This window comes from Phormidesmis sp. 146-12 (assembly GCF_052939495.1).
The window spans coordinates 1-55,946 of record NZ_JBJPHS010000029.1; the positions used below are offsets into that span (position 1 = coordinate 1).

Annotated in this window: 56 protein-coding genes and 1 riboswitch; of the genes, 32 read left to right on the forward strand and 24 right to left on the reverse strand. The window is 48.6% G+C overall.

Translation table 11 applies throughout. The features are described 5' to 3' along the window. Both ACKFKF_RS14045 and ACKFKF_RS14050 read left to right on the forward strand, forming a co-directional pair. Positions 1 to 657 (forward strand): DUF3685 domain-containing protein (locus ACKFKF_RS14045; protein ID WP_446868267.1); only part of this gene is annotated, 657 nt, incomplete at its 5' end. Between the two features lie 184 nt (positions 658 to 841). Then, positions 842 to 1,651, forward strand: a complete 810-nt coding sequence (locus ACKFKF_RS14050; RefSeq protein WP_446868268.1) for an SPFH domain-containing protein — start codon at positions 842 to 844, stop codon at positions 1,649 to 1,651. On the opposite strand, the gene folP is transcribed toward ACKFKF_RS14050, so the two are convergent. Further along, positions 1,644 to 2,534: a dihydropteroate synthase gene (gene folP, locus ACKFKF_RS14055; protein WP_446868269.1), complete on the reverse strand. Its 891-nt coding sequence runs from the start codon at positions 2,532 to 2,534 to the stop codon at positions 1,644 to 1,646. The genes ACKFKF_RS14050 and folP overlap by 8 nt on opposite strands. A 148-nt stretch (positions 2,535 to 2,682) precedes the next feature. On the opposite strand from folP, the gene ACKFKF_RS14060 reads away from it, so the two are divergent. Beyond that, on the forward strand, positions 2,683 to 3,783 hold the full coding sequence (locus tag ACKFKF_RS14060) for a Vgb family protein (RefSeq protein WP_446868270.1): 1,101 nt from the start codon (positions 2,683 to 2,685) through the stop codon (positions 3,781 to 3,783). Between the two features lie 92 nt (positions 3,784 to 3,875). On the opposite strand, the gene ACKFKF_RS14065 is transcribed toward ACKFKF_RS14060, so the two are convergent. Further along, positions 3,876 to 4,370 carry an orange carotenoid protein N-terminal domain-containing protein gene (locus tag ACKFKF_RS14065; RefSeq protein ID WP_446862623.1) on the reverse strand — a complete coding sequence of 165 codons (495 nt, stop codon included), beginning with the start codon at positions 4,368 to 4,370 and terminating at the stop codon, positions 3,876 to 3,878. Positions 4,371 to 4,577: 207 nt separating this feature from the next. On the opposite strand from ACKFKF_RS14065, the gene ACKFKF_RS14070 reads away from it, so the two are divergent. Further along, positions 4,578 to 4,853, forward strand: coding sequence for a photosystem I reaction center subunit X (locus ACKFKF_RS14070; protein WP_446868271.1), 276 nt, complete (start codon positions 4,578 to 4,580; stop codon positions 4,851 to 4,853). Between the two features lie 77 nt (positions 4,854 to 4,930). Here the strand turns inward: ACKFKF_RS14070 and ACKFKF_RS14075 are convergent, their stop codons facing one another. Next, positions 4,931 to 5,710 (reverse strand): Uma2 family endonuclease, encoded by a 780-nt coding sequence (locus ACKFKF_RS14075; protein WP_446868272.1) that lies wholly within the window; start codon positions 5,708 to 5,710, stop codon positions 4,931 to 4,933. Between the two features lie 84 nt (positions 5,711 to 5,794). After that, on the reverse strand, positions 5,795 to 7,384 hold the full coding sequence (locus ACKFKF_RS14080; protein WP_446868273.1) for a glycoside hydrolase family 57 protein: 1,590 nt from the start codon (positions 7,382 to 7,384) through the stop codon (positions 5,795 to 5,797). Between the two features lie 514 nt (positions 7,385 to 7,898). Here ACKFKF_RS14080 and ACKFKF_RS14085 point away from each other — a divergent pair. Beyond that, complete coding sequence (locus ACKFKF_RS14085) at positions 7,899 to 8,786, forward strand: SDH family Clp fold serine proteinase (RefSeq protein WP_446860856.1); 888 nt, start codon at positions 7,899 to 7,901, stop codon at positions 8,784 to 8,786. 358 nt (positions 8,787 to 9,144) lie between these two features. On the opposite strand, the gene ACKFKF_RS14090 is transcribed toward ACKFKF_RS14085, so the two are convergent. From ACKFKF_RS14090 to ACKFKF_RS14105, 4 genes are all read right to left on the reverse strand, one after another. Beyond that, on the reverse strand, positions 9,145 to 10,242 hold the full coding sequence (locus tag ACKFKF_RS14090) for a glycosyltransferase family 9 protein (RefSeq protein WP_446868274.1): 1,098 nt from the start codon (positions 10,240 to 10,242) through the stop codon (positions 9,145 to 9,147). Positions 10,243 to 10,247: 5 nt separating this feature from the next. Then, the gene (locus tag ACKFKF_RS14095) at positions 10,248 to 11,252 is read right to left on the reverse strand and encodes a glycosyltransferase family 9 protein (RefSeq protein WP_446868275.1); all 1,005 of its coding nucleotides are present in this window, start codon (positions 11,250 to 11,252) and stop codon (positions 10,248 to 10,250) included. A 92-nt stretch (positions 11,253 to 11,344) separates the two neighbouring features. Then, positions 11,345 to 12,259 (reverse strand): Rpn family recombination-promoting nuclease/putative transposase, encoded by a 915-nt coding sequence (locus ACKFKF_RS14100; RefSeq protein ID WP_446868276.1) that lies wholly within the window; start codon positions 12,257 to 12,259, stop codon positions 11,345 to 11,347. 111 nt (positions 12,260 to 12,370) lie between these two features. Next, positions 12,371 to 12,580, reverse strand: a complete 210-nt coding sequence (locus tag ACKFKF_RS14105) for a DUF2997 domain-containing protein (protein WP_446868277.1) — start codon at positions 12,578 to 12,580, stop codon at positions 12,371 to 12,373. 148 nt (positions 12,581 to 12,728) lie between these two features. Here ACKFKF_RS14105 and sat point away from each other — a divergent pair, with 148 nt between their 5' ends. The 8 genes from sat to ACKFKF_RS14145 all read left to right on the forward strand — a co-directional run bounded on the left by sat (position 12,729) and on the right by ACKFKF_RS14145 (position 20,320). Continuing rightward, positions 12,729 to 13,919 carry a sulfate adenylyltransferase gene (gene sat, locus ACKFKF_RS14110; RefSeq protein ID WP_446868278.1) on the forward strand — a complete coding sequence of 397 codons (1,191 nt, stop codon included), beginning with the start codon at positions 12,729 to 12,731 and terminating at the stop codon, positions 13,917 to 13,919. A 275-nt stretch (positions 13,920 to 14,194) separates the two neighbouring features. After that, positions 14,195 to 16,285: a caspase family protein gene (locus ACKFKF_RS14115; protein ID WP_446868279.1), complete on the forward strand. Its 2,091-nt coding sequence runs from the start codon at positions 14,195 to 14,197 to the stop codon at positions 16,283 to 16,285. A 23-nt stretch (positions 16,286 to 16,308) separates the two neighbouring features. Then, positions 16,309 to 17,049, forward strand: coding sequence for a class I SAM-dependent methyltransferase (locus tag ACKFKF_RS14120; protein ID WP_446868280.1), 741 nt, complete (start codon positions 16,309 to 16,311; stop codon positions 17,047 to 17,049). A 126-nt stretch (positions 17,050 to 17,175) separates the two neighbouring features. After that, positions 17,176 to 17,334, forward strand: a riboswitch (cobalamin riboswitch). A 17-nt stretch (positions 17,335 to 17,351) separates the two neighbouring features. Then, positions 17,352 to 18,107 carry an energy-coupling factor ABC transporter permease gene (locus ACKFKF_RS14125; protein ID WP_446868281.1) on the forward strand — a complete coding sequence of 252 codons (756 nt, stop codon included), beginning with the start codon at positions 17,352 to 17,354 and terminating at the stop codon, positions 18,105 to 18,107. Positions 18,108 to 18,109: 2 nt separating this feature from the next. Continuing rightward, positions 18,110 to 18,400 carry an energy-coupling factor ABC transporter substrate-binding protein gene (locus ACKFKF_RS14130; protein WP_446868282.1) on the forward strand — a complete coding sequence of 97 codons (291 nt, stop codon included), beginning with the start codon at positions 18,110 to 18,112 and terminating at the stop codon, positions 18,398 to 18,400. A gap of 17 nt (positions 18,401 to 18,417) precedes the next feature. Beyond that, on the forward strand, positions 18,418 to 19,218 hold the full coding sequence (cbiQ, locus tag ACKFKF_RS14135) for a cobalt ECF transporter T component CbiQ (protein WP_446868283.1): 801 nt from the start codon (positions 18,418 to 18,420) through the stop codon (positions 19,216 to 19,218). After that, positions 19,205 to 20,068: an energy-coupling factor ABC transporter ATP-binding protein gene (locus ACKFKF_RS14140; protein WP_446868284.1), complete on the forward strand. Its 864-nt coding sequence runs from the start codon at positions 19,205 to 19,207 to the stop codon at positions 20,066 to 20,068. Before cbiQ ends, ACKFKF_RS14140 begins: the two co-directional genes overlap by 14 nt. A 96-nt stretch (positions 20,069 to 20,164) precedes the next feature. Next, positions 20,165 to 20,320: a hypothetical protein gene (locus ACKFKF_RS14145; protein WP_446868285.1), complete on the forward strand. Its 156-nt coding sequence runs from the start codon at positions 20,165 to 20,167 to the stop codon at positions 20,318 to 20,320. Positions 20,321 to 20,347: 27 nt separating this feature from the next. Here ACKFKF_RS14145 and ACKFKF_RS14150 read toward each other — a convergent pair whose 3' ends face one another. Both ACKFKF_RS14150 and ACKFKF_RS14155 read right to left on the reverse strand, forming a co-directional pair. Beyond that, positions 20,348 to 20,719: a clan AA aspartic protease gene (locus ACKFKF_RS14150; protein ID WP_446868286.1), complete on the reverse strand. Its 372-nt coding sequence runs from the start codon at positions 20,717 to 20,719 to the stop codon at positions 20,348 to 20,350. Further along, the gene (locus ACKFKF_RS14155; protein WP_446868287.1) at positions 20,716 to 20,991 is read right to left on the reverse strand and encodes a hypothetical protein; all 276 of its coding nucleotides are present in this window, start codon (positions 20,989 to 20,991) and stop codon (positions 20,716 to 20,718) included. The genes ACKFKF_RS14150 and ACKFKF_RS14155 overlap by 4 nt, the downstream gene beginning before the upstream one ends. 852 nt (positions 20,992 to 21,843) lie before the next feature. Between ACKFKF_RS14155 and ACKFKF_RS14160 the strand changes: the two genes are divergently transcribed. Beyond that, the gene (locus tag ACKFKF_RS14160) at positions 21,844 to 22,215 is read left to right on the forward strand and encodes a hypothetical protein (protein ID WP_446868288.1); all 372 of its coding nucleotides are present in this window, start codon (positions 21,844 to 21,846) and stop codon (positions 22,213 to 22,215) included. Between the two features lie 284 nt (positions 22,216 to 22,499). On the opposite strand, the gene ACKFKF_RS14165 is transcribed toward ACKFKF_RS14160, so the two are convergent. Further along, positions 22,500 to 23,072 carry a TIGR04376 family protein gene (locus ACKFKF_RS14165; protein ID WP_446860841.1) on the reverse strand — a complete coding sequence of 191 codons (573 nt, stop codon included), beginning with the start codon at positions 23,070 to 23,072 and terminating at the stop codon, positions 22,500 to 22,502. Between the two features lie 234 nt (positions 23,073 to 23,306). Beyond that, positions 23,307 to 24,374 carry a hypothetical protein gene (locus ACKFKF_RS14170; protein ID WP_446868289.1) on the reverse strand — a complete coding sequence of 356 codons (1,068 nt, stop codon included), beginning with the start codon at positions 24,372 to 24,374 and terminating at the stop codon, positions 23,307 to 23,309. 472 nt (positions 24,375 to 24,846) lie between these two features. Between ACKFKF_RS14170 and ACKFKF_RS14175 the strand changes: the two genes are divergently transcribed. After that, positions 24,847 to 25,581 carry a glutathione peroxidase gene (locus tag ACKFKF_RS14175; RefSeq protein WP_446868290.1) on the forward strand — a complete coding sequence of 245 codons (735 nt, stop codon included), beginning with the start codon at positions 24,847 to 24,849 and terminating at the stop codon, positions 25,579 to 25,581. Between the two features lie 77 nt (positions 25,582 to 25,658). Here ACKFKF_RS14175 and ACKFKF_RS14180 read toward each other — a convergent pair whose 3' ends face one another. Together ACKFKF_RS14180 and ACKFKF_RS14185 are read right to left on the reverse strand one after the other, a co-directional pair. Continuing rightward, positions 25,659 to 26,270 carry a DNA-3-methyladenine glycosylase family protein gene (locus tag ACKFKF_RS14180; protein WP_446868291.1) on the reverse strand — a complete coding sequence of 204 codons (612 nt, stop codon included), beginning with the start codon at positions 26,268 to 26,270 and terminating at the stop codon, positions 25,659 to 25,661. 12 nt (positions 26,271 to 26,282) lie between these two features. Beyond that, the gene (locus ACKFKF_RS14185) at positions 26,283 to 27,182 is read right to left on the reverse strand and encodes a phosphodiester glycosidase family protein (protein ID WP_446868292.1); all 900 of its coding nucleotides are present in this window, start codon (positions 27,180 to 27,182) and stop codon (positions 26,283 to 26,285) included. A 280-nt stretch (positions 27,183 to 27,462) separates the two neighbouring features. On the opposite strand from ACKFKF_RS14185, the gene ftsH4 reads away from it, so the two are divergent. The 4 genes from ftsH4 to ACKFKF_RS14205 all read left to right on the forward strand — a co-directional run bounded on the left by ftsH4 (position 27,463) and on the right by ACKFKF_RS14205 (position 31,819). Next, positions 27,463 to 29,319, forward strand: a complete 1,857-nt coding sequence (ftsH4, locus tag ACKFKF_RS14190) for an ATP-dependent zinc metalloprotease FtsH4 (RefSeq protein ID WP_446868293.1) — start codon at positions 27,463 to 27,465, stop codon at positions 29,317 to 29,319. A gap of 183 nt (positions 29,320 to 29,502) precedes the next feature. Then, positions 29,503 to 29,841: a hypothetical protein gene (locus ACKFKF_RS14195; protein WP_446860835.1), complete on the forward strand. Its 339-nt coding sequence runs from the start codon at positions 29,503 to 29,505 to the stop codon at positions 29,839 to 29,841. A gap of 188 nt (positions 29,842 to 30,029) precedes the next feature. After that, positions 30,030 to 30,371, forward strand: coding sequence for a hypothetical protein (locus ACKFKF_RS14200; RefSeq protein ID WP_446868294.1), 342 nt, complete (start codon positions 30,030 to 30,032; stop codon positions 30,369 to 30,371). Next, the gene (locus tag ACKFKF_RS14205) at positions 30,368 to 31,819 is read left to right on the forward strand and encodes an SAM-dependent methyltransferase (protein ID WP_446868295.1); all 1,452 of its coding nucleotides are present in this window, start codon (positions 30,368 to 30,370) and stop codon (positions 31,817 to 31,819) included. The genes ACKFKF_RS14200 and ACKFKF_RS14205 overlap by 4 nt, the downstream gene beginning before the upstream one ends. 273 nt (positions 31,820 to 32,092) lie before the next feature. Here the strand turns inward: ACKFKF_RS14205 and ACKFKF_RS14210 are convergent, their stop codons facing one another. The 4 genes from ACKFKF_RS14210 to ACKFKF_RS14225 are packed head-to-tail and all read right to left on the reverse strand — an operon-like array spanning position 32,093 to position 35,222. Then, entirely contained in the window at positions 32,093 to 32,623 is a 531-nt protein-coding gene (locus ACKFKF_RS14210) for a hypothetical protein (protein ID WP_446868296.1), read from the reverse strand. A gap of 37 nt (positions 32,624 to 32,660) precedes the next feature. Then, complete coding sequence (locus tag ACKFKF_RS14215; protein ID WP_446868297.1) at positions 32,661 to 34,016, reverse strand: TIGR03279 family radical SAM protein; 1,356 nt, start codon at positions 34,014 to 34,016, stop codon at positions 32,661 to 32,663. A 25-nt stretch (positions 34,017 to 34,041) separates the two neighbouring features. Continuing rightward, positions 34,042 to 34,281, reverse strand: coding sequence for a hypothetical protein (locus tag ACKFKF_RS14220; RefSeq protein ID WP_446860829.1), 240 nt, complete (start codon positions 34,279 to 34,281; stop codon positions 34,042 to 34,044). 41 nt (positions 34,282 to 34,322) lie between these two features. Continuing rightward, entirely contained in the window at positions 34,323 to 35,222 is a 900-nt protein-coding gene (locus ACKFKF_RS14225; RefSeq protein ID WP_446868298.1) for an undecaprenyl-diphosphate phosphatase, read from the reverse strand. 326 nt (positions 35,223 to 35,548) lie between these two features. Here ACKFKF_RS14225 and ACKFKF_RS14230 point away from each other — a divergent pair, with 326 nt between their 5' ends. From ACKFKF_RS14230 to nadB, 4 genes are all read left to right on the forward strand, one after another. Further along, the gene (locus ACKFKF_RS14230) at positions 35,549 to 36,208 is read left to right on the forward strand and encodes a DUF3120 domain-containing protein (RefSeq protein ID WP_446868299.1); all 660 of its coding nucleotides are present in this window, start codon (positions 35,549 to 35,551) and stop codon (positions 36,206 to 36,208) included. A gap of 157 nt (positions 36,209 to 36,365) precedes the next feature. Beyond that, positions 36,366 to 37,373 (forward strand): FHA domain-containing protein, encoded by a 1,008-nt coding sequence (locus tag ACKFKF_RS14235; RefSeq protein ID WP_446860826.1) that lies wholly within the window; start codon positions 36,366 to 36,368, stop codon positions 37,371 to 37,373. 197 nt (positions 37,374 to 37,570) lie between these two features. Next, entirely contained in the window at positions 37,571 to 38,002 is a 432-nt protein-coding gene (gene psbU, locus ACKFKF_RS14240; protein ID WP_446868300.1) for a photosystem II complex extrinsic protein PsbU, read from the forward strand. 105 nt (positions 38,003 to 38,107) lie between these two features. Beyond that, a complete protein-coding gene (gene nadB / locus ACKFKF_RS14245; RefSeq protein ID WP_446868301.1) occupies positions 38,108 to 39,793 on the forward strand; it encodes an L-aspartate oxidase in 1,686 nt (561 codons plus the stop codon). Positions 39,794 to 39,871: 78 nt separating this feature from the next. On the opposite strand, the gene ACKFKF_RS14250 is transcribed toward nadB, so the two are convergent. Further along, positions 39,872 to 40,297: a DUF4079 domain-containing protein gene (locus tag ACKFKF_RS14250; protein ID WP_446868302.1), complete on the reverse strand. Its 426-nt coding sequence runs from the start codon at positions 40,295 to 40,297 to the stop codon at positions 39,872 to 39,874. Positions 40,298 to 40,514: 217 nt separating this feature from the next. Then, entirely contained in the window at positions 40,515 to 40,868 is a 354-nt protein-coding gene (locus ACKFKF_RS14255; protein WP_446868303.1) for a DUF1830 domain-containing protein, read from the reverse strand. A 434-nt stretch (positions 40,869 to 41,302) separates the two neighbouring features. Between ACKFKF_RS14255 and ACKFKF_RS14260 the strand changes: the two genes are divergently transcribed. Genes ACKFKF_RS14260 through ACKFKF_RS14270 form a run of 3 tightly spaced genes read left to right on the forward strand, consistent with a single transcriptional unit; the run spans position 41,303 to position 44,994 of the window. Further along, positions 41,303 to 42,883 carry a photosystem II high light acclimation radical SAM protein gene (locus ACKFKF_RS14260; protein ID WP_446868304.1) on the forward strand — a complete coding sequence of 527 codons (1,581 nt, stop codon included), beginning with the start codon at positions 41,303 to 41,305 and terminating at the stop codon, positions 42,881 to 42,883. A gap of 7 nt (positions 42,884 to 42,890) precedes the next feature. Then, entirely contained in the window at positions 42,891 to 44,327 is a 1,437-nt protein-coding gene (locus ACKFKF_RS14265) for a DICT sensory domain-containing protein (RefSeq protein WP_446868305.1), read from the forward strand. A gap of 4 nt (positions 44,328 to 44,331) precedes the next feature. Next, a complete protein-coding gene (locus ACKFKF_RS14270) occupies positions 44,332 to 44,994 on the forward strand; it encodes a pentapeptide repeat-containing protein (protein WP_446868306.1) in 663 nt (220 codons plus the stop codon). Here ACKFKF_RS14270 and ACKFKF_RS14275 read toward each other — a convergent pair. Next, a complete protein-coding gene (locus ACKFKF_RS14275; protein WP_446868307.1) occupies positions 44,953 to 45,756 on the reverse strand; it encodes a CPBP family intramembrane glutamic endopeptidase in 804 nt (267 codons plus the stop codon). The two genes, ACKFKF_RS14270 and ACKFKF_RS14275, sit on opposite strands and share 42 nt — an antisense overlap. 11 nt (positions 45,757 to 45,767) lie before the next feature. Continuing rightward, positions 45,768 to 46,049, reverse strand: coding sequence for an ATP-dependent Clp protease adapter ClpS (gene clpS, locus ACKFKF_RS14280; RefSeq protein WP_446868308.1), 282 nt, complete (start codon positions 46,047 to 46,049; stop codon positions 45,768 to 45,770). Between the two features lie 314 nt (positions 46,050 to 46,363). Here clpS and ACKFKF_RS14285 point away from each other — a divergent pair, with 314 nt between their 5' ends. Next, on the forward strand, positions 46,364 to 46,807 hold the full coding sequence (locus tag ACKFKF_RS14285; RefSeq protein ID WP_446868309.1) for a hypothetical protein: 444 nt from the start codon (positions 46,364 to 46,366) through the stop codon (positions 46,805 to 46,807). A 19-nt stretch (positions 46,808 to 46,826) separates the two neighbouring features. On the opposite strand, the gene ACKFKF_RS14290 is transcribed toward ACKFKF_RS14285, so the two are convergent. Beyond that, entirely contained in the window at positions 46,827 to 47,021 is a 195-nt protein-coding gene (locus ACKFKF_RS14290; RefSeq protein ID WP_446860815.1) for a hypothetical protein, read from the reverse strand. 659 nt (positions 47,022 to 47,680) lie between these two features. On the opposite strand from ACKFKF_RS14290, the gene ACKFKF_RS14295 reads away from it, so the two are divergent. The 4 genes from ACKFKF_RS14295 (at position 47,681) to ACKFKF_RS14310 (ending at position 54,245) form a co-directional block, all read left to right on the forward strand. Further along, a complete protein-coding gene (locus ACKFKF_RS14295; RefSeq protein ID WP_446860814.1) occupies positions 47,681 to 48,016 on the forward strand; it encodes an STAS domain-containing protein in 336 nt (111 codons plus the stop codon). A 168-nt stretch (positions 48,017 to 48,184) separates the two neighbouring features. After that, positions 48,185 to 50,890, forward strand: a complete 2,706-nt coding sequence (locus ACKFKF_RS14300; protein ID WP_446868310.1) for a TIGR03960 family B12-binding radical SAM protein — start codon at positions 48,185 to 48,187, stop codon at positions 50,888 to 50,890. A 472-nt stretch (positions 50,891 to 51,362) separates the two neighbouring features. Continuing rightward, positions 51,363 to 53,543, forward strand: coding sequence for an Rne/Rng family ribonuclease (locus tag ACKFKF_RS14305; protein WP_446868311.1), 2,181 nt, complete (start codon positions 51,363 to 51,365; stop codon positions 53,541 to 53,543). A 63-nt stretch (positions 53,544 to 53,606) separates the two neighbouring features. Next, positions 53,607 to 54,245 carry a ribonuclease HII gene (locus ACKFKF_RS14310; protein WP_446860811.1) on the forward strand — a complete coding sequence of 213 codons (639 nt, stop codon included), beginning with the start codon at positions 53,607 to 53,609 and terminating at the stop codon, positions 54,243 to 54,245. On the opposite strand, the gene ACKFKF_RS14315 is transcribed toward ACKFKF_RS14310, so the two are convergent. Beyond that, complete coding sequence (locus ACKFKF_RS14315) at positions 54,242 to 54,817, reverse strand: DUF1997 domain-containing protein (RefSeq protein WP_446860810.1); 576 nt, start codon at positions 54,815 to 54,817, stop codon at positions 54,242 to 54,244. The two genes, ACKFKF_RS14310 and ACKFKF_RS14315, sit on opposite strands and share 4 nt — an antisense overlap. 202 nt (positions 54,818 to 55,019) lie before the next feature. On the opposite strand from ACKFKF_RS14315, the gene pheA reads away from it, so the two are divergent. Beyond that, positions 55,020 to 55,859 (forward strand): prephenate dehydratase, encoded by an 840-nt coding sequence (gene pheA / locus ACKFKF_RS14320; protein ID WP_446860809.1) that lies wholly within the window; start codon positions 55,020 to 55,022, stop codon positions 55,857 to 55,859. The last annotated feature ends 87 nt before the right edge of the window (positions 55,860 to 55,946 follow it).

Consider the following 55,946-nt stretch of genomic DNA (forward strand, 5'->3'; position numbering starts at 1 on the left):
GTTCCTGCGCTTTTGCAAGAAGCTAGCTCGGTGCAAACTCAGATTCTCGATCGCATTCCGTTAGTTTTGGATCTCTACAACTTTTTGCTGTTTCAGTCTCCGCTGACGATCGACAACACCAACCATTCTGCAACTAGCCCCGATGCGTTTGATCGCGCCACCGATTTGCTAGAGAATCTGACCATTCAGCTTGCCAATGCCGTCGTCCAACCGTTGCTCAATCGGTTTGCAGACGTAGAGCTGATCAAACAAAACTTTTACGATCGACGGCTGCTCTCGACTCGTGAAATCGAACGCTTTCGCAATGAGTTGTCCTGGCGCTATCGGGTCGATCGCTATGTCAACGAACCCAAAGACATTTTTGAAAGCCGCCATTTACTGCTGGTGTTTAGCAATCAGGGCATTGAGCGACTGTTGATCTACACGCCACGAGTCCAGGAGCTAGCACACCTCAGAGGCATTCGATTGGGCGTAACGCTGGCACTAGAAACACGGGATGCGATCGCCCCTCGGCTGCGGTCAGCGATCGCTTTTGTAGGCAGGGGTGTTGTGTATCTGTTGACCGAAGTGATTGGTCGCGGCATTGGTTTAATCGGTCGGGGCGTGGTCAAAGGCATCGGCAATGTCTGGCAAGAAAGTAAGCGAAAAGAGTTTTGAAGTCTAAAAAGATGGCTGGAGTCTCCTTGAGAATGCTAAAACTATCGCTATAGAGCGTATTCCAATCTCTATAATTGCTATAAAATGAATCACCCTGAGAATTTGAAGTTATAAATAACTCACGCTTCGTCCCCTCTTATCTAAGCAAACCCCTACATTCTAAAAAGCTCGAAGGAGCGCATATATGATTGAGTTACTTGGTGCATTCACACTGATTGTCCTGGGCTATGTAATTGGCTCTGTAAGAATCATTGATCAGGGTGATGAAGCCTTGGTGCAACGGCTTGGACAATACAGACGCACCTTGAAGCCAGGACTTAATTTTGTGATTCCAATTTTGGACACAGTTTTGGTTGAGACGATTCGCGAGCAGATCTCTGACATCAAACCTCAAAAAGCCCTGACCAATGACAATGTGCCGATCGAGGTGGATGCTGTCGTCTTTTGGCAAATTCTCGACCTCAAGAAAGCCTACTACGCCGTTGAGGATCTCGAAGAAGCGCTCAGACAACTCGTGACCACCAACTTACGTGCGGAGATTGGGCAACTCTCGCTAGAAGAGGCGATTTCTTCGACCAGTCGGGTCAATCAAGCCTTGCTGCGCCAACTCGACAAAGCGACTGCAAACTGGGGGGTGAAGGTAATTCGGGTGGAGGTGCAGGAAATCATCTTGTCGCAGGCGTTGAGAGACTCTCTCGAAAGAGAGCGGACTGCCCGCAGTGAAAAGCAAGCCACCCTTTCGAGAACTGAGGCAACGGTACAGTCGATCGCCGAGCTTGCCGAAGCGCTACGAAGCCATCCTAATTCTCAAGAAGTGTTGCGCTATCTAGTTGCCAGAGATTATGTCAACGCCAGTCTAGAATTGAGCAAGAGCGGCAACGCCAAAATTGTGTTCATGGATCCTAAATTCATGAATGAAGCCATCACAGATTTGATCAATCCCAATGAATTTGATCAGGGCACAGACACCAGTTCTGGAAACGGCTCTACTTAGAGATGGGGAGACCTTCGCCCCGCCAAATTGCATCGGCAACTCGACAAACCTCTCGCATTTCTGGTAGATCGTGAACTCTGAGAAGATGGGCACCGCCGACGATCGCACTCACACAGGCGGCCGCTGTTCCCCAGACTCGTTTTTGAGGGTCGGGCTGGTTGAGAAGATGCCCGATAAAACTTTTGCGAGAGACTCCGACTAAAATTGGACAGTTCAAGCTTTGAAAGTCTGGGAGTCTCCGCAGAATTTCCAGATTGTGGGCGTATTTTTTGGCAAACCCAATGCCGGGGTCGAGAATGATTTGCTGACGATCGACCCCCGATGCGATCGCCACCTCAAGTCGTTCTGACAAAAACTGATAAATTTCGCCAATTAGATCGTCGTAGTCTGTGAGCGTCTGCATGGTTTTAGGGGTTCCGCGCAAGTGCATCAGCGCGATCGGAACCTGTAACCTCGCCACTGTAGGCAACATTTCTGCATCAAACGTGCCGCCCGAAACGTCGTTGATCAAGTCAACACCAGACTCGATCGCCGCCTCCGCAACTTTAGCTCTGGTCGTATCTACCGAGATGGGAACGCTTGAGAATTCTGGATTTTGCCGTAGCGCTTGAATGATGGGAATGACGCGATCGAGTTCCTCAGTCAGCGAGATTTCTTCTGCGTTAGGGCGAGTGGATTGTCCACCGATGTCTAGAATGTCTGCTCCGCCCTTTACCAACTGCTGAGACTGTTTGCAAGCGGCTGCGATCGTATTGAACTGTCCCCCATCACTAAAACTGTCAGGTGTGACATTCAAAACGCCCATTAAGTAAGTTTGAGCCCCCCAATTAAAGGAGCGATCGCGCAACCGCCACGGAACGATCGCAGTGTTCTCAGAATTCATAGTGTCTTGGTATGAACTTCATCAAAGATTTACGTGAAATTACGGATAAGATCAGGGATATTGCTGATTTTGGTGACGCAAACGACAGTTCAGAAGCCCAATTCTCTCAACAATAGAAAGACTATCTTGATCACGCTATAGAGATTTAATGAGCAAGTCATCTTCTTTCCTAAAACGCTCGATCGTCGTCAGTGTTGGCTCACTCTTGAGTCTATTGGCTGCTAGAGCCGATGCTGCCCTTCTAATCGGAAATACCAGAGGCAACAATGTCGTTATCTACGGTGATGCCGGAAACTTTGGCGGAGACTTTATCGCACCTGGCTCAGGCGGATTGCTTGACCCCGACGATCTGACTTTTGGCCCCGATGGCAATCTCTATGTCAGCAGTGGTAGTGGCTCTACAGGAAAGATTCTACGCTACAACGGCAAGACAGGCGACTTTATCGATGAGTTTGCGACCACTGGGCTGATTCGTCCCTACGGCAACGCCTTTGGCCCCGACGGCAATCTCTATGTCAGCAGCTTTCTCACCGACCAAATTCTCCGCTTTGACGGCAAAACAGGCGCATTTATTGACGTATTCGCCGCCGCGACAGGCACACGAGAATCTGGACTAAACGGGCCCAACGATTTGCTGTTTACACCAGATGGTCGCCTGTTGGTGACGACTCAAGGCAGCGTTGCCATTCTCGATCCTGACAAACCTGGATCATTTAGGGCGACTTTCCCTGGGTTTGAGAGTCAGGTGCTGAGCTATGACATCAAAACAGGCGAGTCGAAGGTCTTCATTAGCCAACCAACGCCATCTCCAGACGTTGGATTTGTAAGCTTTTTGGGACTGGCGATCGGGCCTCAAGGCGATCTATTTGTTAGCGACTTTGCCAGTGATATTCGTCGCTATGATCTGCAAACAGGCACTTTCAAAGAGATGATTTCCACCAAATACCAAACAGCATCCAGTAGCTTTGGCAATCTTACCTTTGATCCTAGTGGAAACCTTTATACGGTTGGTTTTGATAATAAGACTAACAACGGTGCAATCTTGCGCTACGCCAGCAACGGCAAGCCCTTCCCTTCTACCGGAAACTCAAGTGCAGTTTTTGTAGCGACGAATGGAGATTTGAAGCGTCCGATCGGCATCACTTACGCGGATATTAAAGTTCCAGAACCCGGCGCGATCGTTGGATTAGCAGCCGTTAGCTTATTAGGATTGTCTGCTCTAAAACGACGCAAATCAGCGATCGACTAACCCACCTCATCAAAACCGATGAAGCGAATCTTGGACAACTAGATCCTTGATCCGCTTCATTCTTTTCCTGTGCTGCTCAAATCTTGTGCTGATCAAACGATCTTGCTTAAAAATTGTAGCTTTTCCTCAGTCTCATAAGATTTGAGCGAGGTGAGTAATTCTTGTGTCTCAGACGATAGAGAATAGTCACTCGGCATCGTCACCATACCGTCTCCCATTTTGCTGGCGAGATTGTACCAGACGGCGAGACGCTCATTGGGGCTGAGGCTTTCGTACTCCTCGATCGGAGACTCCACGCCATCACCCGGAATCAGTTGCGCCATTGCCTTAGAAGGATGGATATCAAGAACCACCTCATCGCGATCAGTGTCTGATAGAACGTCCTGCAAAAACTCAACCTGGCTACCCTCGCGCATTTCTGTCACTTGCTTCACGACTTCTTCGACTTTTTTGGAAGCCATATCAGACGAGAGTAAAGACCCTCCAATTTCCTGATAGAGATAGCCCATTGCAGCAATTTGATCATCAACTGGGAGCCGCTTAAAACTGGTAGCAAGGCTATTGAGTTCTTTTGTATCGATGGTCATAAAAGCCTCTGTAATTTGGGTTAATTGCAATGTCTGATACAAAGCTTAGGTGCTTGCTTGACAGGGCACCCCTACACAGAGACAGAAGCAGTCTCAATCTGACAATCTCTCTAGAGTTGGAGCCTCAACTCTCACAGGGGGCAGAGGTAAAAGAGGAGCGATCGCGAAAAGATGAGTGCATCTTAAATCCAGTTAGGAGTAATCAATATGCTTCTGTCTTCTCTCGCCGCCTTGCCTACCGTGGGTACAGATCTTTGGAACTGGGAAGGAACTCCCATTATTATCGGCTCTTGTCTATTTGTCTTGATAGTTGCCAGCCGCACAATTAAATATCCTCACACGGGCGCTAAGATGCCGTTGCCTTTTTCAAAGTCGCTGTTTAATGACATCAGTGTGGCAGGCTTCTTGGCTTCGATGAGTTTTGGTCACATTTTGGGCGTGTTGGGTGTGTTGGCGCTGGCTGGTGCTGGCACCTTTAAGTAGGGCGACAAGAGAAAAGCTGTTGAGAGAAGTTCGACTTTGTAATTGGTTTTAGCAGGCCGGACTTCTTTTGCAATTGTTTAGAGATCGTTTGGGTTGATGCCTTGCGATCGCAGCATTTCAGCAAGCTTCTCTGCTCGTTGACGTTCTTGCTCTGCTCGTTGACGTTCTTGCTCTGCTCGTTGACGTTCTATGATAAGTTCTTGTTCTAGCTGTTGGCGTTGAGCTTGTTCTGCTTTAATGAGAGTCTCAACGTTAGCAGGAGAAAGTACTTCATCAACTGATAAAACCAAATCGGGAAACTGGGAAAATTGAATTTGTTGTCCCCGCATGAAGTCGGCATGTTGATAGCCATCTTCATTAGCGGGATTGGTCATGATTCTGACCCGTTCTTTTTTAGAATCGACAATGCAATATTCAGGAATATCAATCAGTGCATATTCTGCCCGTTTGCGAATGTAGTCCTCACGCCAATTGTCACTAGCTACTTCAATAACGAGTACAGGTACTTCATTGAAATCTAAGACACCTGATCCAGGACGACTTCTCACTTGCTCCCAAATAGTTTGGCTACAGACGACCACATCTGGAATGCGAGTCCCGTCGATTTCAGTTCTAACACCAGCTTCTGTAACGGCGACCAAATCTAGCCCTTTGGCAACAATATATTGCTGAAGGTGATAGACCAGAAATTTGCAAATGTCAATATGAAGAGCAGTGGGAGCCGCCATTGGTATTACGGTGCCTTGATAGAGTTCATATAAAACATCAGGCTCTCCTTGGTAAAACAAATACTCCTTGAAGGTGAGTTTTTTGGATGGTGAGGATTTGGCTGCGATCGGCACATTGGTCTGAGTCATAGTCCCCCAGTAGAGCGAGTTGTTGAGGATGTGGACAACTAAGTTTATGATGCACCACATCCTTCTGATTATGTCTTGACTATTCTAGAGAGGACGATAAACGCGGTAGTTGATGTTGGGGAAGATATTGTCGATCGCTTCTACTTTTTCGACCCAGCCAGAATCAATTTTGCCCTGGTTGATATCTTCAAAGAGTTTGTTAAAGCGCATCAGGTGCGATCGAGTTCTTCTAATCGCGTAGGGCACCATTGTTCCGGTTCGCATAATGAAGGCCCAGTCGGACGATTGTGCGAGTAACAGTTCTCTCGCCGCCTGATTTAAGGCACGCCAGCTTAATTCATCTTCGGGTTCGCGTTTTGAAAGCTCGATCATGCGTTCAGCCGCTTTGTGTAAGTGAGGATAGACCCAGGCGTTGGTTTCGTTGAGCCAGTATTCGTGAAAGCCTTTGTAGCCCCAGCTTGATTGTGAGGGACGGCAGACCTGCTGAGTGGGATGATCTTTTAAGTAATCTGCCAGGTGCGTCATCTCAAACGTGTTCTGATCAAACCAAGCTTTGCGGAACAGGTAATCAATAAACCAGGGGCCTTCGTACCACCAATGACCAAAGAGTTCTGCGTCGTAGGGCGAGACGATGATCGGCGGGCGCTGCATGATGCCGCTGAGGTGTTCGACTTGACGTTCGCGATTGTAGGCAAAATTTTCGGCATGTTCGGCGGTTTTTTCTTTTGCCCAGTAGGGATCGTAGAGTTGCTTATCGGATAGTCCTAACCCTTTGCCTGTGATTTTGTGGTACTTAATGCCGACATTTTTGCGCTGACCATTGGGCATAACGTAGGGCTTAATGTATTCGTAGTCAGCATCCCAGCCTAAATCACGATAGAATTCTCGATACTCTGCTGCACCGGGATAGCCAACTTCAGAAGACCAGACTTGCTGAGACGATTCGTGGTCACGTCCAAAAGCTGCCACGCCTGCCTCAGTAAAAATGGGCGCATAGGTGCCAAATCGGGGACGAGGACGCGCATAGAGAATGCCATGTCCGTCAGTTAAGAAGTAGCGCAGTCCGGCATCTGCCAACATGCGATCGACCCCTTCGTAATAAGCGCACTCTGGGAGCCAAATCCCTTTTGCGGGTCGTCCAAATGTCTGCTCATAATGTTCACAGGCAACCTGAATCTGGGCCCAAACCGCCTGCGGATACATCTTCATCAACGGCAGATAGCCATGCGTTGCGCCACAGGTGATGATTTCTAGATTGCCACTGTCAAGATATTGTTTGAAGGCTTTGATCAGGTTGCGATCGTACTTCTCCCACATGTGACGCACGGCGTTGAATTCTTTGGCGTAGTGTTCTGCCAGGTACTTCATGTGACCGTTGTGGGCGTGACGCTCGACCTCCATCTCGGTGAGTTCTTCGAGTTGAGCGAGGTGATCGTCGTAGCGTTCTTGCAGCAACGGATCGAGCAACATCGACACCAGGGGAGGAGTCATGCTCATCGTCAATTTGAAGTTAACGCCGTCTCGTTTTAGCCCCTCAAAGACTTGTAGCAGTGGTATATACGTCTCGGTGATGGCTTCGTAGAGCCATTCTTCTTCCAGCACATAGTCACTTTCGGGGTGACGGACGAAGGGCAGGTGGGCGTGCAGGACGAGGGCGACATATCCAATGCTCATATAAGTTCCGAAGGGTTGAAGGGCTGAGAAGTGGGAATTTTTTGGTGTGAAATTCCGGGATTGCCAAAATTGTAAAGCAAAACTGAAGGCGAAAAATATTCAGTTGAGGGAGGGATGGGGGAGAAGTTCGTTTTGCTTTGTGAAGAGGGAGGAGGGAGGAGGGATGAAGCGATCGGAAACTCAAAGTCCTGGAACTCGTAGAGTGGGCGCTGCTCACTGTCCTTAAGTCAGTAACGTCGATTTGGAGTTTTGGATGAGTGATAAGGCTAGTGCAGCGTCACTAAAAATTTTGGTCAGCGTATAGTTGAGATTAGTTAGCGCAGGAAGGCAAGAATTAGTTCATAAATTTAGTAGATCTCTTCCTTTGTTTGGATGCTCTTTGATTACTGAAAGAACTTGTAAACCTGAGCAAAAAATTCTTTTAGCTGTAAATTTCTAACTCTCCAGGTAGACTTTTTTTAATTGGGAAATTGAAACAATTGAGGGACAAAATCAAGATTAAGCTGTAGACCTTATGACGTTTAGCCCCTTTGATTTAATCTGGGTGTTCTTTCTTTTTTCATCGCTGCAACCCCTGTGGCAACGTCGCCAAACTGAAATGCGTCGGTTTGGAAAGCTTAAGGAAATTGAACAAAAAAAGAATAGTCGAGTTATTTTGCTGATCCATCGCCAAGAATCGATCAGCCTACTAGGAATTCCATTGTCTCGCTATATTACGATCGAAGACTCTGAACAAATTCTCAGAGCGATTCGTCTGACTCCGCCAGATGTGCCGATCGACTTGATTTTGCACACGCCCGGCGGCTTGGTGTTAGCAACTGAGCAGATTGCGAGAGCGCTGATTCGTCACCCTGCCAAAGTTACAGTTTATGTGCCTCACTATGCGATGAGTGGCGGGACAATGTTGGCGCTGGCGGCTGATGAAATTGTAATGGATGCCAATGCGGTGTTGGGCCCCGTTGATCCGCAGTTGGGCAACTTTGCGGCGGCTAGTATTCTCAAAGTAGTGGAGCAAAAGCCGATCGGTGAAATTGATGACAATACGCTTATCATGGCCGATTTAGCTGGAAAGGCCATTAAACAAGTGCAACGGTTTGTCCGAACTTTGCTCAAAGATAGCGTTCCTAATCAGAAGATTAACCCTGATAACATTGAGTCGATCGTAGAAGCCTTGACGACCGGAAGAGTCACCCACGACTACCCCATCACGGTCGAAGAAGCAACGGAAATGGGTTTGCCGATCACCGTCGGTTTGCAGCGCGAAGTCTATGATCTGATGGAGTTGTATCCACAGCCTCAAGGCGGTCGCCCCTCTGTGCAATACATTCCGATGCCTTACGATCGACCTGCTCTGCCTCAACCCAAAGGCAGACCGCTTCCCGAAGGTGTCCGTATTTCATAAAAGCAATGGGATGAGATAGTGATTCATACTTTCACTTTTCATCCCTAACCTCAACTTTGCCTCAAAGCGGCGGGAAACCCAAGGTTCAAAGTCCCCCAATTTTGGGGATTTAGGGGGCGAAGAGCTTGACACTTCCCATAGATTTATCCCTCCAATACAGCAACGCCTAAATTCTAATATCACGTGGATTCGATGAAGTTTTTTTGCTTCGTTCTTCAGCGCTTCTGCCCCCCAACCCCCCAAAATTGGGGGACTTTAAGACAAGATTTTGGGTTCAAAGTCCCCCAATTTTGGGGGATTTAGGGGGCTGCCTGGATTAACAACCGCAGCGAAAGATTTCATCGAATTCACGTTAATATCAAAGGTTCAAAAGCTCTACTCCGGCTTGGACGACTTGATCGGGCGCAATATCCAAACATTCCAGGTGATAGGGGCAGGTGAAGGCGTAGCAAGGACTACAGGGGGTTGGCTGACGGAGTAGTCGCGATCGACAGTCTCGTGGTTGCCATTGTGATTCTAGTTCGGTTCCGGCAAATAGGATGACGCTGGGCGTTCGAGTTGCGTCTGCAAGGTGCATGGTGGAGGTGTTGTTACTTAACATCAATTTCGATCGCTGAATCAAGGCCGCCAGCGTTGACAAATCGGTTGCTCCAATTAGATCGATTGCTGATTCTCCTAGTACTTTAAATAGTTCGCCACTGTGCGATCGGTCTTTCTCAACTCCGGTCACAACGACCTTCCAGCCTGTGATTTTAGACAGTTGATGAGACGCGATCGCAAACCGATCTGCCGCATAATTTCGAGACTGGCAGCTTGTCCAGGGATTCAACAACACAAAGGGAGCATCTGCGGCCAATCCATGTTGACTCAGCAGATTTGTAGCCGTTTGGTGAGTCGCTTCTGGAATTTGAATGGCCAGGGAACGATCGCGCACCTCAAACCCGATCGCTTCAATCAGTCCCAAATTTCGCTCGACTTGATGAGTGTGATCAGGGGCTGACGAAACCTCTGTTGTCAAAGCGTTTCCACCTTTTTCCTTCGATTCACCCACCCTCAGCGGAATGCCAGCCAGAGAACAAATCAACGCAGGCGGGTGAGGCGATTGATTAAAGCTTGTGAGAATGACAGCCGCATCAAACTGGTGCTCACTTAACTCAGATATCAGTCGCCACTCTCGCCTCGGATCAAACGCTAACCGCCCCAAATCCTGCCACAGCACTCGCCACGTTATCACGTCATCCACCCACGGCAACAACGGAGCCGCCAACGACCCGCCCGGACTCGCCATCAATGTCAGCCGCGCTTGGGGCAAGTTTTCCTTGAGCGATCGCAGTACCGGACTCGTCATGATCACGTCGCCAATGTTGTCGAGCCGCATCACCAACAGATTGCGAACCGACAACCACGGATTACTGCGGACAAACTGCTGGACTGAGTGACGAGGAGGCTGTATCATGTGCTTTACTTCAAGACGCTATCTTTTTGAGCTTGGAGTAACTCGATCGCGCTTGTCATCACCTGATCGACAGAAATTCCTTCTAGACAAGTATTCCACTGCTCAAACGGACAAACGCCTCCATACCAGCAACGCTGCTCAGTAAAGTTTTGGATGACCCGTTCAGGACAGTCTAAATACCCTTGCAGATTTTGGTGAGGAGTTGGCTGTCCATAGCGTTGATGCCACGACGGCCCAAATAAAGTGATCGTCGGAATGCCTAATGCAGCAGAAATTCGAGCGGGGCCGGTGTCAGGTGCGATCGTCAAATCTACCCATGACATCATCGCCGCAAATTCGCGTAGCGTTCCCTGTGGCCAAACTGTCATATCGTCTGATTTTGCTATCTCCGTCACTTCGGTAAGATTTGCCCCGATCGGCAGCACGATCGTTCCGCCAAACTGCTGCTTTAAGCGCCGTCCCAATTCAACGAATCTCTGGGTGGGCCAGCGTTTGATCTGCATTCCCGCATCGGTATAGAGAACGACGATCGGGCGCTCAATATTGCCCAATTGTTTGAATGCGGTTTGCCGTTCGGTCTCCAAAAGATGCAGTCTGGCTGGCTGAATAGATTCCTGTGTGATCAGATTTTCAAATCGCAGAATTTCGAGAAAGCGATCGCTCACGAACTGATTAGAAGGCGGCGATCGCCATAGATTCGTGATACATTGAGCGTCACTAGAGTGAATGAGTTGGTCAATCCCGTCGTATTTGGTATCAGACACAATAAGATCAAATTTCTGATGGCAGAGGAGGTTAGCGATCGCTTGTTTAGCTTCTCCTTTTTGAGCAACCACCACTTGATGAATCAGCGGATCAGTTTTGAGCAATTCCCCACCCGGTGCAAAGGTGAGAACAGTGAGTTTGGCGTGAGGATGCGATCGACTCAACGCCTGAATTGCAGCCAGCGCAATTAACACATCGCCAATGCCACCCAAAAGTTCAACAAACAAAATCTGTTTCAGGCTCATTGTGCAAGTAATACTTTAGATAATACTTTAGTCAATAAGATCTTAGTTCTGGTTGATTTGTTCAAGCTCGGCACTACAGTTAGAGATTGCTTTTATTCTTGATTGTCTAACCAAGTCGTCAGGTCATCGATCGTACTAAAGTTCAATAGCGCGATCGCGAGTGCTTCTAGTTGGTTAGCAGACATGGTTGAGATACGATCGCTCAGAGGTTTGGGTAACTGCCCCACTTTCTGCTGTAAAAGGAGAAACACGAGCGATCGCCGCCCCTTTTCCATGCCCTTTTCCATCCCTTTCTCTTCCCAACTGGTCAGGTTCTGCATAATTTCCTCCTTCTGGCTAGGATTCATTTTATCAATTTCGGATTGAAACCTTTGCTCCTCTTTGACGTTTAGCCGGAGATACGTGTCTACAAACTTGGAAACCAATCGGGTTTTAGCAGGATTGAGGCGCAGGGTCACCAACAATCGTAAACATTCTGCTTTGACCTTAGCGCGGTCTTTCTTCGCAATCTTCATCTTTGCCATCAGCGCCGCCGCCACTGGATTGGGCTGATTGACATAGCGCCGCCAGTTTAGCCGATTGAGTTGAATCGACTCAAAACTAAACTCCAGCACTTTGCGCGTCGGAAACGCCACTTTGTAAGTGTTCTCTTCTACTCGATACGGTTCATCAAAGGAAAAGATCACGATCGGATAGATGTCTTTCACATATCGCTGATGCAGTCTTGCAAAGTAATAAAACATTCTGCGGTGAAAGTGAGCTTGACTGGATGCCTGCGCTTCAATGTGGACTAAAAAGGTTGCATCTCGTCCCGCTTGTTTAACTTCTACTAACAGATCAATAATTTTCTCCTCACCCTCAACCAGATCAGCAAAGTATTCTTGTTGTAGAAAGGTGATGGAGTTGGGGTCGATCGTCCTAGCGATCTCAGGCAAAAACAGTTCCAAAAACTCTAAAAAGAAAGTGGAGATCAGTTCTTTGAAGTTTTGGTCGTGGTCGATCGTCATTTACAGATTTAGAGGTTTATTCACTTGGAGGCGTTGCACGACAAATATGAGAGATTTGGGAGGCAACCTGGATTTGCAACCGAAGTAACAAGACTTATTGGATTCATGATTTTAAGTGCGATCGTTCTCTACGATTTCTGCGATCGTCTCCTCTTCGGTCTGATAATAGTCGGGTAAAAGTTCCTGACACTCGACTTTGCCCAATGCCTGCTCAAGTCCTGCTGTCGTTGAAGTACAACTCTCTCCTGACGCATTGAGAACCGTCTCAACAATTTTGCCATCTTTGCCAATTCGATACTCGATCTTCTGATAATCTGCCATTGTGTCTTCTCACCGCTAATTGTCTTCTCAACGCTAATTGTCTTCTCAACGCTAAAGCATGTTTCTCGATCGTAATCCTGGTAACCTCAATTAAGACCCTTTTTCTGACTGAGAAGGGGCAGATTCTTTCACGTCCCTAACATTCATTATGAGTTACCCCGATGTCATTGCTCCCCACGGTGGGCAACTGATCAACCGCATTGCCAGCCCCGCCCAAAAAGAAGAATTCCTGTCAAAAGCTGACCATCTACCTAGAGTCCAACTTGATGAACGTGCCGCTTCTGATCTGGTTTTGATTGCCATTGGTGGGTTTAGTCCGCTCACTGGGTTTATGGGGCAGGCAGACTACGATCGCGTCGTCAACGAAATGCACCTTTCTAACGGCTTGCCCTGGGCGATTCCAGTGACGCTGCCTGTTACCGAAGATGTTGCCGCGCTGCTCAAAGCAGGTAGTCTGGTGCGCCTGGATGATGCAACGGGTCGGTTTATCGGCGTTTTGGAACTCACAGAAAAATACACCTACGACAAACTCCACGAAGCCCTGCACGTCTACCGCACCAACGAAGAAAAACATCCCGGTGTCGCAGTGGTTTATAAGCAAGGAGCAGTCTATCTAGCCGGGCCGATTTGGATGCTGCAACGAGACGCTCATCCTTATTTTCCGACTTATCAGATTGACCCGATCGACTCCCGCACGCTGTTTCGAGAAAAAGGCTGGAAAACGATCGTTGCCTTTCAAACTCGCAATCCCATTCACCGCGCTCACGAATACATTCAAAAATGTGCTTTAGAAACGGTAGATGGGCTGTTTCTTCATCCGTTGGTAGGTGTGACAAAGGACGATGATATTTCTGCTGAGATTCGGATGCGCTGCTACGAGATCATGCTGGAACATTACTTTCCCAAAGATCGGGTAATTTTGGCGATCAATCCGTCTGCGATGCGTTACGCGGGCCCTCGTGAAGCGGTGTTTCATGCCATTCTCAGAAAGAATTATGGCTGTACTCACTTTATTGTGGGACGTGATCACGCTGGCGTTGGTGATTATTATGGCACTTATGATGCTCAGTATATTTTTGACGAATTTGATCCGCTGGCGTTGGGGATCACGCCGATGAAGTTTGAACATGCCTTCTACTGCAAACGCACCCAGGGAATGGCCACCAGCAAAACCAGCCCTAGCAGTCCTGATGAGCGAGTTCACCTCTCTGGCACCAAAGTGAGAGAAATGCTGCGCCGAGGAGAATTGCCCCCGCCCGAATTTTCTCGCCCCGAAGTGGCCGCAGAACTTGCACGAGCGATGAAGGTGCCGACGGAAGTTTGGGGAGATGGAATTTAGAAGAAGGGATGAGGGATGAGGGATGAGGGATGAGGAATGAGGGATGAGGGATGAGGAATGAGGGATGAGGAATGAAAGGGGGTTTTGTTAGGAGGCGGTTCTGGGTTCGATTTCGGTTGATGTTTGTCCTTGCTGAGTGAGTTGTAATTGGTTGTAGGGGCAATCCTCCGTGGTTGCTCAGGGCCATGATATGCACGAAGGTACTACCCTACACTAGATTTAGACTTCATCCCTCATCCCTCCTGTTACGCTGTTAGCAGGGCTGGAGCGTTGACATGAAACGACGATCGTTCTTACAACAGACGGGACTACTATTGGCAGGACTGGGCGGCCTGACGATCGCACCCGATCGCTATTCTCAAGTGCTGGCACAGCCTACAACTCGTCGATTGGCGCTGCTGGTAGGCATCAATCAATATCGGGGCGCAAGTCTCAATGGCTGTCTAACGGATGTCGAACTGCAACGAGAACTCTTGATTCATCGCTTTCGGTTTCATCCCTCGGATGTGTTGGTTTTGACCGATCAGCAGGCGACACGATCGCACATTGAGTCCGCCTTTACTCAACATTTGATCAATCAGGCTAAGTCGGGCGATGTGGTCGTTTTTCACTTTAGTGGCTATGGGAATTTGATCAATACGGGAACGACGATCGAAGAGTCACAAACTCAGCTAATCACCAGTGACGAACCCGCTTTTGATGAATCTGCGATCGGACTAACCGAAGAAACGCTGTTACTCTTGCTCAAATCATTGTCAACTGACCAGGTGACAACAGTTCTGGATGCAGGTTATGTCTATTCGGGTATGAACCTTTTAGGAAATTTGCGGGTGCGATCGCGTCCCAGTTTGCCGATGGCTCGATTAGATGATGCAGAATTGGCGTTTCAAGAACAACGTTTGGCGGCGTTGAGTCTGGATCGCGCTCAGGTGGGTGTACAGCGACGATCGGGTCAAATTCCAGGTGTAGTGTTGACGGCGGCAACTGCTTCCCAAACAGCCAGCGAAGCTCGATGGAATGGCTTTAGTGCGGGACTGTTTACTTATTATTTAACGCAACAACTCTGGCATTCAACGCCCGCGACAACCCTGCGATTTAGTCTGACTCAAACAGCCGAAGCGATCGGACGAGTGGATACTCAACAGCCCAATCTAGCAGGTCAGAAAAGCCGCGATCGTCCCTTAAAGCCTTATCACATTCAGTTATCCGATGCGGGGGCAGATGGAGTGATCACCGCGATCGAGGACACCGTTGCTCAAGTTTGGTTAGCAAGTTTACCCGCTCAACTCGAACAAGGCACCCAGGCTCTATTGACGGTTTCGACCGGGACTCGCCTCCAGATTTACGCCAAAGACGGGCTGACCGCAAAGGCAAAAATTCAAAGCGAAAATTCTGCGGCTCCCCTTCAGGTCGGGCAATGGGTACAAGAAGCGGTACGAATCATTCCTCACAATCTGGGGCTGACGGTGGCGATCGAGAGCAGCCTAGAGCGAATTGAACGAGTCGATGCGGTGAGTGCGTTTTCGGCGATTTCCTCCGTGTCAGCCGTGATTGCGGGGGAGCAGGCGGCGGATTTTTTGTTTGGTAAAGTGCGCGAGACGACTCAGGTGGCCGCTTTGCCGACCGCGCCGATCGCCGGGGTAGTGCCGCCTTCGGGGTATGGGTTGTTTTCGCAGGGGCAAGTGGCGATCGCCAACACCAATGGAGAATCGGGCGAAGCGGTCAAGCTAGCCGTCAAACGATTGGTGCCTCACCTGCAACGGTTACTCGCCGCAAAATTGTTGAATCTGACGGTAAATGCGCGATCGCAGACATTGGGAATTCAAGCAGAATTGATTGAGAAGTCTTCTTTAGAGCGGGTTTTGATCCAGCAAAAGACGGCTCGCGTTTCTCAAGGAATGGTTTCCAATGCAGGCGCTCAAGAAGGCAAACGCTTGACGCTGGCGATCGGCACCTCCCTGCAATATCGCCTCGAAAATCAGGGAGATCAGCCGCTTTATTTTGTGTTGTTGGGGTTGGATAATAGCGGTCAGTCGTTTGTGATTTGGGCAGATGAGGCGGCGGTTTCTCCCAAAACGGTGTTGACGGTGCCGACGCTGGAATGGACGGTTCGCAGTCCGATCGGGCTTGCCGAAACTCACCTAATTTGTAGCCGTGCGCCCTTTAGTGAAACTCAAAGCCTGGTGCAGTCGCCCTCACAGTCAGGAATTCGCTCTATTGAGCGACCTTTAGAAGTGGCCCAAGCGATTCTCAAAGACCTGCATCAAGCGAGTCAGAATGCTGAGAAGACGGTAGGCGCGATCGAAAGTTATCTGCTCGATATCAATGAGTGGGCGACCTTTCGGTTTGTCTATCAAGTTGTTTGACAAGTTGTTTGAGAAAAGTACTCATGTTCATTCAAAAAGTTTTGCGTGTTGTATTGCTGGTTCTATTCACGCTGCATTGTTGGGTCGATGCGCCCAGCGTTGTTTTAGCCGATACATCTGTGTATGAGAAGCGATTGCAGCATAGTTCTGATGGCATTGGTAAATTTTATCTCGATCGTGAAATTGCTCAGGTGATGGGCCACGAAGGTGCAGGTTGGTTAGAGCGTCCCCGACGATCGGGCGAAGAACAACCGCAAAAAGTGATCAGTGCCCTCGATCTCAAACCGACCGATGTGGTTGCCGATATTGGTGCAGGGACGGGTTATTTTAGCTTTCGGATTGCGCCTCGTCTGTCTCAGGGCAAGGTGTTTGCAGTAGACATTCAGCCCGAAATGATCGAGATTCTCAACGACCTCAAAGCCAAAAAACACATTGCCAACGTCGAGCCTATTTTGAGCAGTGTCACCAATCCCAATCTGCCCGAAAACAGTGTTGATGTGGCGTTGATGGTCGATGCATATCATGAATTTGAGTATCCCCAAGAGATGATGGCGGCGATCGTCAAGTCCTTAAAACCCGGAGGAAAAGTGGCGCTTGTTGAATATCGCGGTGAGAATCCTTTAATTTTGATCAAAGCGCTGCACAAAATGACGCAAGCACAAGTCAAAAAAGAAATGGCAGAAGTCGGATTAATCTATCAGGAAACTAGAAACGGTTTACCTCAGCAGCATTTAATGATCTTCGAGAAGCCAAAGTTAGCCTGACTGTCACTGAATAAATTGCTATGAGTCGTTCTTGTAGGCGCGGTTTGAACCGCCAGCCAGACTGTTGCGAAAACCGCAGTGTAACGATCGAGGCAAATTCCTTTCTAATTTGCTTTTGATCCAGTATGCTAAATTCCACGCATCGGTTCTGACGGGGAGCAGCCGTCGGAGGAAACAGGGAAAGTGTAGTGTAATTCTACCGCTGTCCCGCAACTGTAAGAGAGTTTTGATTCGTTCATCAATCTACTCTTGAGCCAGAATGCCTGCCGATCGCGCCCATCGTCTTATCTGCGAGGTACAGGATGAAGACACGTCGAAAATGGGTCAGCCTGGGATTGATGGCTGGCTTAAGTTGCTATCTTTTTCTAGCTTCAGCAAGTCCTGCTTACGCCATGCACATTTCAGAAGGGTTTTTGCCTGTATGGTGGGCAATCTTTTGGTGGGCGGTCGCGCTGCCGTTCTTTTTGCTGGGGCTACGATCGCTCACCCGCATCACTCAACAAAACCCCGAACTCAAGCTATTGCTGGCACTGTCTGGCGCATTCACCTTCGTCTTGTCAGCGCTCAAAATTCCTTCGGTGACGGGTAGCTGTTCTCACCCGACGGGGACTGGGCTGGGCGCAATTTTGTTTGGCCCTTCCGTGATGTCTGTGCTGGGGGGATTAATCTTGCTCTTTCAGGCGTTGTTGCTGGCGCATGGAGGCTTGACAACGCTGGGTGCAAATATGGTGTCGATGGCGATCGTGGGCCCTTACGTGGCCTATTTCACCTACCATCTTGTATTGCGAACTGGGTATCAAAAGGTTGCAATCTTTTTAGCCGCGGCGTTGGCAAATTTGATCACGTATCTGGTAACCGCCGTACAACTTGCATTAGCATTTCCTGCTGTGCAAGGTGGCTTTATTGCGTCATTTCTCAAGTTTGCAGGTATTTTTGCCATTACCCAAGTTCCCCTAGCCGTGACTGAAGGGTTGCTCACGGTACTAGTTTGGAACTGGCTACAGCATTATGGAGAACAAGAACTGCAAACCCTGAAAGCATTAAGAGAACCACAATAATGATGAATAAACGATCGAACTGGCTATTACTCATCGGCGTAGTTGTTTTATCGCTTGGCCCTTTGTTAGTTCTCCAGGGCAGAGAGTTTGGAGCAACCGACGGTCACAATTCAACTGCAATTCAAGAGATTCGACCGGACTACAAACCCTGGTTTCAGCCTGTGCTCAAGGATTCTGGCCCCGAAGTGCAAACTTTCTTATTTGCAGCTCAAGCGGCGATCGGGGCAGGCATCACAGGTTACATTCTGGGCTTATACAAAGGTCGATCGCAGCAGCGCAAGGATGATCAATAGCCTGTATTCTGCCAAACATGACCCTGCAAATTGATACGATCGCTTACACCAATCGACTACGCCACTTGCCACCGAGTCAAAAATTGCTGTTTGCGATCGTGCTTTTGTCGATTACCTATTGCACTTCTGCTCCCATACAGATCCTGATTACTGTTTGGGTGAGCATTTGGATTGTGGCTTATGCTAGAATTTCGGTTTCGATCTATTTGCGGCTGCTTTTCATTCCGATTGGGTTTTGGTTGACTAGTCTGCCTGCATTTGTTGTCAGCAGCGTTGCCTTATCTAATTTATCTTTGGTTCAGTCTGATGTGTGGCAGGGATTCGTTTGGAACGATCATTTTATTTATCTGAGTCATCAAGGAATGCAGCAGGTAAGTGTGTTGGGCGTGAGAACGATCGCCTCTACTGCCTGTATTTATTTTGTCATGTTGACCATTCCCTTTACTGAAGTTCTAGACATTCTGCGTCGCGTTGAGTGCCCTGTATTATTAGTTGATCTCTTGATGTTGATGTACAGATTTATCTTTGTGTTGTTACGCACGGCGAATGAGATTTGGATGGCGCAGCGATCGCGCAACGGCTACCATACTCAAAAACTTTGGATCAAAAGTCTGGGGCTGCTAATTGGGCAACTCCTTCGTCGTACTTTAGAAAACTATCGTCAAGCCTCTCTCGCCTTAGAATCCCGTGGCTTTACTGGAGAGTTTCGGGTATGTCACTCGCGGCGTTATTATCCCTCCAAACGTTACAGCTTTGAGGCATTGTTAGGGTGTGTCATTTTAGTCGCGCTCACGGGATGGCACTATGCTTCTATTTGAGCAAGTTGGCTACACCTATCCTGGCAGTGATCAACCCGCCCTTGAGAATCTTACGTTACGCATTCCGTCAGGCAAACGCTGTGCCTTAATTGGTCAAAATGGCTGCGGCAAAACCACGCTGTTTCTCTTAGCAAACGGACTCTACAAACCCCAAAAAGGACGAATTCATTGGCAAGGTTCACCGCTTCGCTACGATCGCTTCGAGTTACCCGCAAGGGGTCGCTCCTCCCTGCTCAATCTTCGTCAAAAAGTCGGGCTAGTTTTTCAAGATCCCGAACAGCAGCTAGTGGCCTCTACCGTTGAAGAAGATATCTCGTATGGGCTGTGTAATTTAGGTTTGCCAGATGCAGACGTGATTCAAAAAGTTGGGGAAGCGATCGCCGCTTTCAACCTTACTGAACTGGCCGCCCGTCCCGTTCATCACTTAAGTTTGGGGCAAAAAAAGCGCGTTTCTCTCGCCGATGTTATGGTGCTTGAGCCAGAACTATTGCTGTTAGACGAGCCAACGGCCTACCTCGACCCACGTCAAACCCGCGATCTGATGGCAAAACTACGTCAGATTCACCAAAGGGGAACGACGATCGTCATGGCCACTCACGATTTAGATTTAGCCTACTGTTGGGCCGACTGGATTTTTATCCTCAACAAAGGGCAACTCATTTTAGAAGGAACGCCTCAGCATGTATTTGCTCAACGCGACACTCTCAACCAGCTTCAATTAGAAATTCCTCTAGTATTTAAGGTTTTAGATCAGGTGACAGAAGCCTTGTCTCAAGAACCTAAATCACTACAAGAGAGAATTGTTGAACCGTTGCGAAACCGCATTTTAGAAGTGCTTCGATATGAATAACGATTCACAAAAATCACTGAAGCACCGTCCTGTTTGGTGGAACCTTCAAACACATTATTAGTATCAACCACCATCCGCAGTCATTGAAAGTTGGATATGGCACTGCGATCGCACCCCATGCAATGTCGAATTATTGACTTACCGCCATTCTCTACCCCTAAACTTAGCCAGTTAACGGTTCTGTTGCGCGACGACGAAAGAACTATCAACGAAGCGAGAAGACTCTTTCCGCTGCTCCAACAGCATTGTTAGACCTTGCCTCAACGAAATGACCATTAACTACATCATGGTTTCAATCGCCACAATGCCGCCCTCAACTGCTTCAATTTGAAGTTTAGAGCCATACAGCAAACTCATGCCGATAAGCGGCTCTGCCTCTGATGCTGCCACATCCACAACTTGATATTGTCCATGCCAGATGACAGAGGCGCGATACATATCAAAAAGAACTTCACTACCATCGCCCAACGTTGCGGAATCGCGGAATATCCAAGGCAATTCCAGCGACTCAATGATAGATAAGGGGAGCGACAAAAATCCGGTAAAGCCTGTATCGACCACTACCTGAACCATTTGCTGACGTGCTCTGCTATGACCAACAACCACCGGAATGATCGCTTCACAACTTTGATTCACGAAACCTTGCATCATACTGGCTTCTTCAGGCTCCGCGAACCAAACCGATAAACGGTGCGATGTCCAATCCGAATCACCCAAGGCTGTGCATCGGGCACACGCTCATAAAGGCGATCGGTCGCTTCGATCGTCGTGTTAGCCACTTCAAAGGCTCCGGTTTCGATGTCGATCGCCACAATCTTGCCATGATTACCTTCCTCAACTTGAGAACGCACTTGAGATTCATAAATCTCGTCGCCACGTCGAGCGAATTCCTCTTTACTGTAGCGGGGTTGGCGAACTGTCATTGCCTTGACCTCGTTGCAACATTACTCCTGAATTTTAACCTAAGCAATCGTCTACCTCAGAGCCTATTGTTAGGCGGCGATCGCTCACTAACTGTTGCTACTACAATGCGCTCACACTTTTCTAATAACAATGACAACTATGGGCACCAGAAGTCACGGGCTGCGGTTGGCAGGTTGGTCAGTACACTATCAAGTTGAGCTTCGTTAACGTTCTTCCTAAGCGCTATAGCAACATCTCGGATAGCTGTGTCAACTCATCTGTCTCAAGCCAAAATCGAGTTGCCGATCGCGCTTCCTTAATTTCAGCTTTGTGTGATCAAGTTGCCGACCGCGCTTCTTTAGTTTCAGCTTCGTGTAATCGACTTAACAAAAGCGTTTCCTTAATTTCAGCTTTGTGTAATCGAGTTGCCGATCGCGCTTCCTTAATTTCAGCTTTGTGTGATCGAGTTGCCGAAAGCGCTTCCTTAGCTTCAGAACCCTGATGCTCAGTGACAAGGTTGTATTTCGATGTTACGGACTGAGGTTCCTCGTCATTCGATCGCCAAAAGTCAATTCACACTTCTCAAAAAATTCAGTCTTCCAAAAAATCAAAAATCTGTGTAAGATGTCCGCAGGTGGATATCACGCCCCGGAAATCTGATGAACCAGATCAGACCTCCGAGGACTTCCACCTAAGTTAAAACGACTAACTTTGGAGGCGTTCATGATTGTACTACGTCTGCTTTGCGATGGGATCTTGAAAGGTTGGAATCAAGATCCTGCATACACTTCATACAACGGGGGAACGTTTGAGCCGTCAGCGTTCCCGTCCTCTTTGCACTAAATTTTGCACTAAATAGAGAGGATAAAAACATGGCCGTTAGGAAACACCTTCCTGACTCGGTTTCGTTTAGCTTTGAGTTGCAATGTTCATCCGTTAGACGCTATCGAGTCATGGTCACATTGGATTTGCAAGAGCGACTAATCTTGATGTCCTCTGGCATTCTTCCCGACGTGATCGATTTCGTTGAAGAATTTGTTGAACAACTGAGTGAAATTGCCTCGACAAAACTGGCAATTCTCAAATGGGATGGCACCAGCGACTTGACGACTGAATATCAAATCATTCGCGTGTTAGCAGGATATCAAGCCCAACGTTCTTTAGTGAAGTTCAATATCGTCATCGGCGACAGTTCACTCATCCACCTGGAGGAATTGCACGACAAAAAGACAATTCAACTTTAGGGAGTCGATCGCGAACCTGATTCACACTCTAAATAAACGTGAATTCGATGAGAGTTTTTCCGCTTCGTTGTTCACGGCTCCTGCCCCCCAACCCCCCAATTTTGGGGGACTTTCAGAGAGGAATTCTGGTTCAAAGTCCCTCACTCGTGGGGGATTTAGGGGGCGTTCCTGGATCTAAAAGCGAAGCGTTCATCGAACTGACGCTAAATAAGAGGGATGATTGAGAACTCATTTATCTGTTCATCCCTCGTTTTTTATCGTTGTGCCAAAAATCTCAACAGCCCTCACTTGCCCATTTTTCGCTTCATCTGATTCAACTCTTCTTGAGCTTCCCAGCGGGTAAACTGCTGCTCTAGCGGATCGGCTGAGTTATGAATATGGTTCGTACTTTGATTCCAGCCATTGACCGCCCAGCGTTGTTCGGTTTGAGCCGCACGGGCCGTCTGAGCTTGCGTGAGTTCCGTTTGGACTTCTTGACGGCGCTTCTGAATTTTTTGCTGTAGCGCTTCCGTTTGCTTGAGCCGTTCCTTGAGCATTTCCATCTGTCCCCATTTCTGGTTGCCTTCTCTTAGCAAAGCCGCCTCATGAGCTTGAGCAGGTTCCGCAAGATCCATCCGCCCGCCTGCTTTGGCTTTCTCAATACGAATGTGCCAGCGCTGAATCTCTTGCGCCGTGGTCAAAATCTCTTCTTGAAGCTGCTTCTCTTTTAACTGAAGGTCTGCCATCAGTCGCCGCGTTTCCTGCTCTTGATCACGTAGCTTTTCTTCGAGCGCCTGCAACTCAAGATGCGGATTGTTACGCAAAAACTCATCAAGTCGAGCTTCAAGAAACTGACTAAAATCGTCAAACAGACCCATGATTTACGGCTCCTGATCGCAAGTGGCTTCTAGGTTTTTCCTTAGTCTAATCGCTAAGGATCGTGAATTAAATGAACCCAGCGAATCAATTCACGGCGACCCAAACAAAACTTGTCTTCGCAGTTAAAAACCTTCTAGTCTACGAAGCCAGATTTTGCGCTTGTCAGAACGGTTTGAACCGCCAGTCAGAATTATGAGCTATTTAATTTTTGATCCCAAAAGCCGATCGCTACCCTAAAGCTTTTGTCCTGTAGAAAGCGTTCTCACCTGCCCATTGCGTCGCACAGTCGCATATTGTTTGGACACTTCCACCAAACTCCAACCGCTCGACCCGATGCTTTCACCAATGTAGTAGCGCTGAGTCACCCCATTCATCTCAAACAAAACAACTGATTTCGAGGGGTCAGCCCCTTCTAACACGCCCACCATCGTTCGCTGAGGGCCAGTCGCTTCTGATTGAGGCACGATCGGGGCCGCAGGTTGAACGCTCACCGGACGATTCGCCGTCGGAGAAAGTCGCTCTAACACACTAGCCAGCCGCGTCAAAATCTGATTTAGCTCACGATTGCGAGAATTGTCAGGCACACTGGCCGCCGGAGCAGCAGGCATATTAATCGTGATCGGCGCTCTGGGTAATGTTGTCGAAGACCTTGCCGGGGGCTGATTTTTGGGCACTGGCACCGTTGGCATCCCGCCATTATAAGGAGCAGTGGGCAGTCCTTCTGACTTACCTGTAGTCGCTTTGCGATCGATTGCCTCCAACGATCGCTGCACATAGGCAGAAAACTGAGCATTCGTATCGACGGGCTGAGGCGCTTGAGCCACCGTTGTAGGAGCCGGAGCGGAGGTTAACGCAGATAAAATTCGACCCGGAACGCCTTGTTGAATTGACCAGATCGCTAAAGCCGCGATCGCAGAGGTTGAACAGGTAACTATCAGGAGGCGATCGAAGGTGCTGCGACGAGGTTCGGGAGGTTTAGTTTTGGTGAGTTCGCCCAGTTCGGGGAGTGCCAGATCGTCAGTGTCGATTTTTGGCTTCCATTGAGGAAAGCTGGGAGCGCTCAACAGCCCTGAAGAGAGAGGCGGCGGGGCAATTTCTAGTTTGCGTTTGACAGGCGCTTCGACCGAAACGGGAGTCGCAGGCGGAACAGCACCCTCTAACAGTCGCTCAACATCATCAAACAGATCATCCATCAAGCGATCGGCAAAAGAATCGACCTGAAATGGCTCTGGTAGAGCTTCGGTTTGTTCCCAGGACTGAGCATCTAGAAGCGATTTTTGGCTGGTGACATCTTGAGGCATGGTTTTTATGAGAGTCGATCAAAACGGATAATTGGCTGACTGCACCCTTGAACTTCTGTATCTGTCACGGTCTGATCATTTTTCTCGATCGCGCAAATCTAATTAAAGCGCTCAATCCCACTCACGAATCTATCTTTAGGTAGAGAGCACCTAAAAGTGAAGTATCGAGAGATGATACCCCAAAAGTCAACGCTTGCAGCACTTCCGCAAAAATTATCATTCCTCCAGAAATGACACCCACGGTTCTAGAAACTGCTTACTGAGATTACATGTGATATTAAATCAACCCGATTCTCAGTAACCAAGAAAAACAGTGTTACTTTTGGGTGAGCTTGCTTGTGAGGTGGAGTTGTTTTCGATTCGTCTTCTCCAAAAAGAGGCTTTTTAAAGAAGAAGTAGAAGCCCTTTGGCTTGACAACTCATACTCATTACGAGTACGCTTTGATTAATTCACTAATCGAGGAGCTTACCTATGTTGCCTAACCGAGAAGGACAGCGCGTTCCCAACGCTACATTTCACACCCGCAAAGACAACCAGTGGGTAGACATCACAACAGAAGAATTGTTTGGCGGGAAGACCGTTGTTGTCTTTTCGCTGCCTGGTGCCTTCACGCCGACCTGCTCCTCTACACACCTGCCGGGATATAACGAACTGGCCAAAGTTTTCAAAGCCAATGGGGTTCATGACATTGTTTGCATGTCAGTCAACGATACGTTTGTGATGAATGAATGGGCTAAAGATCAAGAAGCCGACCATGTGACACTGATTCCTGATGGCAATGGTGAATTTACCGAAGGGATGGGCCTATTGGTAGACAAACATGATTTGGGATTTGGCAAGCGATCGTGGCGCTATTCGATGTTGGTCAGAGATGGTCTGATCGAGAAGATGTTTATTGAGCCAGAAGAGCCGGGCGATCCGTTTGTGGTGTCTGATGCAGAGACGATGCTGAGTTATATCAACGATCAGGCGCAAAAACCCAAGCTGGTTTCTCTATTTGCAAAAGTGGGTTGTCCTTTCTGTGCGCGGGCTAAAGCGATGCTGCAAGATCACGGCATGGACTATGAGGAGATTGTGTTGGGTCGCGATGTGACGAGTCGTTCTGTCCGGGCGATGACGGGCGCGGCGACGGTTCCTCAAGTCTTTATTGATGGCAAGCTGGTCGGCGGATCTGAGGAGTTGGCGGCTTATTTGGGAGCGGTGTAAGAAGGGATGAGGGATGAGGGATGAGCGATCGCCGTTTAACCTTTTCATTCCATCATTTGAATTTCATTGCCTGTTGTTCATTCCTTCAGTTCTAAGCTGCGCCATAAGTACCAGGAAGCGATCGTTCGATAAGGCTGCCACGGCTGTCCGAGTTGAGCGATCGCTTTTGAGTTGGGTAGGTCGGTTAGATTGTAGGCGCGACGGATGCCTGAGCGGATTCCTAAATCGTCAACGGGCAATACATCCCAGCGATGGAGTCTGAAGATCAGCAGCATTTGCACTGTCCACCGACCGATGCCTTTGATTTGGGTAAGTTGCTCAACGATCGCTTCGTCTTCTAGCGTTGCTAATTCTGATATCGTTGGCAATCCGTTTAGTGTTTGCTGGGCGAGGTCTTTGATGTAAAGCGTCTTCGATCGAGACAATCCCACACTTCGTAAATTCTCGTCTGATGTGTTGAGAATCGTCTCTGCGGTCGGCACTCCAGAATACAAGGCTAAAAACCGGGTGTGAATTGCTTTTGCGGCTTTTGTAGACAGTTGTTGTGAGATGATCGATCGTGACAACGAAAACAATAAATCACCCGACTGTTGCGCCTGATCTAATGTGCAATCCCCAATTTGATCAATCAGATTTGCCAAGATTGGATCAGACTGTTTGAGATGAGCAAGCGCGATCGTATAGTCCATTTTTTAGTTTGATTATTTTTGTTTGATGATCAAGGCTGATTTAACTGGTCTCTTCGAGTTACCCGCAAGGGGTCGCTTCACTCGATTTCCAGTCTCATCCACCTTACCGTTAATGGTTTTGCCCCGGTAATACAGCGCTGACGAACTGCCCCCATCCAGATTCATCGCCGTTTTGACTCCTAGACTTTTCATCAGGTTGGCGAGTTCTATGAGTGACATTCCATCAGAGGGCTTGGTTTGGGCAACCATGATCCAGATGATTGTGGTATCAGTCAACCCGATCGCGCTTCTTGCATTCCGTTGATTGATGCCGATCGGGTCACGTCCATTTTGGGAATCGGTAAAGGCTTCTTCTTCATCAGTGAGTTTGGGTAGCAGACGAGGCCCACCTCCGAGAGAACTTTCAAGCCGACATCCTAATGGAACTGGATCACGATGCAGCGCAAATGCATATCGAATCGTTTGATCACATTGATAGCGCCGAAACTCCGAGCGATTCAAAATCCTCTCTAGATAAGGCTTCAACGTCGGATTCTCCATTAAGCGATCGTTCTGTTTTGGGTCGGCCACCACTTGCCCATTGACAACAACATAGGAAGTCGATTGCTGGTTTTGAGGGTCAAAATATCCGCCGTTGATGACTGCAATTGCGCCTTCTCGTCGAGCAAACTGTTCGATCGTTTCGGTAGCATTTGATAAAACAGGCATCACCTCAAATTGATTTTGCAACGGAATTTTGACAATATGAACAACGCTATGAGAAAGCAATCGTGATTCATATTGAATCGTTTGAGGAACCGAACTCGACACAGAAATCGGAATCTGAGCAGATGGGAACAAAGAACGAAATACGACGGCGATCGACAAGCTTAATCCAACTAAAACCAATCCAATTTGCCAAACTTTTCTCATATTCGCCTCTTCACTTGCCCTTCAGATCAGCCTGCTAAAATCAAACTGCAAAATTCTAAATCTACTATTCACATCGCTTTGAGTACGGTAAACCGAAGCCTGAGCGCTGACCGTCCCAGTTGCCAAGATGTTAAGTTTAGTTACATAAATAAAAGTTCACTTTGAACCATTTTGGACTTTGGATTAGATCTTCTGGTACATGTTTTGACTCTCTCGATCGACATAACTTTGAAGGATTCCTCTAAATGCCAAGTCTAAAATTACAAGGATTGGTCACACTATGAGCATCAAAGAAAACCCAACTCCGTCTCGTCCACGTCTCATTGGCAACATTTTGCTGGGCGTTTCTGGGTTGTTTCTCCTCGCAAATCTATTGTTACCCAACTTGTTTGGGCCACAGATTCCGGGCGTTCCCTACAGCTTGTTTATTCATCAAGTGCAAGAAGGGGAAGTCGATCGTGTTTCTGTCGGTCAAAATCAGATTCGGTATCAGATCAAAGGTGAAAGCGGACAGCCTGGACAAGTCTTTTCTACGACACCGATCTTTGATCTAGAGTTACCCAAATTACTCGAAGAAAAAGGGGTCGAATTTGCAGCCACGCCACCGCCTAAAAATGGTTGGTTCACGACGCTTCTAAGCTGGGTGTTGCCTCCCTTAATCTTCATTGGGGTTTGGCAATTCTTTATCGCGCGGGGCGGCGGTGGGCCTCAAGGGGCACTGTCGATCGGCAAGAGCAAAGCCAAAGTCTACGTCGAAGGCGAATCAGCCAAAATCACGTTTGCAGACGTGGCTGGGGTCGAAGAAGCCAAAACTGAGCTAGTCGAAATCGTCGATTTTCTCAAAACACCCGCTCGATTTCTGCAAATTGGCGCAAGAATTCCCAAAGGTGTCTTGTTAGTTGGGCCACCTGGAACGGGTAAAACCCTTTTGGCAAAAGCCGTTGCAGGCGAAGCAGGCGTACCGTTCTTCAGCATTTCAGGATCAGAATTCGTTGAACTGTTTGTAGGCGTAGGTTCCTCTAGAGTTCGCGATCTATTTGATCAAGCCAAAAAGCAAGCACCCTGCATCGTGTTTATTGATGAATTGGATGCGATCGGCAAGTCCCGCAGCAGCAACGGATTTTACGGCGGCAACGACGAACGTGAACAAACCCTCAACCAGTTGCTCACCGAAATGGATGGATTTGCCGCAGGCGACGCGACGGTGATTGTTCTGGCAGCCACCAACCGCCCCGAAACGCTGGATCAAGCCCTGTTGCGCCCAGGTCGCTTTGACCGTCAGGTACTCGTCGATCGCCCCGATCTGTCAGGACGGGAAGCCATTCTCAAGATTCACTCTCAAAAAGTCAAGCTGGGCGATGATGTCAATCTGAAAGCGATCGCCACTCGCACCCCCGGATTCGCTGGCGCAGATCTGGCCAACCTGGTGAATGAAGCCGCCCTACTCGCCGCTCGCAACCGCCGCACAACCGTCGCTCAAGAAGACTTTGCCGAAGCGATCGAGCGCGTCGTAGCAGGCTTAGAGAAAAAGAGCCGCGTTCTCAACGAAACTGAGAAGAAAATTGTCGCCTATCACGAAGTCGGTCACGCGATGGTCGGCTACGCAATGCCAGGAAGTGGTCGGGTCGAAAAGATCTCGATCGTCCCTCGTGGCATGGCAGCTCTAGGTTACACGTTGCAGCTTCCGACCGAAGATCGCTTCTTAATGAACGAAGACGAACTACGCGGCGAAATCACCACATTGCTGGGTGGACGATCGGCCGAGGAAGTCGTCTTTGGCAGCATTACCACCGGAGCCTCAAACGATTTGCAGCGAGCCACTGACTTAGCCGAACGCATGGTCACCACCTATGGCATGAGCAAAGTGCTTGGCCCACTTGCCTATCAGCAACAACAGTCCAACTTTTTGGGAGGATCGCCCAATCCGCGTCGAGCCGTCAGCGAAGAAACCTCCAAAGCGATCGATAGTGAAGTCAAGGAAATTGTGGAACAAGCCCACGACCGCGCCTTAGACATTCTCAAACAAAATCGCGAGTTGCTGGAAACGATCGCCCAAAAGCTGCTCGAAACTGAAGTGATCGAAGGGGAAGAGTTATACGCACTCTTAGGTCAGGTCAACAAAGTCGCTGTCTCCTAGTCTTCTCAGTCATTGCATCAGTAATTGAATAAAAGCAGGCGGAATTCTCATTGAGGTTCCGCTTTTGTTTTGCCCTCTCTGATAGTCTTTGACCTGCTGCTGTCTACAATGTGATTAGTGAATTAGTCAGCCATTCGCGCTATTCCAAAACCCATTTATCTTTTAATCATCCATCTGCCAAAAATGTCGGATTCTCAACCAGAAATTACGCCCGAAATTCTCCAAACGATCGACGTTCTAGAAGCGCTAGAAACTTTACTAGACAAAGCACCCAGCGAAGCGATCGAGCAAATTCTTCAAGACGCTTGGCTCAAGGTCAGTGAGACTTTTCCAGAAGACTTTAAGGAGGCAACACGAGAAGATGCTGGAGCAGAGGGATTGCGCCTCTACATTCGCGTCAAAGCCTTCTTTTCTAACCCAGCCAAAAATCGAATTAGTCCTGAAGACCTAGAAATCTATTATCAGCATCGGATGGAAGCGATCGACGAAGATTCTGCTGACTTTTCTACAGATGAACGGTAGCGATGGTAAATAAAGTGCTTCCACAGATGCCGATTTTAACAGTACAAGCCTTATGCTCTGAAGCAGCAAGCTTCTCAGCGATCGAGTCTCAGCATCCAGAGCCTATTCTCTAGGGTGTCACAGACGGTAAAGCTATTGGAACATATTTAGAACAATTCAGGCTTTACTTAAAGGGAAAATATGAGTTTTTGGAGGGTAATTCAGCCAGTGGTATTGATTTTACAGGCTTGCTTGTTGATGTAAAAGTAACCAGCGTCAGACAACCTCAGTCGTCATGCCCCTTCAAATCTGCACGACAAAAGATTTTTGGACTTGGATATTCTCTACTTGTTTTTGTCTATGACAAGTCAGACAATAGCACCATCCGCACAGCAACTTTAAGTATTCTGCACACCATCTATGTCACTGCCGAGAGAACAGCCGATTTTCAAAACTCCAATGCTTTGCAGTGGCGGCTTCAATATGGGAGAGCCCTTGAGCGGGCTGGGCAAGAAGAAGGTGTTGTTGCTGTTTATAGAGCGGTTGTATGACTCAGGTTGTCTCTAAGTCAAAATTAGAGTATGGAGACTTTCAAACTCCATTAGAGTTAGCTGAAAAAATTTGTCATAAGTTGTTAGAGCTTGGTGTAAATCCTGACGTTATTGTTGAGCCAACCTGTGGCATTGGTAACTTTATTCAAGCTTCTGCACATTCATTTCCATCAGCCAGTAAAATCATCGGAGTTGAGAGAAACCAAAACTATTTACAAGAAATTAGAAAAAATAGTCGGCTACAAGACAAAAGAATTCAAATTCAGCCAGGAGATTTCTTTGAGTTTGATTGGTCTTCAGTGATGAAAACTCAATGTAGCGAAAAAATTCTGGTATTGGGGAACTTTCCCTGGGTTACTAACTTTCAACAAGGAATGACTGGGAGCAAAAATTTACCTAAAAAGACTAACTTTCAAAATCACAACGGTTTGGATGCCATTACAGGTAAAAGCAATTTTGACATTTCTGAGTGGATGTTGATTAACGCTACCCAATGGTTGCAGAAACAGGATGCCTATCTTGCAATGCTATGTAAGACTTCTGTTGCAAGAAAACTATTAAATTATATTCAGTCCAAAAATTCAAATCTTTCTTACTGCTCAACTTACAAAATAGATGCAAAAAAATATTTCAACGCAACTGTTGATGCTTGTCTTCTATTCTGTAAATTTGACTTGGATTCACAAAACTACTTCTGTGACGTATTCAATAGTCTTGAGGCGGATACTCACTACCGGATAGGTTACCGAAATAATATTCCAATTAGAGATACAGGCTCTTTTGATCAATTAGAAAATCTACATGATCCCAAGAGGGAAGCGAAATGGCGATCGGGCATTAAGCACGATTGCTCAAGCGTGATGGAATTTCGTAAAGTTGATAATGCATTTATGAATGGATTGGGGGAAGTTGTTGATATTGAAGACACTTGCCTGTTTCCTTTAGTCAAAGGTTCTGATGTTGCACAAAACCGCATAAAAAGCATTAATCGCTATGTTTTGGTCACTCAAAGATTCGTTGGTGAGCCAACTGAATATATCCAAACTTTAGCTCCCAAAACCTGGAACTATTTAGAGACTCATTCAGACTATTTAGAGAACAGAAAAAGCAAAATTCATCAGAAGAGTTCTCGTTTCTCTATCTTTGGAGTTGGCTTGTACACGTTTGCGCCCTGGAAAATTGCAATATGTGGACTCTACAAAAAACTAGACTTTCGGTTGGTTGGGCAAATGAACGGCAAACCAATTGTTTTTGACGACACCGTTTACTTTCTCAGTTTTGAAGATGAACAAGTTGCTACTCAAACACTTACACTTTTAACTTCTTCGCCAGCAATAGACTTTTACTCCTCTTTGATCTTTTGGGATGAAAAACGCCCAATTAAATCCAGCATCTTGAACAGTCTAAACTTACCTGCTTTAGCAGAAAGACTAGCCTCAAAATTGTAAGAAATTAGGGCGTTGCTGATTGGAGGGATGAATCTGTTGGGAAGTGTCAATCTTTCCGCCCCCTAAATCCCCCAAAAATGGGGGACTTTGAACCTTGGGGTTCCCTCCGTGGGGCAATTCATCCCCTGATTCAGCAACGCCGAAATTAGCTATCAGGTTAAAACCATCAGACTGAAAGTTTTTGAATACCTGTCGTTAAACAGTTGACTAGCCTCTACTTCGTTAGCCTAGATTTTGAGTGATGGCGGTTGAGCGATCGACAAATTAGATAAATTAATCTACCTTGTGATTGTCAATGCCCAAGTTTCGGTGAAACGTTAGCGCTCCGACCTGTCGATCGCCCACCATCCAATTTTTCATCCGACTCGGCACCAACTCAAATTCGGTCTGGTTAATTTGCGCCAGTTCACTCAAAAACTCGTCCCAGGTGATGTGATCAAGCTGCATATAAATTGACTTCAGCGAAATGGGATGTCCCCAAGCGATCGCTTGCCCAACTGCCAAACTCGCCAACTTTTGCCAAATCGGAAAGACCCGCTCCACCAGACTGCCGCTCAACTCAGGAAACTGACTCAACAATTCGCCCTGAGCGATCGCTTTGCGAAACTTTTGCAGCATGTCATATCGCGTCACATAGGGATTAAACTCGCCCACCTGCGATCGCAAATCGCCCCATTCACTCTTACGGACTTCAATAAATTTATCGATGGCCGCCAAAATTAAGTCTCGTTCTGCTTGACGATCAAGATTCGCCGGAAGCTGAATTTCCTCGACTTCTAAAGCTTTGTTGGTTGATTTAGCCACGGTGAAATGGGTGAGGGCGATTGTTCATCCAATCAGATTAGCAAGGAGCGGCTGTTTTCTCCACCCCAGACGTTTGACAAGCTTCGATCAGTCCATCAATACCCTGGACGATCCAAATTTTGGTGTTGAGTTTTTGTTCGAGATCTTCAACACGCATGTCATCTAAAAACACGGTATCACCATGCTTCAACATCAAAGAAGGCAGCAGAATCCCATCCTGTAACTCCTGACCCTGCAACGCTTGTAAAATATCCTGCCCAGTCAGTAAGCCCGTCACCGTCATCGTTTGACCCCAATATTGACTATTGAGTGCCACCATTTTCACTGTTAGACCTTGAACCTGATTGAGTCGGCTCAAGATCGGCTGAAAAGCTTGCTCGACCGCGTTGCCCACAATCCAGGTAAAGGAACGAGGAGACACCTTTTTAGGAAGCCGTTTTGCCTGTGACTGAAACTCTTTCAAAAATTGCCGAATCGACCCCACTCCATTACCAATCTGCGGATAGTCTTCGTAATGGGACTCCGGCGGCAACGCCTGACCCGCAATCAAAAACCATTCATCTGCCAGCCACACGATCGTCGAGCCATATTGTTGTTTGAACTGTTGTTGAAGCTGCTGCACTTGAGCAATCACTTCTTGAGCCTTTTTGCGAGTCACCGGAATCAACTCATCTTGATCAGGACGAAAGCGCGTCAATCCCACAGGCACCACGGCTACAGAAGCGATCGCCGGGATCTCCCCTCTGTGAAACTGCGCCAGATCCAACAGCGTGCGCGTCAGATGCTCGCCATCATTAATTCCAGGACACAACACGACCTGAGCATGAATCTGTAAATCGCGATCGTCAAACCATTTCAACTGCTCCAAAATTTGCCCCGCGCGATCGTTCTTGAGCAACCGGGTTCTCACAGGGGCTTCCGTCGCGTGGATTGAGACAAACAAGGGAGACAGCCGCATTTGTTCGATGCGCTCCCATTCTCGCTGCGTCAAGTTGGTCAGCGTCAAATAACTGCCATACAAAAAGCTCAGACGATAATCGTCATCTTTGAAATACAACGTCTGCCGCATTCCTGGCGGTTGCTGATCGATAAAGCAAAACGGACAGCGATTGTTGCACTGGATCAAGCCATCAAACAAAGCCGTTTCAAACTCCAACCCCAAATCTTCGTCGTAGTCTTTCTCAATCTCGACTTGATGAGTTTTGCCACTCGTGTCCAGCACTTCGAGATCCAGCACTTCATCCGCACAGAGAAACTGATAATCGATCAAGTCACGCGGCTTTTGCCCGTTGATCGAAACCAGACGATCGCCCGACTCAAAGCCAATTTCTGCGGCGATCGAATTGGGCAACACAGCCGTAATTAAAGCCGGACGAATGGAAGAATCGCTCATGGAAGTTGGGAAGCTAAATGTCTAATCAGCGTTTGAAAACCGTGGTGAGAATGACCGTGACCGTCGCAGACGCAATCAGCGTAAAAGCCAGTTGCACGACCCATTGAGTCGCCTGTTGATAGTCACTAAAGCGATCGTTAAACCGTTCCCCATCACTAGACAGCTTATCAACTCGATCAGATAGCTGATCCAGCCGCTCCAAAACCTGTTGCTGAAAGTCTCTGTCTCTAAAATTTCGTTGGTCGTCGTCGGATTGCTCGGTCATGATCCTTTCACCCGTGCTTTTCTTATTCTAAGCCTCCTGAGTCAGACGTTTTTCAGCAAGTCTGTCGCGATCGCCAACAGCAGTACCACGCCGAACGTCAGACGATACCAGATAAAAACCAGCGTATTTTTGGTTTGCAGATAGCGCAACAGCCAAGCGATCGACAAATAAGAAAAGATAAACGTTGAGACAATTCCCCCTAGCAAAGGCAGCAATTCATCGACATTCCCGATCGCTTTTCTCGCTTGATAAAGGGTAGCGATCGTCAAGGTCGGAATTCCTAACAAAAAAGAAAATCGAGCGGCGGTGTCTCGCTTCAGTCCCAAAAACAAGGCTGTCGTCAAGGTAGACCCCGATCGAGAAGCCCCCGGAAACAAAGCGATCGTCTGCCCTACCCCCACCAAAATTCCGTCCTTAATTTGCAGTGACTCAAAGCCGCGTTTACGCTTGCCGATTTGTTCTGCCAAACCCAGTAGCAGAGCCATCACGATCGACATCACCGCAATCACCAGAGGCGTTTCTGGAATTTTGTCATTGAGCAGTAGCCCACCGACTAATGCAGGAATCGTACCCACTCCAATACCGACCAGCAGTTTCCACTCTTCACGCTGCCAATCTTTTTCCCGAAATGCTGACCAACCACCCGTCACAATCTGCTGAATATCTGACCAAAAATACATCACGACCGCAATCACACTACCAAACTGAATCGCATCAATAAAATACTTTTGCTGCGTCCAGCCAAACACATCCCGAAAAATCAACAAATGGGCCGTGCTGCTAATCGGCAAAAATTCTGTGATTCCCTGAACGATGCCCAGCACGATCGCCTGAAACAAACCAACCAGCAGATTATTTTTTGGAGCGTCGGCAGCTTGTAGCAAGAAGTGCCCAGCGTTGAATAAAGCGCCCCAATCGGGGTTGAGTTCAAAAAAGTTCATGCGTTCCTGTGGAGTGATTGAGCGATCGGGGTCGTCTTTGCGCGACTAGTTTATCCGAAACTTGTGTCTTAGCAGCTAAGTTTCTATGACTCTCTGCTGATCCAGTCAATGATTTGCGATCGCACTCCGGAAAATCCGCTAAAATCAGGAATACCCCCAGGGGGGATAAACTTCTTAAGATTTATTACAGAGTCACGCCGTTTAACCGACCGAGGTCTGTATGGTAATGTTAAGTTAAGTAAATAAAATTAATCAGAAATAAGAATCCCTTGATTTCCTACCCGTACACTGCTAACCCTATTTATCAACCTCAGACCTCCGAAGCAATGGCTTCTGCTGAGAATACATCCGCTGTTCGACCCTGGTTAGTCTTTGGGGGCGCAGTGTTTCTGGTTGCCGTGCCTGTCTTCTTTGAAGCGCCTTTGGTTCGAGCATTGCCTCTGGTAAGTTTGGCGTTGACCGCAGGCTGGCTCTGGCTAGGTTCAAAGCTCTCATCTAAGCTCAACACTCAAATCTGGGGAGACCTAATCACAGGATTTGCTTGGACTTGGATGGCGGGATCGATCTACTGGGGATGGCTGCGCTGGGAACCGACCTTACATTTACCCGTAGAAGCGATCGCCCTGCCGATCGCTCTTTGGGGGCTGTCGCGCGGATCGTGCAAGGTAGGCAACCTTTTCTATCTGGGTTCTTTGTTTGGCACGGTGTTGACTGATCTTTATTTCTACCTGGTTGGTTTGATCCCGGCTTGGCGACAGGTGATGCAGGCCGAACCGGATCTTGTTCGCCCAATTTTTCAGCAAGCGATCGCTCAAGTTAACACTGCCTGGGGGCTTTTTTGGGTCGCTATCCTAGCAACAATTCTCTTTAGCGTCGGTATTTTTTCTTTTAGACCCCAAAAGTTGCATTGGTTAGCGTTCAGTGGAGCAGTTCTGAGTACAATCTTGGTAGATGGTTTATTCTGGCTTGCGGCTTCTCTCGCTTGAGCAAAGCTTTAGTAGGTCAGTAATATCACGCTTGAAAAAAAATCTCATCCTTGAGAAGTTGAAAAGTTGAGTAGCCCAAAGATGCGTAGGTTACTTGTTTTCAGGCGTGAACACTGACACGTTTTGCGATGTCAGGATGCATCATAGGAAAGACTTATTGACTTCTAAACCTGTGGTGACTTTGCAACCCACTCCTCACCTTGTATTACGGACTGATTCTGGAAGTCGTCGGTTTCCTCTGGTTGGCGGTAACTGTTGGACGATCGGACGTAGTGAAGATAATAATTTTGTGCTGTCTGATCGTTGGATCTCGCGCAACCATGCCATGTTGCAGTCAATGGAGACAGGCGAGTTTTATCTGATCGATTTAGGAAGTCGCAATGGCTCTTTTGTTAACGGACGACGAGTGAGCATTCCGGTAACGCTGCAAAATGGCGATCGCTTGACGTTTGGGCAAACAGAGCTTGAGTTTTACTGCCCGATTCATCATCCGACCGACCCTTCGATGGGGATAGACTCCAAAGAATTTACCGCGACCGCGACGCTGCATATTCGGCGACTGATTTCTGTGCTGGTTGTCGATATTCGAGACTTCACAGTTTTGACGCGCCAGCTAGACGAAAAGCTACTTTCAGAAGTGATTGGCACCTGGTTTCGGCGGGCGGGCGACATTATTCGCGAGTATGGAAGCTGGGTTGACAAGTACATCGGTGACGCAGTGATGGCAGTTTGGACGCATGGCCCCCAGGGAGTCAGCCGCGACGAAATGCTGAGAATCTTTCAGGCAGTGGGGGCCCTGCATACGATGACCAGCAATCTTTACAATCAGTATCCCTTACCCTTTCCTTTACGCATTGGCGCTGGGATCAACACAGGCTACGCGATGGTTGGCAATACAGGGAGTGGCGATCGCCCCGATTACACTGCCCTCGGAGATACCGTCAATGCTGCCTTTCGCCTCGAATCTTCAACCAAACAGATCGGTCTAGATATTGCTTTGGGTGAAACCACTTACCATCATCTTTCGACCCTGGTGGCAGATGCTCAGTTTTTTGAGCAATACACCGTTCACCTTAAAGGCTACGACGTTCCGACGCTGACTCATGCCTGCTCATTTGCGGATCTCGATACGTTTCTACAACTCAAAGTTGGATCAAATAGTTAACCCAGTGTCGAGTTAACTTTCATTGCTCAAGCATTGCTCAAGCGTCTGAATCTTCAGAATTGATTTGGATCTGAGGAATTCAATTTCTCAAACTTGAAAACTCAAACCCTCTGATTAAGAGTTTGTATCACGGAGATGATAGGCTCTAATAAAAGCTGTGTCGAGAGTCTGCTCGATCGAGTGGGAGGGAAATTAACATGAAACGTTTCGTTCGATTTATTGCCACCTTGAGCCTGATTGTGTGCCTGGGTTGGTTTAGCGCGTCTCAGAGTGCAACGGCTGCAAATCTGAGCAATTTTGGGTCTGTCCGTCCGTCTGCTGTGCTGGCTGCCGAGCCGCTTCGCAATGCGGTTGAAGACAAAATGGCAACAGACTATGGTAAAAAAATTGACCTAAACAACACCAATCTTCGAGCGTTCCGCCAATATCAGGGCATGTATCCAACGCTGGCAAGTCTGATCTTCAAAAATGCTCCCTATGAAAGCGTTGAAGATGTCCTGAAAATTCCTGGGTTGAGTGAGAAACAAAAGGAAGTTTTGCAAGCCAATTTGGACAATTTCACGGTTAGTGAAGTCTCGAAGGAGCTTGTAGAAGGCGACGATCGCATCAACAACGGGATTTATCGCTAAAATTCAAAAAATCTACGTGTTCTAATTTTTCGCTCTCTGCACGATCGGGCTGTCCCAGAATGCAGAGAGTGTTTTTATAGCTGCCTCCAAGATGTCAGATTTAAGATGCCAGATTTCAACTCATTCGACGTGCTGGTGATTGGGGCGGGGGCTGCGGGTCTCTACACTGCTCTGTGTCTGCCTGCTCACTTTCAAGTCGGACTGATTACCAAAGATCAGATCTCTCGCTCTGCCAGTGATTGGGCACAAGGCGGCATTGCGGCAGTGATTGATCCCCAGGATTCGACGGATCTACACCTCGACGATACGCTGAAGGCGGGGGCGGGTCTGTGTGACTACCAGGCGGTCAAGTTTCTGGTCGAGAATGCGGCTGAGTGTATTCATAATTTAGTAGACATGGGGGTGGCGTTCGATCGTCAGGGTTCCAATCTGGCTCTGACGCTAGAAGCGGCCCATTCACGGCGACGAGTCCTTCATGCTGCTGATACGACGGGTCGAGCTGTCGTCACAACACTCACTGAACAGGTTCTCAGCCGTAAAAATATTCACATTGTTGCTCAAGCCTTTGTCCTTGACCTTTGGCTCGATTCAGAACAAACCTGTCAGGGTGTCAGCGTTGTTTATGAGGGGCAGGTTCACTGGATTCGGGCAGGTGCAGTGATTTTGGCAACGGGCGGCGGGGGACAAGTATTTGCCCAAACGACCAATCCAGCCGTAAGTACAGGAGATGGGGTCGCGATCGCGCATCGGTCAGGGGCGATTTTGCGAGATTTAGAATTCGTGCAGTTTCACCCGACGGCACTGACCCAGCCGGGGGCACCTCGCTTTCTGATTAGCGAAGCGGTGCGGGGAGAAGGCGCACATCTGGTCGATCGTCGGGGGCATCGATTCGCGTTTGATTACCACCCGGCTGGAGAGTTGGCTCCTAGAGATGTGGTGAGTCGAGCGATTTTTAGCCATTTGCAAAAGACGGAAGCAGATCCCGCCCTGGCGAATGTGTGGTTAGATTTGAGGCCGATCGCTCCTGAGACGATTCGTCACCGCTTCCCAAATATTATTCAAGTCTGTCAGCGCTGGGGGATCAACGTCTTTGAGGAGCCGATTCCGGTCGCCCCGGCAGCCCACTACTGGATGGGGGGCATTGAGACAGATTTGCTAAACCGCACGTCGATTTCAGGACTGTATGCGGTGGGTGAGACGGCCAGCACGGGTGTTCATGGGGCCAATCGCCTTGCTAGCAATTCACTATTAGAATGTCTGGTTTTTGGGGCGCAGTTAAAGTACCTGGAATTAGATGCAAGCGCAATCTCTTCGAGTTACCCCCAAGGGATTGCTGCAACTGCTGCATCCGTTGTCCACTTTGTCGCCGCTGACCTCAAAAAAATTCGGCTACTTCGCCTAGAACTGCCCAAACTCGTCTGGCAAGGAGCCGGGATCTGTCGAGAGCAGAAAGTTTTGCAGGAAGCGATCGCTCAACTTCATCTCTGGCAACAAGAATTTGCCCAACTCTCTCTGACACAAAGCTTGTTAAATCTATCTCCCGGCCAAACGCTCAAATTTGATGCCGCCGATGCAGATGCTCACCTTCGGGCTTGGGGCGAACTCTACAATCTGCTGGATATCGCTGATCTGATTCTCAAAAGTGCTGCCTACCGCACCGAAAGTCGGGGGGGACACTATCGATCGGACTTCCCCAACTCGTCTTTGGAATGGCAGATGCATACAATGGTTCGGCGGGAAGCAGAGCGCGATCGCTGGTGGGCAACACCTGTAAGAAGGGATGAGGGATGAGGGATGAGGGATGAGGGATAAATTAGATGATCTGTTCCCCTTGGGGGGTAATCCGCTGCGCGAGGAGGGATGAAAAAACTACAAATATTTTTGGACGACTTCCCAACCTGTCAGGGAGACTAATACGAAAGCAACGCAGAGCAGGGCATTTACGCCAATGTGGAGCGGTTTTGCCCAGGGACGATCGGGGCTGATTTGCACAGCGCTCCAGGCTGAGACAAACACTAACTCGACGACAGCGATCCCGACCGCGAGATGACTGGAATGTCCCAAACTGCCGTAATGTCCCAAGGTGCCGACAATGCCGATCGCCAACAGCAACAACACCAACCCTGCCATGATAGCCCCCGTTACAAAGTGGAAGGGTCGCAACCAATCGGGACGCTGCTGGCGCGTCGCAAACAGGGCAACTCCAGTAACAGCCTGAATCAGATAGGCCACGATCGTAAAGCCCATTGACCAGGCAGCAATTTTCCACAGCCAAATAAAAGAGGGTAGATCCAAAATATTGACTCAGTACAGCACCCTCATTCTCCTAAAAAAATGCAGTGACTGATCAAGCCACCGCAGGAGTTTTGTCACATTTTGTTCGTTACAGATTCGGTACAGAAGTGATTTGATGCAGCTTTGGGCAATCGTAACTTTCAAGGGACTTCAGAACTATTTTTCTTAAAGAGCAATTTTTTAGAGTGTCAATCAGGTCTGACTCAAGCCAAGCTATCTACTCAGCAGAGGTTAAAACGGGCGTGGCAGCAATGCCTTCATTGCGACGTTCCTGCTCTTGGGTGGAAACTGCTGGTGACTTGCTGCCCTCTTCCACACACAAGGTTGAGCAAGCGATCGTATCTGAGAGAATGGCACTCGCCATCATGCCCGTATGAATTTCAAGCTGGGCATCAGATACCGCCTCAAACAACAAACGCTGACCCGGAAAAACAACCCGCTCAAAGTACCAGTTAGGAATGTTGGTGATGCGGGCAATTTGCATCTGACTTGTAGCGTTGACATAGCAGCAAAGCAGCTTGGTCGCAGTGTCAGAAGGGACGGGATCAAAAATCTGAGCCATAGGTTTCATGGAGAGGACTCCATCTTTGAGGTGAGTGGTTTAACGCTAACACTCTGCGATCCCAGGTGACTGTAAATCCCACTACCAATGGCTTTTTCTATTGCAAATTCTTTCTTAAGGTAGAGCAATGTCAAGGATTGTCTCTATGCTTGATTAACAAATTTTGAGTAAGGAGTGATGAAGGGGCGATCGCAACCCTTATCCATCCGTGATCCTGGCAAAACTTAACCCAAATCGATCCACAGGAATCAGAAGCAGTGGTATCGTAAAGTTATATGACAACACTTTTCAGAATCTTTGACCAAACATCTATTCAGATCCACCCCGTGATCTCAGAAACACGTCAGCATTTCTCATAAACTAAGAGTGAGAAGGTTTGCTGAAACTTGCAGGTTTTGACTTGCTCATTTGAGACTGAGATATCCTTAAACCGCCAACCAATAATGGAAAATCGAATTCTCTACGTCCGCCTTCCGTGTAACCCGATTTTTCCCATCGGCGTGGTCTACCTGGCAGATCACATTCACAAACAGTTTCCCCACGTTGAACAAAAAATCTTTGACCTGGGTACCGTTCCCCCGCTAGACTTTGCGGGCGCTCTGGATGCCTGCATTGATGAATTTCAGCCCAGCCTGCTGGTTTATTCTTGGCGAGACATTCAAATTTATGCGCCTGTGGGTGGACGGGGTGGAAACCCTTTGCAGCACACGTTTGAGTTCTTTTACTCGCTCAATCCGCTGGTCAAGATGAAGGGCGCGATCGGTCTGCTAAAAATCGCAACAGGCTACTATGGCGAGCTTTGGCGCAATTTGGGCTTAATCAAGCGAGGCGTAAAACGAGCGAAACGCTACAATCCCAATGCTCGTGTGGTTGTAGGCGGTGGTGCCGTCAGTGTTTTTTACGAACAGGTCGGAAAAAGCTTGCCCAACGGGTCGATCATCTCAGTCGGTGAAGGGGAAGCGCTTTTAGAAAAGCTGGTGCGGGGTCAGGATTTTTCTGATGAGCGGTGCTATGTGGTGGGTGAGACGACTCCCCGCGATCGCATGATTCACGAAGCGCCCGCTAATATTGAGAAAACGGCCTGCAACTATGATTACATTCAGAGTATCTGGCGTGACTTTGAGTATTACTTTGAGTCTCAAGATTTCTATGTAGGCGTGCAGACCAAGCGGGGCTGCCCTCATAACTGCTGCTACTGCATCTACACGGTGATCGAAGGCAAGCAGGTGCGGATTAATCCGGCTGAGGAAGTCGTGGCTGAGATGAAACAGCTTTACGATCGCGGTATTCGTAATTTCTGGTTCACCGACGCTCAACTGATTCCCGCCCGCAAGTATATGGATGACGTGATCGAGCTACTGCAAAAAGTTCTCGACGCAGGCATGAAAGATATTCACTGGGCTGCCTACATCCGAGCCGACAATCTCACGCCTGAACTGTGCGATCTAATGGTCAAAACAGGGATGAATTACTTTGAGATTGGCATCACTAGTGGGTCTCAAGAGTTGGTTCGCAAAATGCGGATGGGCTATAACTTGAGAACCGTTTTAGAAAACTGCCGCGATTTGAAGACTGCTGGATTCAGCGACCTGGTTTCGGTGAACTACTCGTTTAATGTGATTGATGAGCGTCCTGAAACAATTCGTCAAACGATCGCCTACCACCGTGAGCTAGAGAAAATTTTTGGGGTCGACAAAGTAGAACCTGCGATCTTCTTTATCGGACTCCAACCTCATACCCACCTTGAAGAATTTGCCTTCAAAAATCAGATTCTCAAACCTGGGTACGACCCGATGAACATCACGCCCTGGACGGTTCGCAAGCTGTTGTGGAACCCTGAGCCATTGGGATCATTCTTTGGGCAAGTCTGTCTGCAAGCGTGGCGGCAAAACCCCAACGACTTCGGGCGCGAAGTGATGAATATTCTAGAAGCGAGACTGGGACGTGCAGACTTAGAAGAGGCTCTAACGGCCCCGATCGCACCCAAACAACAGGCTCTAGCAAGCGTTGGCGCGAGAAAGTGAGGATTTAATGCTGGAAGGTTCCATTCTACAAAGGTTGAGGTCTGCTCACCAGAGCGGGCACTCAGGGAAACGTCCCTTAAACTTTGGGGTTTACTACAAAAATACGCTGGTCTCTCTCTGTCACGCCCTAGAGGACTGCATTCTCACCTGTAGCAGTGCGCCCCTCGTGGTGACTGCCTTCCAGCGTGGCAAATGGTATCTCCAGGAGGCTGATCGCTACGCTGAGCTAGCTGATCGATCCCGACAGGTGGTGATCATGGCCTCCCACGACACAGGCTTTGCAGAACATCCGACCAGCCAGCGATCGAATGTCTCTCTGGTAGAACTGGAACAAACTGACCCTGTTTCTCAAGAGTGGCACTTGATGATTTTTGCGCCTACCTATACTGCGATGGTGCTGTGTCAGGAGCTTTCGGTCGAAGACTACGGTGAGAAAGGGGTTCCGACCGAAGATCTCGATCGTAAATTTTACGGGTTTTGGACGTTTGAATCCAATTTAGTTAAGGAAACAGTGGAACTCGCGATCGACCATCTCGGACGCTACAATCCTGACCTTCACCAGCAACTCACTGCCAGAGTGCAAGAGATTAGCACCGAGGCTGAGACAGCCGATCGCGATGACATCTACACCGCCGTCTCGCTAGTGATGGAATACCTGAAAACGGGTCAGCAGGATTTGGAGTCTGTCTCGATCGCTCATCGTCACGAAGCTTTAGATAACAACCTAGTGTCTAATGAGTTGCAGGCATTTTTGAGGCTGGCTCAACTAATTGACCAAACTGACCTCAGCAATCCGATGGCCGCCGCAGAAGTGACGACGCTTGGAGAAGCAATGGCGCAACTGCTCGACCTTCCTTCGTGGCAGTTAAATCGATTGAGGCTGGCAGGTTTGCTGCATCGGCTGGCATTTTTGCAGCGATCGGACAGCGTTTTGAGTGCCGGAAGTTTTGCCCGCTATTCTGAAAGTGAACCAGACGCGCCGCCCAGTTGCCCGATCGTGCCCGGAGCGCAAATTCTCAGAACCATGCAGCGGTTAAAGGCGATCGCGACCATCATCACCCACCAAACCGAACGCTGGGACGGACACGGCCAGCCTGCGGGGCTAGCGGGCGACGAAATTCCTTTAGAATCCAGAATTCTCGGACTTTTGGCCGCCTTTCAGCAGCAGCTTGCTAACCATCGAGCGAATCCAGCCCTGACTCCAGAGGCGTGTTTTACCCAAGCGTTAGCAGCCTGTCAGGCAGAACAGGGCGATCGCTGGGATCCAAAACTCGTTGATGTGCTCACCCTCTTGGTGAGTGGAATGCAACAAGGGTTGAGTCTACCGATCAATCTGCCCAAGATTGCAGCGGGGATGTGGCTGCTCGACTCTCACTCAGACGAAGACCTGCTCAAGTTGTCAGAATTCGAGCAGATGGTGGACATGGCAATCGAACAGGTTTAACAGCATGGAGCTTCAAGTAGTGCGATCGGACAAACTCAAGCATTCAGCCGGGGCAGATTTACAGGACGAAGATCTCTCTAACGCCGATCTCAATGGCGTTAATCTCGCAGGCGCAAAACTCACAGGTGCAGACCTCACAGGCTCCAAACTCTCAGGTGCATCTCTCGATGGTGCGAATCTAATCGGCTGTCAGCTAGTAGGCACTGATCTGCGGGCCAATCTGATGGGGGCAAACCTCATGCAAGCTGACCTAACCGAAGCTGATCTGCGAGGCAGCAATTTGCGTGGGGCAAATTTGATGCGGGCCCGGTTGACTCGTGCCACGCTGACGGGTGCTTTCTTAAGTGGCGCAAACCTAATGGGCGTGAGCTTTCAGGGGGTTGACCTGCGGGGTGCTGATCTGCGAGGTGCAAATCTGAGTGGCGCAAATCTTCACGGCGCGAACTTGAGTCAGGCAGATTTGCAAGGAGCACTCTTGACCGAAGCGAACCTTGAGGAAGTTGACTTACAGGGTGCTAATCTAGCAGGCGCAAATTTAGCGGGCGCAAACCTTTTGTGTGCTGAGTTAGAAAATGCAAATTTGGAAGGCGTGAATCTTGCAGGAGCCTGTCTAGTAGGAACGAAATTAGATGGGTCGATTCCTGACAGCGCAGTGTCTCATTCCTAGTGCGATCGCCCCTATTGCCAAAGTCCCCACTAGCCCAGCCAATGGATTGCGATCGACACCTGTGACCCACTGGGGCACTTGATTAGAGAATTGGATCACCTGTCCCACATTCAAGATGTAATAGCCCCAGACCAACCCCCCATGTAGCCCGATCGACAGACCCAATCGACCTTGAGTGGCGCGTTTTGCCCACACTAAAGCAACTCCCAGCAAAATCAGGGCAGGAACTTGAGCAATTCCTCTAGGCGCGTGGAGGAGTCCGAAGACGGCAGCACTAATCCAAAGTGCTGTTTGGGGGTAGTCTCGCTCTAACTCGTCCAACAGCCAGCCACGAAACAAAAGCTCTTCAGCAAAACCAACCCCCAGACCCGTGAGGGAGCCTTCCAAAATCATTTGAGCTAGAACGGGAGACGATCGCCACTCTACCCAGCCCAAAATCCCTAAAAATCCAAACATTGCCAGTAGACAAATCGACCCTAACCCCAAACCTGTTAGAGTGTTGAGTGCATTTTTGCGGGTGCTGCTCAGTCCATAACGTTTGAGAAGAGGCTGTTGATAGACATAGTGCCCCCAAAGTCGAACTAGAAGAATAAATTCCAGGTACAAAAGAACTAGCGTAATGATCGAAGCTGCATTTGTATCGGACACTCCCCATTGAATTAAGCCAGCCAAAGGCAGCCCTGCACAAAGTAAAACAGACAAAAATATCCCGATCCGAAGTGGGGCGGGATAAGTAGGTATACGATCGAGACGGCGCTTCAAAGTGTTTAGAATTATTCGTCAGGCTCGATCGTACTGCTCAAATTGTTGGCTTTAAGCGTTTCGCTGTAAAACTCAGCATGCTCTTGAGCGCAGGTAATCACCAACGCCAATCCGCTATTATGCGCTTCCATCATGATATTCACAGCCTGTGGTTGTGTCAGACTGGGAACTGTTTTCATGAGAACCTGCACTACATGCTCCATTGGATTGTGATCATCGTTGTGGAGCAATACACGATAGCGAGGCGCGAGTTTACGGGACGTTGAACGCTTTTCAATAGTTTCAACAGACACAGTTCTCTTCTCTCCGTAAGCTATCAACTACATTAATCGGGCTGATTCTTTAACCATAATGATCTTTTTCATCACCGACAACCCCACGATAGACTCCTTCGTCAGAGACAAACCGTGGTTTTGACTTGAGCAAGCTCTTATAATCAGCCCCGTCTCCTACCTTAACGCTTCTTCATAACAATTCACCACACAAGTCAGAAATCCCTAACCCAATAGCGGCATTATCTTGATAAACCACCGCACTTCAACGGTAGCACTTAACTTCAATAGAACTTTAGAATCGTTAAACCACCGTTACGCTCCAAATAGACCTTATGAATTTTGCCTCACAATACGCTCATTCAAAGGATGGGAGAGGTCACTTTCAGCCATCTCAGATTGTTTGCTTAGAGCATGAGACGACTCGCTTGTATGCAGAAGTTGTGCAGATTGTGGAGGTTCGGCAACTCTGCTGGGCACGTCCTCTTGTGTTGATTATGGGGTCAGATTTAGAGAAAACGCTTCAGGCGATCGACCCCAAAAACCTACAGGATTTGCGTCAAGGTGCAGATCTGCTGCTGCCTGCGATTTTGTTTCGACAAGCGTTGGATGTGGAGGTGATCCCACTGTGGTCACAGCTTTATCGCTCAGAAGGAGACTGGGAGGGACATGAAGCGATTTCTCCAAGTTCCCCGCAAGCGATCGCCGCTCGTCAGTCACTTAACCAATTGATTCGTCAAATTTGGCAGGCACACCCGGATGTTTTTTGCGATCAGTAAAACTGTGACCAACGTTAGCTCAGACGCTAGGGACTAAACGAATTCGGCCCTCATCCATTTCGGACATCAGAAGTTCTAAGGCTTCATAGTCCACGTCAGAAATATGCCCCAACCGGGTTAGCTCATAGTTGATTTCGTTCTCCATGTCAGGCGTTAGGCACTTAATGTAAAGCGCTTTCTCAACTAGCCGACGGATGATTTCACTACTTTTCATGGCTACTCGCAATGATTTCGTACTTCTAAATTATCGGTGGAAGGAGCTATCGGATAGGTGATCCACATAAGGTCTTTCAGGTGATTTGAGTCACTGGTCAAATTTGATGACCGCTCAACGAGGTCAAGTCACGCATCAGAGCGCCTCTATAATTTTTGGCAGAGGTTGAAGACTATCGCTCTACTTATATCAATTATCAATCTTCTGAGCTGACCACAATCAATCGTCTTCAAACCTGCGATCGTCGGTGCAGCAATTCTCATTATAAGAATGATTCTTATGAAAACTCGCTATTTTGAAGAATTTAGGCATCTGAAACCCGCATTCGTTCGTTAGCAATCTGTATCTGGAAACCCAGTTTTTAGTACAAGTGTTTCAAAATGAGAATTGCTGTCGTCGGTGGCATGAATTGCTTTTGGGTTGATTGCTTTCATCTATTTTTTCATTCTGCACAGGATGATTAGCTAGAAACCTGCTTGAACATGTGATTTACGATACGTAATCTTCCTGACGCTTACCGGAAATTTTAAACAAGGCTGCTTGTCGTATAAAGATTGTGCGAAACGATCGCTCCTTTCCATTCGTTACGAGGGATGTGCGGTTATGGTCAGAGTCATCAGTGAAACAAGTTCTTTGATTTGATAGTAAAAGGTTAGATTATGCAGAGCGTGCTCGTCCGTCCTCAAACCGCCACCATTTGCCCACAGGGATACCTGAACGCCGCCAACGCGTCCGACTTCCAAAATCAACTCATCAACGCAGTCACCTCTGAGCAAACTGCTGCTCTGCTCGTCGATATGAGTCACGTCGAATCATTAGATAGTGCTGGCTTGATGGCGTTGGTGGCAACTCTACGCCTCGCCCAAAAACTTGGTAAACGATTTACGCTTTGCTCGGTGTCTGCTCCAATTCGCATCGTGTTTGAGTTGACCCAACTGGATCGAGTCTTTGAAATTTTTGAGAATGTCGCCGCTTTTGAGTTGAGAAACGCTTGATTGCTCACGCCCCCAATTACTCAGATTGAACCGAGGCGATCGCTAAGTTCTGTTGCCAACTCGTTGCCTGATTGGTATTTAGAACCTGTGGTACTTTAATAGCTGCGGCTGCGAACTTCAGTATACTAGTAGGCTGAAGATCAAACCCTCAAGTAAGGTGATCCAGCCGTGGTCGTTGCAGTCGAAGCCCTACTCACGCCCGAAATCCTGCGCCCAGCTCGCTACCTCGGTAATGAGTTGGGCGCAGTGCATAAGCCTTGGGAAAGCGCGATCGTTCGGTGGTCGCTCACTTATCCCGAAGTTTATGAAGTAGGGGCTTCCAATCTGGGTCATATTATTCTTTACAGCATTCTGAATGCTCAACCTCGGCAGTTGTGTGATCGTGCTTATTTGCCTGCCCCTGACCTTGCCGCCAAACTGAGAGCAACACGGACACCCTTATTTGCGGTTGAGTCTCGACGATCGCTCACCGATTTTGATATTCTCGGTTTTAGCCTCAGCTACGAGTTAGGCGCAACGAATATTCTGGAAATGCTGGATCTGGCAGGTATTCCGCTGGCTTGGCGCGATCGGGCAGAGGGTGCGTATCCCTTGATTTTTGCAGGCGGCCAGACAGCTACCTCAAATCCAGAACCCTATGCAGACTTTTTTGACTTCATCGCCTTGGGAGATGGTGAAGAACTTTTGCCTGAAATTGGTCTGGTTTTAGAAGAAGGAAAGATAGCTGGACTGAGTAGAGAAAGCCTTCTCTTGGACTTAGCACAGGTTCCCGGAGTTTATGTGCCTCGGTTTTATGACATGGCGGAGGATGGGGCAGTATATCCCAATCGTCCTGATGTCCCAACTCGAATTTTGCGACGAGTCGCTGATCCAATTCCCGCATACTCGATTGGTCTGGTGCCCTATGTCGAAACGGTTCACGATCGACTGGTGATTGAGATTCGTCGAGGCTGCACGCGGGGCTGTCGATTTTGCCAACCAGGAATGCTGACCCGTCCAGCGCGAGATGTCGAACCTGAAAGCATCGTTGAGTCGATCGAGCAGGGAATGAGAGCGACGGGCTACAACGAATTTTCTCTACTGTCGCTAAGTTGCTCCGATTATCTGGCTCTGCCCGCAGTGGGAATGGAAATCAAAAATCGGCTCAAAAACGAGAATATTTCACTATCATTACCCAGTCAGCGAGTTGATCGCTTTGATGAAAACATTGCTCACATCCTCGGCGGCACTCGTCAAGGCAGCCTGACCTTTGCTCCAGAAGCGGGCACGCAGAGAATGCGCGACATCATCAACAAGGGCTTGACCAATGAAGAATTACTTAGAGGCGTAAAAACAGCATTTGATCAAGGCTGGGACAAGATCAAGCTCTACTTTATGATTGGACTGCCAGGTGAGACCGACGTGGATGTGTTGGGGATTGCAGAGACCATTCACTGGCTGAGGCGAGAATGTAGTCAGAGAGGCAGAAAGCGGCTGGACTTTAACATCACCATCTCAAATTTTACGCCCAAACCTCACACGCCGTTTCAGTGGCATTCTGTCTCGACCGCTGAATTCAAACGCAAGCAGAGTCTTTTAAGAGAGGCCTTCCGTTCTCTGCGCGGCTTAAAGGTTAACTTCACCGATGTCCGCATCTCTGCAATGGAAGACTTTGTAGGACGAGGCGATCGTCGTCTTTCTAGCGTCGTCCGCCGAGCCTGGGAACTGGGAGCCGGGATGGATGCCTGGTGGGAAAGCCTGGACAAAGCCTTTAACGCATGGACACAAGCGATCGACGAATCTCATCTCACCTGGAAGTACCGCCAAGTCGAAAACGGCGAATGGAACCTCTTTGAGAACTCTGAATCAGCCCTCGAAGCGGAAGTCATCTCTCCTCGCGCAGCGGATTACCCCCAAAGGGGAACAGATCATCGAAGTTCTCCCTCATCCCTCGATTCCCCGCTCCCCTGGGACTTCATCGATACGGGCATTCATAAACAGTGGCTCAAAGAGGATTTGCAACGGGCGTTAGAAGCGGCAACTGTACCAGACTGCTCCTTTGAACGCTGTTCTCACTGTGGCGTGTGCGGTGTGGATTTTGGGCATAACATCGTTGTTGCGCCATTACCCATTCCTGAGTTTGTGGGGCAGTTTGAACCCGATCAGCGTCGATCGCAGCGTCTTCGAGTCTGGCTAGGAAAAACTGGCGAGATGGCATTGGTTAGCCATTTAGACTTAATGCGGCTATTTGATCGAGCGATTCGTCGAGCCTCGATTCCGATTACTTTTACAGGCGGCTTTCACCCCAACCCCCGGATTATTCCCGCCAACGCGCTGCCCCTGGGAACGACTAGTTCGGGCGAAATTGTGGATTTTGAATTGACGGAAGCGATCGAGCCAGCCCTCTTTCAGGCAAAATTAGCGGCTCAATTGCCAGCAGACATGCCCATCTATCGCGTCGAAGCAGTCAGCATGAAAGCCCCCGCCTCCGCCCAGATTCTCGAAAAGGCAGAATATCTGATTACAGTGGATGTCGCTGATCAAGCTGGGGGCGATCGTCCCCAAATCTCGACAGACCAGTGGCAAACCTGGATTCAAGCCATTCAAGCAGCCGAAGAAATTTGGCTTGAGCAGACGACAAAATCTGGAAAAGTACACCTGATCAACCTGCGAGATCGGCTCTTTGAGTTGGAACTGGTAGAGAACGACCCCTCGTGGGTAACCCGAAGCGATCGCCAAACAACACTGCGCTATGTCGGTAGTTGTCGCAATGATGGCACTATGCTTCGTCCGGATCACCTGGTCTATATGCTCGAACAGACTGCCCAGCAAGAACTCTGCCTTTTACAGATTCACCGTAATCAACTGCTTCTAGCTGAAACTGAGAATATTTGATTTGGTCAGAGATAAGTAATTTGACGGAGAAGTCGAGGTACGATTCTCGCTAAATTTCAGCTAAATCTCGGTGATTTCTCGAAATTTTCGCTGAGGCGCAGATCCTCACGCTATAATGCTTTCCATTAGAGGCAGTTGTGGACTAGAGTTCCCCGTGGTTGCCGTCGGGTGAATTGCATTAGATGCCAGACGCAGCTTACTCTTGCTAGACTTTCCGCTCATCGTTCATGAGATGCAGTGACTTATCCTTCGAGGATATGCAACATTGCCTTATCGATCGCAGCTTGTGTATTGACTTGTCCGTCGCTGAGGCCGCCCACTTGAGGGTAGTTGGGCATTAATGACCTCAAGGGCTGGAATCCCCGGTTCTACATGATTTTAAGGGTTTAGCTCACAGACATTATTTAAGGAAAAAGCGAGAGGCGCAAGAACTTCGATGCCCTCCTCGCCCCCCCAATTTTGAGGAAATTGAATGACAAAGCAGATTGTTATCGCAGAGCAGCATCGAATTGCTGCCGTTTTTTCAGAAGATCAGATTCAAGAAATCATCGTTGCCACAGGCAGTCATCAAGTCAGTGATATCTATCTGGGCATTGTGGAGAATGTCCTGCCCGGTATTGATGCCGCTTTTGTAAATATTGGCGATTCTGAACGAAATGGATTCATTCACGTTACGGATCTAGGGCCACTCCGATTAAAGCGATCGGCTGGTTCGATTACAGAACTCCTTGCGCCACAGCAGAAAGTTCTTGTGCAGGTGATGAAGGAGCCAACCGGAAACAAAGGCCCCCGCCTGACTGGAAACATTTCTTTGCCGGGAAGATACCTGGTGCTGATGCCCTACGGTCGAGGCGTTAATCTTTCGCGTCGAATTCGCAGCGAGAACGAACGCAACCGCCTCAGAGCCTTAGCCATTCTCGTCAAGCCTGCTGGTATGGGGATTGTGATTCGCACCGAGGCCGAAGGAATGCCCGAAGAGGCAATCATCGAAGATCTGGAAACCTTGCAAAAGCAATGGGAATCGATTCAGCAAGAAGCCACCTCCACGCGCGCTCCGGCCCTGCTCAATCGAGATGATGACTTTATTCAAAGAGTTTTGCGGGATGTCTACAGCGCAGACGTAAACCGGATTGTCGTTGACTCTCATACAGGACTCAAGCGCGTCAAACAACAGTTGTTTAGCTGGGGCGGCGGAAAAGTTCCTCAAGGGGTGCTGGTCGATCATCACCGCGATCGTATTCCAATTCTCGACTTTTTCCGCGTCAACGCAGCCATTAGAGAAGCTCTGAAGCCTAGAGTGGATTTACCTTCTGGCGGCTACATTATCATCGAAAGAACAGAAGCATTAACCGTGATCGATGTGAACTCTGGCTCGTTTACGCGATCAGCAACAGCTCGTGAAACCGTTTTGTGGACAAACTGTGAAGCAGCGACTGAAATCGCTCGTCAGCTCAGATTACGAAATATTGCAGGTGTGATCATTGTTGACTTTATCGACATGGATTCTCACCGCGACAAACTGCAAGTGTTAGAACACTTCAACAAGGCGTTGCGCGTCGATAAAGCCAAACCTCAAATTTCTCAACTGTCTGAGCTAGGACTGGTCGAGCTAACTCGCAAACGTCAGGGTAAAAACATCTACGAACTGTTTGGCAAAACCTGTCCAACCTGTGGCGGTCTGGGACATCTAGCCCATCTTCCTGGAGAGTCTGACGAAGAAGGGGAGAGCCTGGAGCGCTCTGCGGTGTCGCTGAGAGATAGTCGAGAAAGTCGGCGATCGGAGCCACGTCGAGAAATTCCCTCAGTGACAGAAGCATTTTGGGACGGAGATGACGCAGAGCCTGAGAATGGCGATCAGGATCTAGACTTGATCAACCATCCGAGCTACAGAGAGCAGGGACGAGCAACCAATCGTCGTCGCCGTCGCCGGGTGGGTGAAGAGCCAATCAGAGAAGGCGCACCCCCCAGAGAAGGGTTGCCTAGAGAAGGGCCGCCTAGAGAAGGTGTATCCAGAGAAGTCATTCGAGCGAAGACAGTTCCCTGGGAAGAACCCGTCCGCCACGTTCCAACGCCCACTCCCCTGCCTGCATTGGTCAACAGAAACGAGCCTGTAGTGGAGCCACCGGAGCAGTTGTTAATGCCGGAGGAGACTTCTGCACCTAGAGAAGGGCGTGTGCTAGACGATCGTCGAACTCGTACAGGTAGACGAGGGGCAGTTAAACCTGCTGCCGAGCCGCCAGAGTCAGTTTATGTAGAAATGACTCCTGAAGAGCAAGAAGTTTATGCCTGGATGGGCATTTCGCCCCTGGTGCTTTCGACCCGTGAGCTAAAAAATCCCAAATCAGCGACCGTAATCGTCACCCTTCCTGGGCAAGCACCTCCTGAACCTGTAGTTACGGAATCGATACCCGTTGAGGCAGCTTCTGATCAGGAGGAGAGGTTAGGTGAAGAACCTCCGGTTGGTGAGGAAGCCACCATTCCTGAACCTCGGTTTCAACCTGTCCTGAGAACTGCTGCCCCCCCAGCGCCAGAAGTTTCACTGCCAGAAGTTGAAGAGCAAAGTCAGCCTGAGCCAGAGGAGGAAGTTTCTGTAACTCGGCGACGGCGACGACGATCGTCAGCTACCAACGGGGATTCGGCAACGGGCGAATAAAGTCGGACTTTAGACTCTAGACTGGATGATCTGGAATTGGTCGAGGGTCTAAAGTTAATTTTTATGGCAAAAGCTCCTGGATTAGAGGTAGAGCTTACCTTTTGGGCAAAGGGCCAGTTGCGAATTGCGGGCGTAGACGAGGCAGGCTTGGGTAGCTTGTGTGGGCCGATCGTGGCGGCCGCTGTTCTACTTCCGGCTTACTGCCCCCTGATCGACGGGGTACGCGACTCAAAACTGCTGTCTGCGACTCAACGCGATCGACTCTTTGTCCAAATCTTGCAGCAGGCGACCGCGGTTGGTGTAGGCATTGCAACAGTTGCCGAGATTGAGCAGATTAATGTTCTGAGAGCCTCTTATTTAGCGATGCAGCGAGCGCTCAAGCGAATTCAGCCCTATGACCACGCTTTGATTGATGGACGAGCAATCAAGCAGGCTGACCTGGGAGCACATACGGCGATTATTGACGGCGATGCTACCTCTTATGCGATCGCATGTGCATCCATTGTGGCCAAGGTGAGGCGCGATCGATTTATGCAGCGTCTGGCAAAACGTCATCCTGGCTATGGCTGGGAACGTAATGCGGGCTACGGAACAAAGGCTCATCTAGCAGCAATTAAAGAACTTGGCGTGACCCGATGCCATCGCCGTACGTATGCACCAATTCAAAAAGCTTTGAAGCAGTTAGATCTGTTCGCAAACTAGCTGACCGGAAACGGAACTCCGTCTGGATTGCTTCCTGATTCTGCCTGAACTGATGCCCAGTTTCGATAATCTGACAGAAGCTGACTTAGCAATCGCTGCTTAATGGTAGTCAAAACGCTGATCAACAGTCCGTTTCCAGCAGTTTCTAGCATTGGTTTCGGCATGAATGAGAAGGGCGGCGGCAGTTCGACTAAAACTTCCAAATCTGCCTTCCCCTTCAAATAGGTTTTGCTGTTTTCTTGCGTAGGGTAGAGTCGTCCCACCAGGTTGAGGGTGAAGCGTTGATTAATGTATTCAGTTCCTCGAATTTCACAAGCAATCGACTGCACGTTTACCGTTCCTTCTGAATCCGTCCAGACGCGCAAATCAACGATCGGCTGAATGCTCAACGTCATAAAACTTAACGGCCGCATCGACAACCGGAAGCAATCTTCATTTACTTGTTCAATGCGGCTAGAAGCGGCGAGAGCCTGGACGACTCGATGGGGCTGACGAAGATAGTGAGAAATCGGTGTCGGCTGTTGTGGGACAAGGATTTCAACAGATTGAGAGTTGGCGAACCGTGTATCCATGTAGGGGGGAAGAAGGGTTACGATCGCGAATTTTACTTAACCAATTGTAACTAGCTTCTCATAGATTGCGTATCCCCACCGACGGATCAGCAGAATTCGGTTTTTTATAAAGATAATGTTTTGCAAACTCCCGTAGGAATTCTGAATCGTATGGGCTTAATTAGATCAAGATTTCAGTAATACTCAGTAGAAGTGAACCGCGATGGCAATCTCGATCGCTCATTTAGGCCCGGCTGGCACTTATGCAGAAACCGCCGCCCTCGCTTCTGTGCAGTGGTTAACACAGAATGGACAAGATGCTGTTCTTTGCCCTTATCCCAGCATTGCTCAAACGCTGATAGCTGCCGCCGACCAGAAAGTTCAATATGCTGTCGTGCCTGTAGAGAATTCGATTGAAGGCAGTGTCACCATGACGCTTGACAATCTTTGGCAGTTGGACAAGCTGCAAATTCAAAGGGCCTTTGTCCTGCCAATTTCCCATGCTCTGATGTCTCATGCAGACCGTCTCGAAGAAATTCGTGCCGTCTACTCCCATCCACAAGCTTTGGCGCAATGTCAGAAATGGCTTGATAAGTTTTTGCCTACAGCTCAATTAATTGCTGCAAATTCTACCACCGAGGCGCTCCAGCATTTGAGGGAGGATCGCACGATCGCGGCCATCTCCTCTCAACGGGCGGCTCAACTTTACAACTTGCCAATTCTTGCAAGTCCCATCAACGATTACCCAGATAATTGCACTCGTTTTTTAGTGCTGAGTCTCGATTCGTCTCCTGGAGGCACCCACACGTCGATCGCCTTTGGGATGAGCGCCAATCAGCCCGGAGTATTAGTCAAGCCTTTACAAGTGTTTGCCCAACGCAACATCAACCTGACTCGCATTGAATCCCGTCCCACCCGACGCGCACGCGGAACGTATCACTTCTTCCTCGACCTGCAAGCCGATGCACGGGAATCCCCAATTCAATCTGCACTAGAGGAACTGACCCATTACACCGAAACGCTCAAAATCTTTGGCAGCTATGACATTGTGGCGATCGAATAAGCCAACGGCACTGCTTAAAGTTCAGTAATTTGTTATCGAAGTGGATGATGAGGCATCCAAATCTTGAAGAAATCAATTGTTCAGAAG

What these genes read in the sequence shown, in the direction of transcription:
- ACKFKF_RS14050 (WP_446868268.1), top strand. Translation starts at nt 842, where the DNA reads ATGATTGAGTTACTTGGTGCATTCACACTGATTGTCCTGGGCTATGTA.
- folP (WP_446868269.1), bottom strand. Translation starts at nt 2,534, where the DNA reads ATGAATTCTGAGAACACTGCGATCGTTCCGTGGCGGTTGCGCGATCGC.
- ACKFKF_RS14060 (WP_446868270.1), top strand. Translation starts at nt 2,683, where the DNA reads ATGAGCAAGTCATCTTCTTTCCTAAAACGCTCGATCGTCGTCAGTGTT.
- ACKFKF_RS14065 (WP_446862623.1), bottom strand. Translation starts at nt 4,370, where the DNA reads ATGACCATCGATACAAAAGAACTCAATAGCCTTGCTACCAGTTTTAAG.
- ACKFKF_RS14070 (WP_446868271.1), top strand. Translation starts at nt 4,578, where the DNA reads ATGCTTCTGTCTTCTCTCGCCGCCTTGCCTACCGTGGGTACAGATCTT.
- ACKFKF_RS14075 (WP_446868272.1), bottom strand. Translation starts at nt 5,710, where the DNA reads ATGACTCAGACCAATGTGCCGATCGCAGCCAAATCCTCACCATCCAAA.
- ACKFKF_RS14080 (WP_446868273.1), bottom strand. Translation starts at nt 7,384, where the DNA reads ATGAGCATTGGATATGTCGCCCTCGTCCTGCACGCCCACCTGCCCTTC.
- ACKFKF_RS14085 (WP_446860856.1), top strand. Translation starts at nt 7,899, where the DNA reads ATGACGTTTAGCCCCTTTGATTTAATCTGGGTGTTCTTTCTTTTTTCA.
- ACKFKF_RS14090 (WP_446868274.1), bottom strand. Translation starts at nt 10,242, where the DNA reads ATGATACAGCCTCCTCGTCACTCAGTCCAGCAGTTTGTCCGCAGTAAT.
- ACKFKF_RS14095 (WP_446868275.1), bottom strand. Translation starts at nt 11,252, where the DNA reads ATGAGCCTGAAACAGATTTTGTTTGTTGAACTTTTGGGTGGCATTGGC.
- ACKFKF_RS14100 (WP_446868276.1), bottom strand. Translation starts at nt 12,259, where the DNA reads ATGACGATCGACCACGACCAAAACTTCAAAGAACTGATCTCCACTTTC.
- ACKFKF_RS14105 (WP_446868277.1), bottom strand. Translation starts at nt 12,580, where the DNA reads ATGGCAGATTATCAGAAGATCGAGTATCGAATTGGCAAAGATGGCAAA.
- sat (WP_446868278.1), top strand. Translation starts at nt 12,729, where the DNA reads ATGAGTTACCCCGATGTCATTGCTCCCCACGGTGGGCAACTGATCAAC.
- ACKFKF_RS14115 (WP_446868279.1), top strand. Translation starts at nt 14,195, where the DNA reads ATGAAACGACGATCGTTCTTACAACAGACGGGACTACTATTGGCAGGA.
- ACKFKF_RS14120 (WP_446868280.1), top strand. Translation starts at nt 16,309, where the DNA reads ATGTTCATTCAAAAAGTTTTGCGTGTTGTATTGCTGGTTCTATTCACG.
- ACKFKF_RS14125 (WP_446868281.1), top strand. Translation starts at nt 17,352, where the DNA reads ATGAAGACACGTCGAAAATGGGTCAGCCTGGGATTGATGGCTGGCTTA.
- ACKFKF_RS14130 (WP_446868282.1), top strand. Translation starts at nt 18,110, where the DNA reads ATGAATAAACGATCGAACTGGCTATTACTCATCGGCGTAGTTGTTTTA.
- cbiQ (WP_446868283.1), top strand. Translation starts at nt 18,418, where the DNA reads ATGACCCTGCAAATTGATACGATCGCTTACACCAATCGACTACGCCAC.
- ACKFKF_RS14140 (WP_446868284.1), top strand. Translation starts at nt 19,205, where the DNA reads ATGCTTCTATTTGAGCAAGTTGGCTACACCTATCCTGGCAGTGATCAA.
- ACKFKF_RS14145 (WP_446868285.1), top strand. Translation starts at nt 20,165, where the DNA reads ATGGCACTGCGATCGCACCCCATGCAATGTCGAATTATTGACTTACCG.
- ACKFKF_RS14150 (WP_446868286.1), bottom strand. Translation starts at nt 20,719, where the DNA reads ATGATGCAAGGTTTCGTGAATCAAAGTTGTGAAGCGATCATTCCGGTG.
- ACKFKF_RS14155 (WP_446868287.1), bottom strand. Translation starts at nt 20,991, where the DNA reads ATGACAGTTCGCCAACCCCGCTACAGTAAAGAGGAATTCGCTCGACGT.
- ACKFKF_RS14160 (WP_446868288.1), top strand. Translation starts at nt 21,844, where the DNA reads ATGGCCGTTAGGAAACACCTTCCTGACTCGGTTTCGTTTAGCTTTGAG.
- ACKFKF_RS14165 (WP_446860841.1), bottom strand. Translation starts at nt 23,072, where the DNA reads ATGGGTCTGTTTGACGATTTTAGTCAGTTTCTTGAAGCTCGACTTGAT.
- ACKFKF_RS14170 (WP_446868289.1), bottom strand. Translation starts at nt 24,374, where the DNA reads ATGCCTCAAGATGTCACCAGCCAAAAATCGCTTCTAGATGCTCAGTCC.
- ACKFKF_RS14175 (WP_446868290.1), top strand. Translation starts at nt 24,847, where the DNA reads ATGTTGCCTAACCGAGAAGGACAGCGCGTTCCCAACGCTACATTTCAC.
- ACKFKF_RS14180 (WP_446868291.1), bottom strand. Translation starts at nt 26,270, where the DNA reads ATGGACTATACGATCGCGCTTGCTCATCTCAAACAGTCTGATCCAATC.
- ACKFKF_RS14185 (WP_446868292.1), bottom strand. Translation starts at nt 27,182, where the DNA reads ATGAGAAAAGTTTGGCAAATTGGATTGGTTTTAGTTGGATTAAGCTTG.
- ftsH4 (WP_446868293.1), top strand. Translation starts at nt 27,463, where the DNA reads ATGAGCATCAAAGAAAACCCAACTCCGTCTCGTCCACGTCTCATTGGC.
- ACKFKF_RS14195 (WP_446860835.1), top strand. Translation starts at nt 29,503, where the DNA reads ATGTCGGATTCTCAACCAGAAATTACGCCCGAAATTCTCCAAACGATC.
- ACKFKF_RS14205 (WP_446868295.1), top strand. Translation starts at nt 30,368, where the DNA reads ATGACTCAGGTTGTCTCTAAGTCAAAATTAGAGTATGGAGACTTTCAA.
- ACKFKF_RS14215 (WP_446868297.1), bottom strand. Translation starts at nt 34,016, where the DNA reads ATGAGCGATTCTTCCATTCGTCCGGCTTTAATTACGGCTGTGTTGCCC.
- ACKFKF_RS14220 (WP_446860829.1), bottom strand. Translation starts at nt 34,281, where the DNA reads ATGACCGAGCAATCCGACGACGACCAACGAAATTTTAGAGACAGAGAC.
- ACKFKF_RS14225 (WP_446868298.1), bottom strand. Translation starts at nt 35,222, where the DNA reads ATGAACTTTTTTGAACTCAACCCCGATTGGGGCGCTTTATTCAACGCT.
- ACKFKF_RS14230 (WP_446868299.1), top strand. Translation starts at nt 35,549, where the DNA reads ATGGCTTCTGCTGAGAATACATCCGCTGTTCGACCCTGGTTAGTCTTT.
- psbU (WP_446868300.1), top strand. Translation starts at nt 37,571, where the DNA reads ATGAAACGTTTCGTTCGATTTATTGCCACCTTGAGCCTGATTGTGTGC.
- nadB (WP_446868301.1), top strand. Translation starts at nt 38,108, where the DNA reads ATGCCAGATTTCAACTCATTCGACGTGCTGGTGATTGGGGCGGGGGCT.
- ACKFKF_RS14255 (WP_446868303.1), bottom strand. Translation starts at nt 40,868, where the DNA reads ATGAAACCTATGGCTCAGATTTTTGATCCCGTCCCTTCTGACACTGCG.
- ACKFKF_RS14260 (WP_446868304.1), top strand. Translation starts at nt 41,303, where the DNA reads ATGGAAAATCGAATTCTCTACGTCCGCCTTCCGTGTAACCCGATTTTT.
- ACKFKF_RS14265 (WP_446868305.1), top strand. Translation starts at nt 42,891, where the DNA reads ATGCTGGAAGGTTCCATTCTACAAAGGTTGAGGTCTGCTCACCAGAGC.
- ACKFKF_RS14270 (WP_446868306.1), top strand. Translation starts at nt 44,332, where the DNA reads ATGGAGCTTCAAGTAGTGCGATCGGACAAACTCAAGCATTCAGCCGGG.
- ACKFKF_RS14285 (WP_446868309.1), top strand. Translation starts at nt 46,364, where the DNA reads ATGAATTTTGCCTCACAATACGCTCATTCAAAGGATGGGAGAGGTCAC.
- ACKFKF_RS14290 (WP_446860815.1), bottom strand. Translation starts at nt 47,021, where the DNA reads ATGAAAAGTAGTGAAATCATCCGTCGGCTAGTTGAGAAAGCGCTTTAC.
- ACKFKF_RS14295 (WP_446860814.1), top strand. Translation starts at nt 47,681, where the DNA reads ATGCAGAGCGTGCTCGTCCGTCCTCAAACCGCCACCATTTGCCCACAG.
- ACKFKF_RS14305 (WP_446868311.1), top strand. Translation starts at nt 51,363, where the DNA reads ATGACAAAGCAGATTGTTATCGCAGAGCAGCATCGAATTGCTGCCGTT.
- ACKFKF_RS14310 (WP_446860811.1), top strand. Translation starts at nt 53,607, where the DNA reads ATGGCAAAAGCTCCTGGATTAGAGGTAGAGCTTACCTTTTGGGCAAAG.
- ACKFKF_RS14315 (WP_446860810.1), bottom strand. Translation starts at nt 54,817, where the DNA reads ATGGATACACGGTTCGCCAACTCTCAATCTGTTGAAATCCTTGTCCCA.
- pheA (WP_446860809.1), top strand. Translation starts at nt 55,020, where the DNA reads ATGGCAATCTCGATCGCTCATTTAGGCCCGGCTGGCACTTATGCAGAA.